This window comes from Campylobacter concisus (assembly GCF_902460845.1).
Taxonomy (GTDB): domain Bacteria; phylum Campylobacterota; class Campylobacteria; order Campylobacterales; family Campylobacteraceae; genus Campylobacter_A; species Campylobacter_A concisus_X.
Map to the genome: position 1 here is coordinate 1 of NZ_CABPVS010000004.1, position 57,017 is coordinate 57,017.

59 protein-coding genes and 1 tRNA gene (1 of these 60 running past the window's edge) are annotated in these 57,017 nt (G+C 38.5%); 27 read left to right on the forward strand and 33 right to left on the reverse strand.

Features of this window, described 5'->3' with window-relative positions; all coding sequences use genetic code 11:
• Positions 1-39: 39 nt before the first annotated feature.
• From F3H00_RS10520 to F3H00_RS05290, 3 genes are read right to left on the reverse strand one after another with little or no spacing between them, the layout of a single operon-like run.
• Entirely contained in the window at positions 40-258 is a 219-nt protein-coding gene (locus tag F3H00_RS10520; RefSeq protein ID WP_222862601.1) for an Rrf2 family transcriptional regulator, read from the reverse strand.
• Between the two features lie 45 nt (positions 259-303).
• A complete protein-coding gene (locus F3H00_RS05285; RefSeq protein ID WP_148798960.1) occupies positions 304-648 on the reverse strand; it encodes a hypothetical protein in 345 nt (114 codons plus the stop codon).
• 2 nt (positions 649-650) lie between these two features.
• Positions 651-1,973 (reverse strand): NFACT RNA binding domain-containing protein, encoded by a 1,323-nt coding sequence (locus tag F3H00_RS05290; RefSeq protein WP_148798962.1) that lies wholly within the window; start codon positions 1,971-1,973, stop codon positions 651-653.
• A 232-nt stretch (positions 1,974-2,205) separates the two neighbouring features.
• Here F3H00_RS05290 and F3H00_RS05295 point away from each other — a divergent pair, with 232 nt between their 5' ends.
• Both F3H00_RS05295 and leuC read left to right on the forward strand, forming a co-directional pair.
• Positions 2,206-4,323: a TonB-dependent siderophore receptor gene (locus tag F3H00_RS05295; protein WP_148798964.1), complete on the forward strand. Its 2,118-nt coding sequence runs from the start codon at positions 2,206-2,208 to the stop codon at positions 4,321-4,323.
• Positions 4,324-4,405: 82 nt separating this feature from the next.
• Complete coding sequence (leuC, locus tag F3H00_RS05300) at positions 4,406-5,671, forward strand: 3-isopropylmalate dehydratase large subunit (protein WP_087581407.1); 1,266 nt, start codon at positions 4,406-4,408, stop codon at positions 5,669-5,671.
• A 466-nt stretch (positions 5,672-6,137) separates the two neighbouring features.
• Here leuC and F3H00_RS05305 read toward each other — a convergent pair whose 3' ends face one another.
• Positions 6,138-6,395 (reverse strand): SemiSWEET family transporter, encoded by a 258-nt coding sequence (locus F3H00_RS05305; protein ID WP_021091682.1) that lies wholly within the window; start codon positions 6,393-6,395, stop codon positions 6,138-6,140.
• A 126-nt stretch (positions 6,396-6,521) separates the two neighbouring features.
• Between F3H00_RS05305 and F3H00_RS05310 the strand changes: the two genes are divergently transcribed.
• The 5 genes from F3H00_RS05310 (at position 6,522) to F3H00_RS05330 (ending at position 11,340) form a co-directional block, all read left to right on the forward strand.
• Entirely contained in the window at positions 6,522-7,010 is a 489-nt protein-coding gene (locus F3H00_RS05310; protein ID WP_148798966.1) for a DUF7832 domain-containing protein, read from the forward strand.
• A gap of 105 nt (positions 7,011-7,115) precedes the next feature.
• Positions 7,116-7,691: a molybdenum cofactor guanylyltransferase gene (locus F3H00_RS05315; protein WP_148798968.1), complete on the forward strand. Its 576-nt coding sequence runs from the start codon at positions 7,116-7,118 to the stop codon at positions 7,689-7,691.
• On the forward strand, positions 7,681-8,649 hold the full coding sequence (locus F3H00_RS05320) for a phospholipase A (protein ID WP_223155241.1): 969 nt from the start codon (positions 7,681-7,683) through the stop codon (positions 8,647-8,649). The genes F3H00_RS05315 and F3H00_RS05320 overlap by 11 nt, the downstream gene beginning before the upstream one ends.
• A gap of 166 nt (positions 8,650-8,815) precedes the next feature.
• Entirely contained in the window at positions 8,816-10,210 is a 1,395-nt protein-coding gene (locus F3H00_RS05325; RefSeq protein ID WP_107770559.1) for a GntP family permease, read from the forward strand.
• Positions 10,207-11,340: a glycerate kinase gene (locus F3H00_RS05330; RefSeq protein ID WP_148798969.1), complete on the forward strand. Its 1,134-nt coding sequence runs from the start codon at positions 10,207-10,209 to the stop codon at positions 11,338-11,340. Before F3H00_RS05325 ends, F3H00_RS05330 begins: the two co-directional genes overlap by 4 nt.
• A gap of 316 nt (positions 11,341-11,656) precedes the next feature.
• Here the strand turns inward: F3H00_RS05330 and F3H00_RS05335 are convergent, their stop codons facing one another.
• From F3H00_RS05335 to F3H00_RS05385, 11 genes are all read right to left on the reverse strand, one after another.
• Positions 11,657-12,721, reverse strand: coding sequence for a tyrosine-type recombinase/integrase (locus F3H00_RS05335; protein ID WP_148798971.1), 1,065 nt, complete (start codon positions 12,719-12,721; stop codon positions 11,657-11,659).
• A gap of 76 nt (positions 12,722-12,797) precedes the next feature.
• Positions 12,798-13,658, reverse strand: coding sequence for an AMIN domain-containing protein (locus F3H00_RS05340; protein ID WP_148798973.1), 861 nt, complete (start codon positions 13,656-13,658; stop codon positions 12,798-12,800).
• A gap of 5 nt (positions 13,659-13,663) precedes the next feature.
• Complete coding sequence (locus F3H00_RS10715; protein WP_180378667.1) at positions 13,664-13,846, reverse strand: hypothetical protein; 183 nt, start codon at positions 13,844-13,846, stop codon at positions 13,664-13,666.
• A gap of 104 nt (positions 13,847-13,950) precedes the next feature.
• Positions 13,951-15,201, reverse strand: coding sequence for a phosphopyruvate hydratase (gene eno, locus F3H00_RS05350; protein WP_148798975.1), 1,251 nt, complete (start codon positions 15,199-15,201; stop codon positions 13,951-13,953).
• Positions 15,201-16,298, reverse strand: a complete 1,098-nt coding sequence (recA, locus tag F3H00_RS05355; protein ID WP_021085361.1) for a recombinase RecA — start codon at positions 16,296-16,298, stop codon at positions 15,201-15,203. Before recA ends, eno begins: the two co-directional genes overlap by 1 nt.
• Before the next feature lie 62 nt (positions 16,299-16,360).
• On the reverse strand, positions 16,361-16,849 hold the full coding sequence (locus tag F3H00_RS05360; RefSeq protein WP_148798977.1) for an addiction module antitoxin: 489 nt from the start codon (positions 16,847-16,849) through the stop codon (positions 16,361-16,363).
• Between the two features lie 8 nt (positions 16,850-16,857).
• Positions 16,858-17,655: a UDP-N-acetylmuramate dehydrogenase gene (locus F3H00_RS05365; protein ID WP_148798979.1), complete on the reverse strand. Its 798-nt coding sequence runs from the start codon at positions 17,653-17,655 to the stop codon at positions 16,858-16,860.
• Positions 17,652-17,921, reverse strand: a complete 270-nt coding sequence (gene fliQ, locus F3H00_RS05370) for a flagellar biosynthesis protein FliQ (RefSeq protein ID WP_223154231.1) — start codon at positions 17,919-17,921, stop codon at positions 17,652-17,654. The genes F3H00_RS05365 and fliQ overlap by 4 nt, the downstream gene beginning before the upstream one ends.
• Entirely contained in the window at positions 17,918-18,733 is an 816-nt protein-coding gene (locus F3H00_RS05375; protein WP_410369057.1) for a menaquinone biosynthesis family protein, read from the reverse strand. Before F3H00_RS05375 ends, fliQ begins: the two co-directional genes overlap by 4 nt.
• Positions 18,734-18,845: 112 nt before the next feature.
• Positions 18,846-19,343, reverse strand: a complete 498-nt coding sequence (locus F3H00_RS05380) for a chemotaxis protein (protein ID WP_148798983.1) — start codon at positions 19,341-19,343, stop codon at positions 18,846-18,848.
• 8 nt (positions 19,344-19,351) lie between these two features.
• Entirely contained in the window at positions 19,352-20,440 is a 1,089-nt protein-coding gene (locus tag F3H00_RS05385) for a nicotinate phosphoribosyltransferase (protein ID WP_148798984.1), read from the reverse strand.
• A gap of 125 nt (positions 20,441-20,565) precedes the next feature.
• Between F3H00_RS05385 and modA (F3H00_RS05390) the strand changes: the two genes are divergently transcribed.
• Positions 20,566-21,264 (forward strand): molybdate ABC transporter substrate-binding protein, encoded by a 699-nt coding sequence (gene modA, locus F3H00_RS05390; protein ID WP_148798986.1) that lies wholly within the window; start codon positions 20,566-20,568, stop codon positions 21,262-21,264.
• 8 nt (positions 21,265-21,272) lie between these two features.
• Positions 21,273-21,932 carry a molybdate ABC transporter permease subunit gene (locus F3H00_RS05395; protein ID WP_148798987.1) on the forward strand — a complete coding sequence of 220 codons (660 nt, stop codon included), beginning with the start codon at positions 21,273-21,275 and terminating at the stop codon, positions 21,930-21,932.
• Positions 21,933-21,941: 9 nt separating this feature from the next.
• On the opposite strand, the gene F3H00_RS05400 is transcribed toward F3H00_RS05395, so the two are convergent.
• Positions 21,942-22,039 (reverse strand) — tRNA-Sec (locus tag F3H00_RS05400).
• A gap of 105 nt (positions 22,040-22,144) precedes the next feature.
• Here F3H00_RS05400 and F3H00_RS05405 point away from each other — a divergent pair.
• Positions 22,145-22,690: a BON domain-containing protein gene (locus F3H00_RS05405; RefSeq protein ID WP_410369056.1), complete on the forward strand. Its 546-nt coding sequence runs from the start codon at positions 22,145-22,147 to the stop codon at positions 22,688-22,690.
• Positions 22,691-22,697: 7 nt separating this feature from the next.
• On the opposite strand, the gene F3H00_RS05410 is transcribed toward F3H00_RS05405, so the two are convergent.
• Genes F3H00_RS05410 through F3H00_RS05420 form a run of 3 tightly spaced genes read right to left on the reverse strand, consistent with a single transcriptional unit; the run spans position 22,698 to position 26,457 of the window.
• The gene (locus F3H00_RS05410; RefSeq protein ID WP_148798989.1) at positions 22,698-25,142 is read right to left on the reverse strand and encodes an efflux RND transporter permease subunit; all 2,445 of its coding nucleotides are present in this window, start codon (positions 25,140-25,142) and stop codon (positions 22,698-22,700) included.
• Positions 25,142-25,744 carry a Tgt2/MlaC family protein gene (locus F3H00_RS05415; protein WP_103651245.1) on the reverse strand — a complete coding sequence of 201 codons (603 nt, stop codon included), beginning with the start codon at positions 25,742-25,744 and terminating at the stop codon, positions 25,142-25,144. Before F3H00_RS05415 ends, F3H00_RS05410 begins: the two co-directional genes overlap by 1 nt.
• A gap of 2 nt (positions 25,745-25,746) precedes the next feature.
• Positions 25,747-26,457, reverse strand: coding sequence for an MlaA family lipoprotein (locus F3H00_RS05420; protein ID WP_148798991.1), 711 nt, complete (start codon positions 26,455-26,457; stop codon positions 25,747-25,749).
• Between the two features lie 165 nt (positions 26,458-26,622).
• Here F3H00_RS05420 and F3H00_RS05425 point away from each other — a divergent pair, with 165 nt between their 5' ends.
• Genes F3H00_RS05425 through F3H00_RS05455 form a run of 7 tightly spaced genes read left to right on the forward strand, consistent with a single transcriptional unit; the run spans position 26,623 to position 32,191 of the window.
• Complete coding sequence (locus F3H00_RS05425; protein WP_072595374.1) at positions 26,623-27,405, forward strand: TOBE domain-containing protein; 783 nt, start codon at positions 26,623-26,625, stop codon at positions 27,403-27,405.
• On the forward strand, positions 27,406-28,161 hold the full coding sequence (gene modA / locus F3H00_RS05430) for a molybdate ABC transporter substrate-binding protein (RefSeq protein ID WP_148798994.1): 756 nt from the start codon (positions 27,406-27,408) through the stop codon (positions 28,159-28,161).
• Complete coding sequence (locus F3H00_RS05435; RefSeq protein ID WP_148798997.1) at positions 28,158-28,553, forward strand: TOBE domain-containing protein; 396 nt, start codon at positions 28,158-28,160, stop codon at positions 28,551-28,553. Before modA (F3H00_RS05430) ends, F3H00_RS05435 begins: the two co-directional genes overlap by 4 nt.
• Positions 28,550-29,407, forward strand: coding sequence for a sulfate/molybdate ABC transporter ATP-binding protein (locus tag F3H00_RS05440; protein WP_149703763.1), 858 nt, complete (start codon positions 28,550-28,552; stop codon positions 29,405-29,407). Before F3H00_RS05435 ends, F3H00_RS05440 begins: the two co-directional genes overlap by 4 nt.
• Positions 29,404-30,081 (forward strand): molybdate ABC transporter permease subunit, encoded by a 678-nt coding sequence (gene modB, locus F3H00_RS05445; RefSeq protein WP_084109623.1) that lies wholly within the window; start codon positions 29,404-29,406, stop codon positions 30,079-30,081. The genes F3H00_RS05440 and modB overlap by 4 nt, the downstream gene beginning before the upstream one ends.
• A 47-nt stretch (positions 30,082-30,128) precedes the next feature.
• Positions 30,129-30,626: a redoxin family protein gene (locus F3H00_RS05450; protein WP_148799000.1), complete on the forward strand. Its 498-nt coding sequence runs from the start codon at positions 30,129-30,131 to the stop codon at positions 30,624-30,626.
• A gap of 8 nt (positions 30,627-30,634) precedes the next feature.
• On the forward strand, positions 30,635-32,191 hold the full coding sequence (locus F3H00_RS05455) for a class I SAM-dependent methyltransferase (protein ID WP_148799002.1): 1,557 nt from the start codon (positions 30,635-30,637) through the stop codon (positions 32,189-32,191).
• 3 nt (positions 32,192-32,194) lie between these two features.
• On the opposite strand, the gene F3H00_RS05460 is transcribed toward F3H00_RS05455, so the two are convergent.
• The 3 genes from F3H00_RS05460 to F3H00_RS05470 are packed head-to-tail and all read right to left on the reverse strand — an operon-like array spanning position 32,195 to position 35,441.
• Entirely contained in the window at positions 32,195-33,001 is an 807-nt protein-coding gene (locus F3H00_RS05460) for a 3'(2'),5'-bisphosphate nucleotidase CysQ family protein (RefSeq protein WP_087579250.1), read from the reverse strand.
• Positions 32,998-34,275 (reverse strand): citrate synthase, encoded by a 1,278-nt coding sequence (locus F3H00_RS05465; RefSeq protein ID WP_084109619.1) that lies wholly within the window; start codon positions 34,273-34,275, stop codon positions 32,998-33,000. The genes F3H00_RS05460 and F3H00_RS05465 overlap by 4 nt, the downstream gene beginning before the upstream one ends.
• Positions 34,276-34,277: 2 nt before the next feature.
• Positions 34,278-35,441 (reverse strand): cation:proton antiporter, encoded by a 1,164-nt coding sequence (locus tag F3H00_RS05470; RefSeq protein ID WP_148799004.1) that lies wholly within the window; start codon positions 35,439-35,441, stop codon positions 34,278-34,280.
• A 117-nt stretch (positions 35,442-35,558) separates the two neighbouring features.
• Between F3H00_RS05470 and F3H00_RS05475 the strand changes: the two genes are divergently transcribed.
• Entirely contained in the window at positions 35,559-36,041 is a 483-nt protein-coding gene (locus tag F3H00_RS05475; protein ID WP_148799006.1) for a hypothetical protein, read from the forward strand.
• Positions 36,042-36,711: 670 nt separating this feature from the next.
• On the opposite strand, the gene crcB is transcribed toward F3H00_RS05475, so the two are convergent.
• The 3 genes from crcB to topA all read right to left on the reverse strand — a co-directional run bounded on the left by crcB (position 36,712) and on the right by topA (position 40,929).
• Entirely contained in the window at positions 36,712-37,065 is a 354-nt protein-coding gene (crcB, locus tag F3H00_RS05480) for a fluoride efflux transporter CrcB (protein ID WP_148799008.1), read from the reverse strand.
• The gene (locus F3H00_RS05485) at positions 37,065-37,904 is read right to left on the reverse strand and encodes a biotin synthase (protein ID WP_148799010.1); all 840 of its coding nucleotides are present in this window, start codon (positions 37,902-37,904) and stop codon (positions 37,065-37,067) included. The genes crcB and F3H00_RS05485 overlap by 1 nt, the downstream gene beginning before the upstream one ends.
• Before the next feature lie 907 nt (positions 37,905-38,811).
• Positions 38,812-40,929, reverse strand: coding sequence for a type I DNA topoisomerase (gene topA / locus F3H00_RS05495; protein WP_187424098.1), 2,118 nt, complete (start codon positions 40,927-40,929; stop codon positions 38,812-38,814).
• Positions 40,930-41,117: 188 nt separating this feature from the next.
• On the opposite strand from topA, the gene F3H00_RS05500 reads away from it, so the two are divergent.
• The gene (locus tag F3H00_RS05500) at positions 41,118-42,623 is read left to right on the forward strand and encodes a flagellin B (RefSeq protein ID WP_103604124.1); all 1,506 of its coding nucleotides are present in this window, start codon (positions 41,118-41,120) and stop codon (positions 42,621-42,623) included.
• 315 nt (positions 42,624-42,938) lie between these two features.
• Here F3H00_RS05500 and F3H00_RS05505 read toward each other — a convergent pair whose 3' ends face one another.
• The 8 genes from F3H00_RS05505 to dcd all read right to left on the reverse strand — a co-directional run bounded on the left by F3H00_RS05505 (position 42,939) and on the right by dcd (position 50,872).
• Positions 42,939-44,960 (reverse strand): motility associated factor glycosyltransferase family protein, encoded by a 2,022-nt coding sequence (locus tag F3H00_RS05505; RefSeq protein WP_148799014.1) that lies wholly within the window; start codon positions 44,958-44,960, stop codon positions 42,939-42,941.
• Positions 44,957-45,988: a pseudaminic acid synthase gene (gene pseI / locus F3H00_RS05510; protein WP_148799016.1), complete on the reverse strand. Its 1,032-nt coding sequence runs from the start codon at positions 45,986-45,988 to the stop codon at positions 44,957-44,959. The genes F3H00_RS05505 and pseI overlap by 4 nt, the downstream gene beginning before the upstream one ends.
• A 3-nt stretch (positions 45,989-45,991) precedes the next feature.
• Positions 45,992-46,450 carry a UDP-4-amino-4,6-dideoxy-N-acetyl-beta-L-altrosamine N-acetyltransferase gene (pseH, locus tag F3H00_RS05515; RefSeq protein ID WP_148799018.1) on the reverse strand — a complete coding sequence of 153 codons (459 nt, stop codon included), beginning with the start codon at positions 46,448-46,450 and terminating at the stop codon, positions 45,992-45,994.
• The gene (gene pseG / locus F3H00_RS05520; protein WP_148799020.1) at positions 46,435-47,307 is read right to left on the reverse strand and encodes a UDP-2,4-diacetamido-2,4,6-trideoxy-beta-L-altropyranose hydrolase; all 873 of its coding nucleotides are present in this window, start codon (positions 47,305-47,307) and stop codon (positions 46,435-46,437) included. Before pseG ends, pseH begins: the two co-directional genes overlap by 16 nt.
• Positions 47,308-47,988 (reverse strand): pseudaminic acid cytidylyltransferase, encoded by a 681-nt coding sequence (pseF, locus tag F3H00_RS05525; protein ID WP_148799023.1) that lies wholly within the window; start codon positions 47,986-47,988, stop codon positions 47,308-47,310. It lies immediately after the preceding gene.
• A 2-nt stretch (positions 47,989-47,990) separates the two neighbouring features.
• Positions 47,991-49,103, reverse strand: a complete 1,113-nt coding sequence (pseC, locus tag F3H00_RS05530; RefSeq protein ID WP_148799025.1) for a UDP-4-amino-4,6-dideoxy-N-acetyl-beta-L-altrosamine transaminase — start codon at positions 49,101-49,103, stop codon at positions 47,991-47,993.
• Positions 49,100-50,095, reverse strand: a complete 996-nt coding sequence (gene pseB, locus F3H00_RS05535; protein ID WP_148799027.1) for a UDP-N-acetylglucosamine 4,6-dehydratase (inverting) — start codon at positions 50,093-50,095, stop codon at positions 49,100-49,102. Before pseB ends, pseC begins: the two co-directional genes overlap by 4 nt.
• Before the next feature lie 216 nt (positions 50,096-50,311).
• Positions 50,312-50,872, reverse strand: a complete 561-nt coding sequence (dcd, locus tag F3H00_RS05540) for a dCTP deaminase (protein ID WP_021091674.1) — start codon at positions 50,870-50,872, stop codon at positions 50,312-50,314.
• Positions 50,873-50,991: 119 nt separating this feature from the next.
• On the opposite strand from dcd, the gene F3H00_RS05545 reads away from it, so the two are divergent.
• From F3H00_RS05545 to F3H00_RS05580, 8 genes are all read left to right on the forward strand, one after another.
• Entirely contained in the window at positions 50,992-51,834 is an 843-nt protein-coding gene (locus tag F3H00_RS05545) for a DUF3737 family protein (RefSeq protein WP_107775495.1), read from the forward strand.
• 109 nt (positions 51,835-51,943) lie between these two features.
• Complete coding sequence (gene accB / locus F3H00_RS05550) at positions 51,944-52,390, forward strand: acetyl-CoA carboxylase biotin carboxyl carrier protein (RefSeq protein ID WP_021091650.1); 447 nt, start codon at positions 51,944-51,946, stop codon at positions 52,388-52,390.
• Positions 52,390-53,721, forward strand: coding sequence for an acetyl-CoA carboxylase biotin carboxylase subunit (locus F3H00_RS05555; RefSeq protein WP_149703764.1), 1,332 nt, complete (start codon positions 52,390-52,392; stop codon positions 53,719-53,721). Before accB ends, F3H00_RS05555 begins: the two co-directional genes overlap by 1 nt.
• A 77-nt stretch (positions 53,722-53,798) precedes the next feature.
• On the forward strand, positions 53,799-55,157 hold the full coding sequence (locus F3H00_RS05560) for an MATE family efflux transporter (RefSeq protein WP_148799031.1): 1,359 nt from the start codon (positions 53,799-53,801) through the stop codon (positions 55,155-55,157).
• A 47-nt stretch (positions 55,158-55,204) separates the two neighbouring features.
• Positions 55,205-55,873 carry a CsgG/HfaB family protein gene (locus F3H00_RS05565; RefSeq protein ID WP_148799033.1) on the forward strand — a complete coding sequence of 223 codons (669 nt, stop codon included), beginning with the start codon at positions 55,205-55,207 and terminating at the stop codon, positions 55,871-55,873.
• A complete protein-coding gene (locus F3H00_RS05570) occupies positions 55,858-56,262 on the forward strand; it encodes a DUF4810 domain-containing protein (RefSeq protein WP_148799035.1) in 405 nt (134 codons plus the stop codon). The genes F3H00_RS05565 and F3H00_RS05570 overlap by 16 nt, the downstream gene beginning before the upstream one ends.
• Entirely contained in the window at positions 56,252-56,929 is a 678-nt protein-coding gene (locus F3H00_RS05575; protein WP_107785399.1) for a DUF799 domain-containing protein, read from the forward strand. Before F3H00_RS05570 ends, F3H00_RS05575 begins: the two co-directional genes overlap by 11 nt.
• Before the next feature lie 5 nt (positions 56,930-56,934).
• Positions 56,935-57,017: the 5' end (the start) of a DMT family transporter gene (locus tag F3H00_RS05580; RefSeq protein ID WP_148799038.1), read on the forward strand. It continues 805 nt past the right edge of the window; the window shows 83 of its 888 coding nt (coding positions 1-83); it begins with the start codon at positions 56,935-56,937; its stop codon lies beyond the right edge, outside the window.

The following is a 57,017-nucleotide window of genomic DNA, read 5'->3' on the forward strand; positions in this document are numbered from 1 at the left end:
TTTTAAATTCTATAACCTAGTTTGTCTACTTTTTAAATTTTATAAATTAATAAGCTCATCTAATAGATCTTGTAAAGTAATACTTCTTAAACTATTCTCTAAAGCTTCTTGTGCTTTTAGGAAGTGGTTGGTTAAGAGTCCTTCGATCTTGCTACCGAGCGGGCAGGCTTTAGGTGAGTCAGAGTGGATCTTAAAAAGTTTTTCTTTATTATTTACTGCGTTAAAAATTTGAAGGAGGGTTAGGTGTTGGGGGAGTATTGCTGGCTTGAGATGTAGTGTTTGTGGGGCTGGGGTGTTTAGGCATCAAATAGTTATGTCAAGCATATGATGTTCACTAGGCACTATTTCCTCACTATCTGCTATATCGTCCAAATTTTCCTCGTCACTATCTCTTGAATTTTGTTTTTCACTCTCAAACTCACTTGCCTCTTCTTCATTTTTTTGGCGTTCATGTTCCTTTTCAGGGTCTATTTTATAAGACTCCTCCATCGGACGCACCTCTTTGATCTCTTCACTTTGTTGCGAGGCAAGCTCAGCTGCCATTAAAGACTGCATATCAAATCTAGCTTGTTGATTTGCATGCACTTGCGATACTACTGGGGCATTTTGATTTATAAAGTTACTATTTCCTAAAGGTGTTACTGCCATTTTTAGCCTTTATTTATGATGATCGTTTTGTAGTTTGTGTAAGTGACATTTGCGCCGTTTTCACGTTTTAAATTTTCACGCTTAGTATAGTCTACCTCGTATCTGCCAGCTCCCTTTACACTAAATTCCACGCAGAATTTAGCTGCCATTTTTAGCACATCTTCGGGTACCTTGCTCTTATTTGTTTTGATGATAACGTGAGCGCTTGGGGCGTCTTTTAGATGAAGCCAGATGTCATCTTTTTTAGCAAGATCAAGTAAATTTATATTGCCTTTTTCATTTCTACCAACTAAAATTTTAAATTCTCTAACGTAAAAAATTTCAGCATTTTCACTCACATCTTTTACGTGGCGTTCTCTTTGTTTTGCCTTGTTTTTTGGGCTTAAAATTTCAAGCTCATAAAGACTATTCGCTTCTTTTAAGAGGGATTTTAATCCTTCAAAAAACTCAATCTTTTCGCTTAAATTTCTCTTTTCTATCTCCACGCCAAGGGCTTTTGCTCGAAACTTTTTTGATCTTGTGTAAAATTCATTTGCACTATTTTTTGGTGTATCGCTAAGGGTTAATTTTATCTCGTTGCCATCAAAATCTTTCAGGTAAATTTCTCTCTCATAGCCCTTAAAATTTCCCAAATTTGCAAGCAAAAGCGATCCTAAATTCGCAGATTCCTCACTCTTTCTCATTAGCTCATCTTTGTCTTCAAGTGAGTTTAAAATTTCGCTCATATTATCTATCTTTTTTTGTACGCTTGCAAGCTTCGCCTCTTTTAAACTAGCTATCCTTGATTCATTTACTCTAGTCGCTTCGCTCTTAAAAAACACCTCAAAGTCAGTTATGGGCTCGCACGGTTTTTCCTTGATAGTGATAGCTGGAAGCTCTCTTAAAACTTCGCCAGTTTCTATCTTTCGGTAGCTATTATCAATATGTCTTAACGCTTCGATTATTACGTTGTTTTCATCAGTTATCACGGCGTTTGTAAAGCGGCCAGTAAATTCAAAATAGAGGATGAAATTTTCGCTTTTATATGAGCCACTTTGCGTGCAGGTAAATTTTAAAATTCTATTGTCTTTTAGGCACTCGACGCTTTTTATATGTGAGGCGTTAAAGCGCTTTTTTAGCACATTATCAAAAGGCGCTTGATAAATTTTTGCTTCTTTTTGCTCATCGTCTTTATAAATCGCAGAGCTTGATTTATTTAGATCAAAGATGATCTTCTCGCCATTAAATTCGATTAAAATAGCCATATCATTAATGCGTTTTGCTTGGTTTATCTTTGTAAAATTTGATAAATAATTTGCTATTTGAACTAAATGTGCGTACTTCATGTAGGGATTATATCAGAAATGTTGCAAAAATGTTTTAACAAAAGCTTCATCGCTTTTTGTGACAGAATAGTAAAAATCTGTTTTTATGGTCTTGTTTTTAATTTTGAAAATGCTTCATTTGTAATGTTATTGAAATATAAATTTTTCGTAAATTTTTTCATAAAAATTTAAAATATATTTTTATATAATGATAACTATTTTTATAATATTAAATTTTTTTAAGGGATGATAAATGAATAAATTTCGCATTAGTGCGGTGCTTTGTTTTGCTATTTCTGCTTTAAATGCTGCTGATGTAAGCTTAGATGGCATCAGCATTGAAGATAGCGCAGACGATGGCTACAGAGCCACAACGAGTGAGGTGGGTAAGACAAATACGCCAATTCTTGAGATCCCGCAGACGGTAAACGTCGTAACCCAGCAGCAGCTAAAGGATAAAAAGCCGGAGACTCTAGCCGAGAGCCTTCAAAATGTGAGCGGCGTTAGCTACGGAAACACCACGGGTGGCATCTTTGACTCGATCATAAAGAGAGGCTTTGGCGGCGGACGCGACGGCTCGATCATGCGAAATGGCGTACCCACTAGCGTCATGCATAGCTTTAACAAAACCGTAGAAAGCGTCGAAGTGCTAAAAGGCCCGGCTAGTTTGCTCTACGGCGCGCAAGAACCTGGCGGCATCATAAATATGGTCACCAAAAAGCCAAAATACGACTTCTCAAACGAAATTTGGGCGGGTATCGGCAACCGCAACTACTGGAATACAGGCTTTGATACCACAGGACCTATTGCAGAGAGCGGATTTGCGTATAGATTTATATTTGATACGATGCAAAAGGACTACTGGAGAGAGTTTGGCGAATATAAAAATGTTCTCTTTGCACCCTCACTTTCGTATAAAGGCGATGATTACCGCATAAATTTGGCTTATGCGCACACACGCTCGACCGATCCGATCGACCGAGGCATGTATCTCATTCCAAGCACTGGCAAGCTACTGCCGATAGATAAGAAAAGACGCCTTGACGAGCCATTTAATAAACTAAAAACAAAGCTTGACACGCTAGATGTAAATTTTGAGAAAAATCTCGGCGAAAACTGGCTGTTAAAGGGCGCTTATGCATTTTCTCGTTCAAAGCACGAGTACGGACACATCAGGCTAATGAACGTAAATCTAAATAATGGCACGGCAACTAGGCGAAACGAATACTACGACGGATTTATTCACCGCACACATGCTGGATCACTAAATTTAAACGGCTACGTTAAAACTGGCGAGATAGAGCATAACTTGCTATTTGGTATCGACGCAAAGGAGTACTACCGCTATAGACCAGGTGGCCTAAGAGATACGGGCAATCGCCTAAGCATCAACATATATAATCCTATCTATGGAAGAGTAGGGCTACCAACTGCCAGGGAGTCAAGCATCCAGTATCAAAAGCTAAAAACTATCGGATTTTACGCACAAGATAGCATAAATTTAACTGAAAACTTAATCTACTCTTTAGGAACTAGGTATGAATACTACGACCAAGTAGCTCGTGGCACAACTAGTGGACCAAATAGCACAGATCAGCAAGATGGCAAATTTACGTGGCAAACTGGACTTTTATATCTACTAACGCCTCAGTGGTCGGTCTATACCAACTACGCACAAAGTTTCAACCCGCAAATGGCGATCAGCGGCGACGATATTGGCGACATAAAGCCTGAAGAGGGCAAAAGCGTAGAGCTTGGAACTAAATTTCAAAACGATAGTATAACGGCAAGTGCAGCGGTCTTTAACATCAATAAGAAAAACATCATGCGTACCGTAAATAGCGTAAGTACGCCCGTGGGCGAGGCACGCTCTAGAGGATTTGAGTTTGACTTTAACGGCCGCGTGACGCAAGGGCTAAGCGTGGGCGCTAGCTACGCATATACTAAAACCGAGGTGCGCAAGGATAGCGGCGCGTTTGCCGTGCTAGTGGGCAAACCGCTAGAAGCCACGCCGAAACACCAAGCCAGCCTCTTTGCCAACTACGACTTTAGCCACCTAGGCGCAAAAGGCCTAAGGATCGGCGGCGGAGCGAGGTATTTTGGCTCGTGGTACACCTATTACATGAAGACAGATTTATCTGCAGTACCAGCGGGAACGGCATTCAAGATGGATAGTGCAGTTGTTTATGATGCTTTCATCAGCTACGATACCAAGATCGCGGGCTACGAGACGAATTTCTCGTTTAACGTCAAAAACTTGACCGACAAGCTCTACTATACGTCCTCATCGACCGGCACGCAGGCTAATATCATACCGATACAGCCGGGGTATGCGAGGCAGTTTATGCTAACAGCTAGCGTTAAATTCTAAATTTACTAGGCCTTTTGGCTTAGTAAATTTTCTTTAAATTTAGCAATTTTCGTTAAAATCGCCTAAAATTTAAAGGAAATTTATGAAACAAACCATCACAGAAAAAATATTTTCAGATCACGTTGGCAAAGAGGTAAGCGCAGGAGAGATCATCGAGAGCAAGATCGATATGATCATAGGTAACGACATCACGACGCCTATCTCGATCAAGCAGTTTGAGCGAAGTGGCGCTAAAAAGCTAGCTAACCCAGACGGCTTTGCCATCGTGATGGACCACTACATCCCGACAAAGGACATCCTAAGCGCAAATCAAGCCAAAATTTCACGCGAATTTGCCTACAAACACGACCTTAAAAACTACTTCGACGAAAAAGATATGGGCATCGAGCACGCGATTTTGCCTGAAAAAGGGCTAGTCATCCCAGGCGACGTCATCATCGGCGCAGACAGCCACACCTGTACGCACGGCGCTCTTGGAGCGTTTAGCACTGGCATGGGCAGCACCGACCTAGCTTATGCGATGATCACTGGTAAAAACTGGTTTAAAGTGCCTGAGAGCATCAAAGTAGTCTTTAAAGGCAAGCTTGATAAGCACGTCTATGGCAAGGACCTCATCCTTGAGATCATCCGTCAAATAGGCGTTGATGGTGCACTTTACAAGGCACTTGAGTTTAGTGGCGAGGTGATAGAGGGCCTTAGCATGGATGATAGATTTTCAATGTGCAACATGGCGATCGAGGCTGGCGCAAAGAGTGGTATCATCGCGGTTGATGAGATCACAAAAGAGTTTTTAAAAGATAAAAATTTACGTGATAAACCAAAATTTTTCTACTCAGACGAGGGTGCAAAATACGACAAAATTTTAGAGATAGATGTGACTAATCTTGATCCAGTTATCGCATATCCATTTTTGCCAAGCAACGGCAAGAGCGTAAGACAAGCGGTTCGTGACGATTTAGCCATTGATCAAGCATTTATCGGTTCATGCACAAATGGCCGTCTAAGCGACCTACGTATCGCAGCACAAATTTTAAAAGGCAAAAAAGTAGCTCGCAAGACAAGGCTCATAATCACCCCAGCGACGCAAAAGATCGCAAGAGCTGCCGAGAAAGAGGGCTTAATCGACATTTTCATCGAAGCAGGAGCAGTTGTGAGTAACCCAACATGTGGCGCTTGTCTTGGCGGATATATGGGAATTTTAGGTGCAAATGAGCGCTGTATCTCAACAACAAATAGAAATTTCGTAGGCCGTATGGGCGATAGAACGAGTGAAATTTATCTAGCCAACTCAGCAGTTGTAGCAGCCTCAGCCATAGCAGGTAAAATCGCCGATCCAAGGGACTTATAGGCGTTAGCTTTTAAGTATCTTTGAATGAGTTAGAAATTTTCACACTTCGATAAACTAGATGTTTTATCCTGTGTGAAAAGTTTCGTCACAACATCCAAATCTATCTTGGAATCTTGCCACCCGATTTGTTTATATAATTAAATAAATTTTGAAAGCGCCTCGTATCGCGAGTGTTTTTAACGGAGCTAATAAAAATTTAGCTCAATAGACTAAATTGTCTTATCTTTGCTAAATTTTTACGTAGCTTCTGCTTGTAGTTGCGACCGCAAGGGGCACAAAGTCCTTAACCCATCTCACGATACTTTGCCTTACGTTTTTGACAAGATTTGACAAATTTTTATGAAATTTTTATTTCAATATCTAGTTTTATTTGTGAAATATTAAAGAAATTTGAAAGTATTTGTATGGATTAATTTAACCGGTAAATCCCGCTATTTTTTGCAAATTTACCGGCTTTATTAGCGTATTAAAACGCTGTTATAGTTGCCAAAAGACCAAAGATTATGCCTGGAAAGTTTGCGGCAGAAAGTGGATAGTCTTTTTTAGCTTTTAATAGGCCGTAACTTGTCCAGATTGTGCAGTTTAGCGCAGCCGCTAGTGGCTGTATAAAAGGCGTCTTGTTACCGTCAAGGTTACCCATTATTTGTGGGATGTATGAAAAGTACATAACAACTGATAGGCATGTGCCAATCCAGCCTAAAATTTGTAGATTTTTTTCGCTCATTGCTTCTCCTTAAAATAAAAGCGACATTATATCTTTTTAATCGTAGCAAGCAAATGGAAAAATAGCCATGATTTTTACTGCGATTAAGATGGTTTTAGTAAAATTGAGCATTTTAAAAGGATAAAAATGCCAGATATAGTATATGACAAAGCAAAATGGCACTGGGGTGCGAAAGATGCGCCGACTGATATACCGCATGAAAATGGTGCGACACACATTGCATTTTTCTTTCGCTGGTGCATGGAACACAAATTTTATTCAAAGGAATTTGCGGCAGATTTTGCGGACGATATAGCACAGATGGACGAAAATTTTAACTATCGTCAGTATCTTTTTGACGCTATGGACGGCGTACTTGGAAGCGCGGAGCTAAATACTGCTGGTAAAGCCTTTGCAAAAGCTTACTATACTACTGATCGGACAAAATTTGCCAAAATATATGGTTGGTATTTGCAGGATTATACGGATTTTGTTTCGAAAAAATTTGGTGAAAAATACTTTGATAACGCCTATTTTTATATAGAAAACTCACAAGAAAACTATGCCTTGATCAAAGCTATCATTGATCGTCGCTATGAGGAATTTTTAACAATGAAAAGGGCAAAGCAGGCTTAAAATTTTAAAAGTAGCATAAACAAAAATAAGTTTTTATCGCATATTTTTGGTAGATCAAAGCCGCTTTTAGCTAAATTTAGCCTCATAACTTTCTTAAGGGAAAAGATGCAAACTTGCGTGATTTTAGCAGGTGGCAAAAGCTCGCGTATGGGGCAAGATAAGACACTTTTGCCATTTGGTGGTTTTAAGACGCTTACTCATTATGAGGTTGCGAAATTTAGCAAAGCTTTTGACGAAGTTTATGTAAGCTCAAAATTTGAGAAATTTAGCCCGCCACTAAAGCTTATAAAAGATGAAAATAGCAATAACTATTCGCCAATGCTCGCACTTTACTCCATTCTTAAAAATTTTGATCATAGCATTTTTGTGATACCAGCTGATATGCCATTTTTTGATCTTTCTAGCCTTAAAGAGCTTGTTAAATTTAAAGATGAATTTGATATGGTTGTGGCTAGTGATAATGAGCACATTCACTCGCTTTGTGGTTTTTTTAGCCCAGGGCTTGCCACTTTGGCTCATGAGTTTTATTTAAAAAATGAGCATAAAATCGGACTTTTGAGAAAAAGCTGTAAATGCAAAGTCGTAAATTTTAAAGATAGTGAGCAGTTTTTTAATGTAAATTTCCCTGACGAATACGAAATGGCAAAGAAAATCCAAGAAAAGAAGATAGATGATGAGTAAAATTTTATTGTTTTTAAGCCTTAGTCTTAGTTTTTTGATGGCAAGTGGGCTAGATGATTTTAAAAGAGCACAAGAGCTGGAGCAAAGTGGCGACATAAAGGCTGCGATGCAAATTTATAAAGAGCTAGCCAAAAGCTCTTTAAACGAGCAAAGCGTGATACAAAATGTGCAAGAGAGTGAGCCAGCGCCAAGAGAGGCGAAGCTAAAGCAAGCCGATCTTTTAAGAGAAGATAAAAGTGGTAAAAATTTACAAAATGCACTTGGTATCGAGCTTTATAAATTTAACTACCTTTTGCCAGTAACTTATGCTAAAAATGTGCCAGATGATGAGCGAAAAAGCGTTGAAACTAAGTTTCAAATAAGCCTTGCAAAGCCGTTGTTTTATGACCTATTTGGGCTTAGAGAGAGCCTTGTAGCAGCCTACACGCAGACATCTTGGTGGCAGATAACAAGAACTTCAGCGCCATTTCGTGAAACGAACTATCAGCCAGAAATTTTTCTAAATTTTGCTTTGCCAAAATATTTGGATCAAATAGGTGTTAAAAACCTAAAATTTGGACTTTTGCATGAGTCAAATGGACGAGATGGTAGCAATTCAAGAAGCTGGAATAGAGCTTATGTGCAAAGTGATTTTGTTTTTGGCAAGCTTAGCATTTCGCCAAGAGCTTGGATGGTAGTGGGCAATAAGGGCGATAATAAAGATATATTAAAATACATAGGACACGGCGATGTAAGGCTTAGCTACAACCTTAATGATCACATTTTTAGCCTAATGCTAAGAAATAACTTACATTTTGATAAAACAAATAAAGGTGCTGCTGAAATTTCATATATGTTTCCTATCTTCTCAACAGGAGTTTATGGCTATTTGCAGTATTTTACGGGATATGGCGAGAGTTTGATTGATTATAATAGGCATACCGATAAATTTGGTCTTGGTTTTGTTATTTTAAAATAAGCTAAGAATTTTAAGCTTATAAAATGGCTAAATTTAGGCAAATAATTATAAATTTATTCAAATATGTCAAAAAAATTTAATTAATCAAAAAACTTAAAAATATTAGAAAAAATACAAGCAAATTTTGCTAAAATCTTAAGCAAAATCTCAGAGCAAAGGAGTTTTTATGAGCGGAATCTCACTAATTGTCTGTTTTGTTGTAGCCATCATACTTATGATCGTTATGATCTCTAAGCTAAAAGTGCATCCATTTTTGGCACTTATGAGCATTTCTTTGGTTCTTGCGATCGTCGCAGGCATCGATCTGTCCAAGATCCCAGCTATGATAGGTGTCGGCTTTAGTGGCACATTTAAGAGTATCGGTATCGTTATTATCTTTGGAACGATCATCGGTACCGTACTTGAAAAAACGGGAGCTGCTTTAAAGCTAGCTGATATGGTTGTTAAGCTAGTCGGACAAAAGCGTCCAGAGCTTGCTATGCTCATCATGGGCTGGGTTGTTGGCATTCCGGTATTTTGTGATAGCGGATTTGTCGTTTTAAACTCTATTCGCGAGGCACTTTATAAGAAAATTTCAGCAAGCCCAGTCGCTATGTCAGTCGCTCTAAGTGGCGGCCTATACGCATCTCACGTCTTCATCCCGCCAACTCCTGGCCCAATAGCAGCTGCAGGAACACTTGGTCTTGGTGGAAATTTACTCCTTGTTATCATTATGGGAACAGTCGTTTCAGTGCCTGTTTTGATAGCTGTTTATTTCTTTTCAAAGAGTGTTGGCAAAAGCGTGACTATCAGCGACAAAGATGCTGACGCTACTATCACAGCTAGTTACGAAGAGCTTTTAAAGAAATTTGGCACGCTACCTAGCGGATTTTTGAGCCTTGCTCCTATCATCATGCCTATCATTTTTATGGCGATTGGCTCTATTGTCGATGTTTTAGCAAAACAAGGCATGTTTGATAAAACGGCTCTCTTGCCAAAGATACTTTTATTTTTAGGAAACCCTATCATTGCTCTTGCAATCGGCGTGATCTTTTGCGTATTTTTATTAGTAGAAGCCAGAAAGATAAGAGAATTTGACCACATCACGAACGAATCTTTAAAGATCGCTGGACCGATACTCTTTATCACTGCAGCTGGCGGTGTTTTGGGTAATGTCATCACTGAGGCTGGCTTTGTAAATTTCATAAAAGAAAACGCAACCGCCATAAAAGCGATAGGAATTTTCTTCCCATTCATCATCTCGGCCGTACTAAAAACCGCTCAAGGAAGCTCGACCGTGGCTATCATCACGACAGCGTCTATCATGGGTGCGTTTAGTGCCGACAACTCACTCATGCAAACACTTGGCTTTACGAGTGAAATTTCAGCTGCACTTTGTGTCATGGCGATAGCATCTGGTGCGATGTGCGTATCTCACGCAAATGACAGCTACTTCTGGGTTGTGACAAATTTTAGCAAGATGAGCGCAGAACAAGGATATCGCACACAAACAGCTATGACGTTTATAATGGGCATCGTTGGTATAATTAGCGTTTATATCTTATCTTTGGTGCTTTTATGAGAATTTTAGTTGCGATTGATTCATTAAAAGGCTCGCTTAGCTCTCTTGAAGCGGGCCTTGCTGTAAAAGAAGGACTAGAAGAGATTGGCTGCGAGGTCGTTGTCAAGCCTATCGCAGATGGTGGCGAGGGTAGTGTAGAGGCGATGGCTGATGCACTTGGTGCAAAATTTATAGATACGATAGTTAAAAATCCACTTGGAATTGAAATTTTAGCTAGATATGCACTAAAAGATGACCTTGCCATACTTGAGATGTCAAGCGCTTCTGGCCTTACGCTCATAAACCCAGACGAGAGAAATCCACTAAAGACTAGCACATTTGGTTTTGGTCAGATGATAAAAGATGCCATTGCTAAAGGCGCTAGAAAATTTATCATTGGCATCGGCGGAAGTGCGACAAATGACGCTGGTACAGGCATGCTTAGCGCACTTGGCTTTAAATTTTATGATAAAGATGGTGCTTTACTTGAAGGAAAAGGTGAGAATTTAGCCAAAATTTATGAGTTTACAGATGAAGAGGCACTAAAAGAGCTAAAGGAGTGCGAGTTTTTAATCGCCTGCGATGTAGATAATCCTCTTTATGGTATGAATGGAGCTGCTCACGTTTATGCCCCTCAAAAGGGTGCAAATGGCCGTATGGTAAAAGAGCTTGATGATGGGCTAAAACACTTTGCAACTCTTGTAAAGGAAAAGACTAATAGCAAATTTCACACACAAAAAGGCACTGGTGCCGCTGGCGGGCTTGGCTTTGCATTCGTGGCATTTCTAGGAGCGAAACTTCGCCCAGGCATCGAGATCATTACGCAGACTATTGCACTTGAAGATGAGATCAAAAAGGCTGATCTAGTCATCACTGGTGAAGGCCGTATGGACTTTCAAAGCTCAATGGGCAAGACACCAACTGGGGTTGCAAAACTAGCAAAAAAGTATCATAAGCCAGTGATCGCATTTGCTGGAAGCGTGCAAAAATGTGCCAAAGATTGCCACAAAAATGGGATTGATGCCTATTTTTGTATATTAAATGAGCCAGTGAGTCTTGAAGAAGCGATGAGAAAAGATGTCGCGATTAGAAATTTAAAGATGACAGCGGAGCAAGCCGTAAGACTCTTTAAAATAGCAAATAAACTTTGATGTTTAGCAGGTTGGTAAAATTTTACTAGCCCTTAAATTTGATGATTGATTTATAAAAATGGCTATTGTTGGTTTAAGATATAAATTTAAAGGGTTTTATTAATCTCAAATATCAACTAGAGCTTTAAATTTTTATTCCTCAGCCCATATTTATTCTTAAAATTTGCCATCATTTTTTCATTGTATTTACATGAAAGACGTTTTTAAATCCCAACAAATCTCACTACTAGGTGGACTTATCTAAATTTATAAATCATGTATAAGTTTTCTCATAAAGCTTTTTGTTTATTGTGGCTTTTTACACAAGAAGCAAGATCTACTCTCCTGCTAAATCCTCAGCTACCTTTGCGGCAAGCTTTAATTTGTCACTATCAAAGTGAGTATAAATTCTTGAGGTATTTAAGCTTGCATGCCCTAGAGCTTCTTGCACCAAAACAAGGTCTTTTTGCTTTTTGTAAAGCATCGTTGCAAAGGTGTGGCGCAGCATGTGAGCACCATTTTTCTCTTTTCTAATACCAGCTTTAAATAAAATTTGCTCAACTATGCGGCTAACATAAGCCTGCGTAAGTCTCGTGCCTTTTTTATTTATAAAAAGATAGCCTTCTTTGTTTATGTAGTTTATCGCGATTGCGTTTAGATGAGCTTCGATTAGGTGGCGTTTTATCATTACTATGCGGTATTTGTTGCCTTTGCCACGGATCCTGATGATAAAAAGATCGCCATCTTCGGTGATGTCTTTTCGTTTTAAGTTTAGAGCCTCGCTCACACGAATGCCAGTAAAAATTATCGTTTTTATTATGAGCTTATTGCGATTCGAGTTTTGCTTAAAATCGCTCTCCTCGATCGCATCAAGAAATTTTTTGACCTCATCTTCGCCCATAAACTCAGGCAACTTTTGCCCTTTGTTACCACTCACTCCACCCCAGTTTTTTAAATTTATATCAAAAACATGAGCCTTGCCATCCTCTTCGTTTTGTTTGTCTAAAAATGCAAAGAAATTTATCACTGAGATGCGGTAATTTTTCTTACTAGCATCACTTAGTCCGCCGGTTATGCTAGCTAATATTTCACTTAGCAGCTCTTCGTCGATCTGTTTTAGGCTGCTAAGCTCGTAAAATTTCATCGTTTCATATATTTTTTTAAGTGGATTAAAGTAGGTATTTATGCCGGTAAGCCCTGCGTTTCTCGCGCTTTTTACCAAGCCATCAAGCTGGTCTATGTTTTTTATCTCGCGGCTTAGAGCGAAATTTACACTTGCAAGTGCTTTTGGATCCCTAAGCTCTTTATTCGAAAGTGAGCTTAGCTTAAATTTGACATAGCGAGTGAGCCAAAATATAAATGAGTTTTCAAAACTATCTTTACAATCAAGTGGATATTTCAAACCAATAGCCTTAAATTTTTATTTTGAAAAGTATTATATTTGAAATTTTATGAAATCTACTCTTTTTAAAATTCAACTATAAAAGCTTAAGCAAATATCCATTTTCAACGGCTTCAAGCTTATATTTATGCATCTTATCAAGCTCTAAAACCACTCTGAAATATCTATCATGCCAGCCTATGATCACATTTTTAAAATATTCATTTTCAAGTTTTAAGCTCTTAGTTTTAAAGCTTCTTGGCGGCCTTGCAAAGTCAAGCACGATCTTATTTTTCTCATAAGCAAAATGCTTTAAATTTTTAGCTTTTGTAGCGATTTTTAGCTCTTTGCTGTTGGCTAGAAAGCTTATAAAACCTAGAAATTTAACATCTTTTCCATTTTTTACATTATCAACTGGTTTTGTACTAGGCTCAATCTTTATCTCGACTACCTTTTGTTCAGGCTTTATGTTAGTTTCTTTTGCTTTATCTGTGCTAAGATCGATCACTACAACATTTGGAGTTGGCATATCTGAAGTTTTATTTCTATCTTTGTTTGAAATTTTAGTTTCATTTTTTTCTATTATTACAGGAGTGCTTACTTTTTGGCTAGGCATATTTGCCATTGTGACCGAAACATCTAGCTTTTTTGCCACGATTGGTTCTGGATTTTTTACCTTATTTAAAGCAAATTCATCGCTGTAATCGATAGTTTTATTTATATCAGCTAGTCTTTTTTCCTTTATAGTGCCGTCATTTGCTCTATATCTTATGGTGACATCTAGTAAAAGTGCCGCATCGCTTGGAAATTTAAACGAAAGAGAATCAAATCTATCAAATTTTTCTATGATATTTGTTGTCATAACGCTTGTATTTAGCTCGCTAATAGGCATAAATGGGTTCTCTCTAGCAAAGACGCTTATTGCAAATATAGATAAAACTAACCAAAATTTTTTCATCATTCCTACTTTTTATTAAAGTCTGGCTCAAGGCCTTGTAATTCAAAATAATCTTTTTGCAGACGCGCGTTCATTTTTTTTAAAATTTCCACGTCTTCGCTAAGCCTCTCTTTTTTACTTTGAAGGCTTAGCATAACATCAAGCGAGCGTTTGCCAAACATCATATTGCCTACATAAAAAGCAAACATAGCCACACAAATGGTGGCTATGACGTAGCGTAATGTCGGTCTAATGTATTTTAAAATTTTATGAAATATGCCATCAGTGTTGCCATATTCGTCTAAAATTTCGCTCAAATATTATCCCCCAAAAACTCTCCAGCCTCAAGTTCGATCTCGAGCAAACGGTTGTATTTTGCGTTGCGCTCGCTTCTTGAAGTAGCACCTGTCTTTATCTCGCCAGTATTTAGTGCGACTGCAAAGTCAGCGATGAACGCATCTTCGCTCTCGCCGCTTCTGTGACTCATTATGCAGCGATAGCCGTTTCTTTGAGCAAGGCGGACGGTTTGCATAGTTTGAGTGACTGAGCCTATTTGATTTGGCTTAATTAATATTGCATTTGCGATGTTTTTCTCGATGCCCTCGCGTAAAATTTTCTCATTTGTAACGAAAAGATCGTCACCAACTAGCTGCACCTTGCTGCCAAGCCTTTTTGTAAGCTCAGCCCAGCCGCTCCAGTCGTCCTCGCTAAGGCCATCTTCGATAGAGAATATCGGATATTTTTCACAAAGTTTTTCGTAGTAGCTAATGAGTTCATCGCTGCTAAATTTCTTGCCCTCAAGCTCGTATTTGCCATCTTTATAAAGCTCACTTGAAGCTACATCAAGCGCTAGTTTTATCTGGCTGCCTAGCTCATATCCGGCCTCTTTTACAGCTTGTGAGATAAGCTTTAGTGGCTCTTCGTTGTCTTTTAAATTTGGAGCAAAACCACCCTCATCGCCGACAGCGGTGCTGTGGCCAGCTGCGTTTAGGATAGATTTTAGCTTGTGATAAATTTCAGTTGCAGCTCTTAGTGCCTCACTAAATGTGCTAAAGCCAAATGGCATGATCATAAATTCTTGGAAATCAACGCTATTATTTGCGTGTGCACCGCCATTTATGATGTTAAACATCGGCACTGGCAAGATACTAGCGTTTGCACCGCCAAGATAGCGGTAGAGTGGGATATTTAGGCTCTTTGCAGCTGCGCGAGCTACCGCCATAGATACGCCAAGGACTGCGTTTGCGCCTAAATTTGAGTAGTTGTGCGTGCCATCAAGCTCAAGCATCTCTTCATCGACTGCCTTTTGATTGTAAGCATCAAGACCGATTATCGCCTCGGCTATCTTTTCATTTACGTTTGAAACAGCCTTTAAAACGCCCTTGCCAGCATATCTCTCGTCTTTGTCGCGAAGCTCAAGCGCCTCACGCTTGCCGGTGCTTGCGCCGCTTGGTACGATCGCGCTTGCCTCGGTTCCGTCACTTAGTCTAACTGTCGCACGAACTGTTGGGTTGCCTCTGCTGTCTAAAACCTCGTGAGCTTCTACATCTTCAATAAATACCATTATTCATCTCCTGCTTCGTTTGTGTCGTCGTCTTCGTCTTTTGCGCCGCTGCTTATTAGGTGATCGATCCCCATTGAGCCTTTTATCGCCGCTACTATTTCATCAGAAATTTCTGGATGCTCTTTTAGGTAGGCTTTGGCGTTTTCTCTGCCTTGACCTAGTTTTTCGGCCTTGTAGCTAAACCACGCACCTGATTTGTCAATGATGTCGAGTTTTACGCCATAGTCGATGATCTCGCCCTCTTTGCTCACACCCTCGCCAAACATAATGTCAAATTCAGCCACTTTAAATGGAGGCGCGACCTTGTTTTTAACCACTTTTGCTTTTGTCCGGTTGCCGATAGGCTCGTCGTTTTGTTTAAGTGTAGCTATCTTTCTTACGTCTATTCTTACAGATGAGTAAAATTTAAGTGCATTACCGCCAGTTGTAGTCTCTGGCGTGCCATATCCCATCATACCGATCTTCATACGAATTTGGTTGATGAAGATAACAGTTGTTTTCATCTTGCTTAAAATTCCAGTTAGCTTTCTAAGCGCCTGGCTCATAAGTCTAGCTTGCAGACCAACGTGCTGATCGCCCATATCGCCGTCTATCTCGCTCTTTGGAGTAAGTGCGGCGACGCTATCAACTACGATAAGATCGACTGCACCGCTTCTTGCAAGCGTCTCAACGATCTCAAGTGCCTGCTCGCCAAAATCTGGCTGAGAGACGTAAAGGTTGTCGGTATTGACGCCTAAATTTGAAGCGTATTTTACGTCTAGTGCGTGCTCTGCATCGACAAATGCACAAATTCCGCCAGCTTTTTGCGCTTCAGCGATGATGTGAAGCGTGAGCGTTGTCTTACCAGAGCTTTCTGGTCCATAGATCTCTATGATCCTGCCTTTTGGGACACCGCCTATGCCAAGAGCTAGATCAAGCCCTAGCGAGCCAGTCGGTATCGACTCGATCGCCTCAACTTCTTTGTCGCCAAGTCTTAAAAGCGTGCCTTTGCCAAAAGCTTTATCGATCTGCTTTAGTGCAAGCTCGAGCGCCTTTTTCTTGTCCGCTTCGCTCTCCGGGATAGCTATCTTTTTATCACTATCTTTTTCTTTTGCCATTTTTTACCTTATAGTTGAAATTTGGCTTGATTTTATCTAAAAAGAGATGAATTTTACTTGATTTACTCGCAAATTATAATATTTTCGCCAAGCAGTGCAGCGCTATCAATAAGAGCAAAAAGCTGCTCTTTTTCAAACAAAAATCCATAAATTTGATCTTCATTTTTTAGTATCGCAAGCTTAAGCGGCTTTGCAAGTGAGCTTGCGCAAAGCGTGAGAAAGACTTCATCGATATGATTTTGTGAAATTTGGGGTTTGGTTTTGAAATTTCCATCTTTTATAAAAGAGAGAAATTCCTCTTGTGAGGTGGATTTATTAAATTTAAAAATTAGTTTTTCTTTTAAGGCTTCAGCCAAAATTTCATCAAATTTAACTAGGTCGATATGATCTTTTACGCCTAAAATTTTGGCAAAATTTAGCAGATTTTTATCATAACTAGTCACGTTTTTCTCATGCTCGCTTTGCGCCTTTTTAGCCCTATAAATGGCGTAAAACCCAATAGCTATAAATAAAAATGAAAGGGTAAAAACTTCGCTCAAAAACTCACTCATCATTGTCCTTATAAAATGCAAACTTCAGTCTTAAGCTCTACGCCAAATTTCTCTAAAACTCTAGTCTTTGCCAAATTTATAAGGCTAGTGGCGTCCTCAAAGCTTGCGTGGTTAAAATTTATCAAAAAATTTGCGTGCTCTTCGCTAAATTTCGCTCCGCCGATCGCGTATCCCTTTAGTCCAACCGCCTCAAGCAGCGCCCCTGCAAAGTGCCCTTCAGGATTTACAAAGCAGCTGCCAAAGCTAGCTCCTTTTGGTTGATTTGCCCTTTTTGCACTTATAGCTTCAGATATGCCCGCGTCAAAGCCGCTAGAAAGCTTAAATTTAGCTCCCAAAATGGCCTCATCTATGCCGCTATGTCGGTAGCTAAATTTTATCTCATCTTTGCTCACCCAGCCACGAGCCAGACGCACATGTGTGAGGTTATTGCTTATGCTAAATTTAAGCAGTCCAGCGTTCATTTTTATAAGTCCGCCAAGTGTACCAGGGATATTTTTTAAAAACTCTAGGTGAGCTATGTTGTTTTGTTTACAGAAGTTATAAATTTTGGCTGATTTTGTCGCAGCACCTATCTCAAGGTAAATTTTATCGCCTAAGCGTTCTAAATTTATATAGTCAAAACTCTTGCCGAGCATCGCCATTTTGGGAGGATTTGGCGAGATAAGAAGGTTGTTACCTCCGCCTATCATCACAGCGCCTAAAAAGTGAGGCGAGCTTAGATCTTCAAGGCTATTTATCTCGAAAATTTCATGCACACCGCCTATCCTAACTGAGGTAAATTTAGAAAAGTCAACAAGCCTCGTCACTGGATAAATTCCGGTATAAAATCAAGCATGCGAGTGGTAAATTCAACCATCATCGAGATCATCCAAGGCATCAAAAATATGATGACAACGACGACTAACAAGATTTTTGGCACGAAGCTTAGCGTGGTTTCGTTTATCTGCGTGGTCGCTTGAAAAATGGAGATGATAAGACCTGCGATTAGGCCACTTAGCAGCATCGGAAGGCTGATATAAAGGGCGATCTTAAAGGTTTCAACTCCAAGCGAGACAAGCGTACTTTGCATCAGCTAAACCTTACTTCGTTGTATTCAGTTGGAATTAGGTAGTCGTTTACGTCGATTGGCTTTTCAAAAAAGCCTTTATCGTAGCCTATTTGATAGAGCTTATTTAGCGCTTTTAGCTGCGTTTCGTTCATGCTTATTGACTCGTCATTTGCGTATAAATTTAGATACGTTTTAAGCTCATCTTTGCCAACTCTGATGAGGTTTCGCTCCATTAGCATGTGAGATAAAAATGGCTTGTGCGAAGTGGCGATCCTAACGGCCTCGCTAAGCACTCTCTCGCACTCGATCGCGTCGGTTATGGGCAAACTTCGTCTAAGCGCCATGCCACCAAGTGGAAGCGGTAAATTTTCGCCGTTTAGCTCGCTCCAGATGTCCCAGATCTCACGCTCTACGCAGAGCTGATCTGAGAAATTTAAGATACTTTCATGTATGAGCACGCCAGCATCGACCTCGCCGCTAAGCACGGCATTTTCGATCTCTAAGAAGTTTTTGTAAACGATCCTCGCCTCTGGGTAGGCTATGCGAAAGAGTAGGGCATTTGTCGTGTTTTTGCCAGAGAGCGCGACCTTAAAATTTCGCTTTAGTTGCTTGCCTTTTAGCTTGATAAGCTTTGGGCCATAGCCTTTGCCAAAGCTCACTGCGCAGCGTAAAAGCGCATACTCGTCGCAAATTTTTGGATAGAGTGCAAAGCTGATCGCTGTTGCCTCGTAAGTACTTTTTAGCGCTTCCTCGTTTAGCGTTTCTATATCAAGCGCCTTTGATGTGAAGGCTAAATTTTTACTGCTAACCCAGCCAAATTTGACCGCGGCATACATGAAAATATCGTCAGCATCAGGCGAGTGAGCGACGTTTATGTTCTTGAAATTTTGCAAAGACGATCCTTTTTTTGATTACGCCATTTTAATGAAATTTATTTAAAATAAAGTTTTAAGGGCGGTTTTTAAACGATTTTACCAGCTTTGCCTCTTTGAAATTTAGCACGTATTTCACGTCTATAGCGTCTTTAGCACCCTTTCTTCGTGCTAGGATCGTCGAGTAAAACGGATGCTTAAGTTCAAGCATCTTAAGCAGTTTTTTATCGCTATCTTCTTTTTTTATATTTTCAACGATTATTGTCGTTAAAAATTTGCCCTCAATCTCGTAAAATGGCCAGACTATCACGCCAGTATCGTTTGTTTTAAAGTCATTTATTTTAGACTTTTTTGGGATATTTAGCATGGAGATGATCTTTTTATAAGGAATTTTTGTGTTTTGCACCGAGATCACCTTTACAAGCAGGTCCTTTTTGACGCCGAGGCCATTTTGGCTAAAGCGGTAAACTCCGTCTTCAAGGATACCAGCCTTTTCAAAGGCATTAGCGTAGTTTGCGGCGGTGCAAACGGTTAGAAAAAGCGCTAGAAACGTTAAAATTTTTATAAATTTCATCTTTTCTCTTAAAATTTCACTCTCTTTAGCCTATCTGAAGCGAAATTTTTCCTACCAAATTTTGCCTCATCTTTGCCGTTTAGCTCGACTAGATCGCCTGTAAAGCCACAAATGTCATTTTTAACAAGATAACTTCCCACGCCATAAGTATCAACCGGCGTGTTATGAGCTTCAAAATCTTCCATAATCTTAGGACTAAAACCTGAGCTAACAACGATTTTGACGTATTTAAAACCAGCTTTATCAAGCGCCTCTCTTAGGGCAAATATAAGCTCCTTGCAAACGCCATGTGGGTCAAATTTACTCGTATCTTTGCCTTCAAAATACTTATCTATCAAATTTTTACTAGTATCGACTCTAACCGCGCCAAGCCTCTCTTTTAAGGCATTTGCAGCCTTTAATGCGTCTGTAATCACGTCGTTGTTATAATCAACCAATGCCGTGATCTGCTCGTTTTCAAAGGTTTTAGCGTAAATTTGGCAAGCCTTCACCACATCTCCGCCACACATTTGAATGAGTGCGTGAGGCATGGTGCCACCACCTTTTAGCCCTGTAAGCTCGCCCTGAGCATCTGTGGCGACCTTTTTGATGCCGCCGATAAATGAAGCATATCCGTCGCCTGGCTGCGTGCAGATGTCATCTTGCCTGTCTGCCATGCTAAAGACGTCCTTACCATTTGCCGCTTTTATCACGTCTCTAGAGTTTGTCGCCACGCAGCTTCTTCTAGTAAGTGTCGCGTCGATCACGTTTTCTAAAAAGCCAAAATTTTCATACTTGCCGCTTATCTTTAAAACTGGCTCGTTTGCATTTATGATATCGCCATCATCAAGTGCGTAAATTTCAAGCTCGCTTGGGTTTTTGGCAAATTTATTGACTATCGCTAAAACCTCGTCGATACCGCAAAGCACGATATCATCACGCCTTTGGAAAAACTGCATCGTCACGTGCTGATCTGGCAGGTTTTGCTTAATTATCTCATTTACTTTTAGAAAGTATTTCGCCGTGAAATAGCCCTCGCCGATCCTTTGATCTAGCCTAAAAGTCTTATCTGTTAGCCTTTTTATTTTGCCTTGCATCTTTAGCTCAAGTTCGTTCATATTTGTCCTTTTTTTATCGTGATTATAGCATTTTGGTAGAAAAGTAAAAATTATAAAAATATATTTTAAGAATGTATAAGAGTATATTTTATAAAATCTTGAAATTTTACTTTTAAAGGAAAAATATGAAAAAGTTCTTACTTTTAATGGTCGCAATTTTTGCATTTGGCAATGAAAATTTGCTAGTAAGTGCTGGTGGCGGATATAAAAAGATAGTCGAAGCAGTCGCGCAAAATCTCAAAAAAGATGGCGTAAATATCGACACTTCTTTTGCGAACATCACAGCTATCATGGCTCAGGCAAAAGAGGGAAAAACTGACGTGATAGTAGGCGATGAGGACTTTTTAAAAAAATCTGATCTAAAGATCGCTGAGTATGTAAATTTAGGCTCAGGCGCTTTGGTGCTAGCTACCAAAAAAGGTGTAAAAATTGAAAAAGCTGAAGAGCTAAAAGCTCTTTCTAAGATCGCTATGCCAGATGCTGTAAAGACGGTTTATGGCAAAAGGGCGAATGAATTTATGCAAAAAGCGAATTTAAGCAGCGAGCTAAAGGATAAAATTTTAGCAGTTGCTGGTGTGCCACAGGTCGTTACATATATATTAAACGGCGAAGTTGATGCTGGATTCATCAACCAAACTGAACTAAATGCACACAAAGATGAATTTGGTAGTTTTGTCTTGATAGACAAATCGCTTTACGCTCCAGCAAACATCGTGGCTGCGAAGCTTGAAGGATGCGATAAAAAGGCTGATTGTGAGAAATTTTTAACTGAGCTAAAAAGCGAGAGATCAAAAGAAATTTACACTAAATTTGGCATAAGATAAGGCTAAATTTGCAAGAGCTCTCTTGGCTATTTGATCCACTATTTTTAAGTGTAAAGGTCGTTTTGTGCCAAGGGGCTTTGCTTATCGTTTTTGGGCTGGCTTTAGCTTATCTTTTGGCCTTTTATAAAGGTAAACTTAGAGCCATTTTAGAGATGATCGTAACTTTTCCACTCATCTTTCCGCCCATTGCTACTGGATTTTTACTGCTTTGTCTGCTTGGCAAAAATGGCATCGTCGGCAAGGCTTTAAATTTAGAAATTATTTTTAGTTTTAAGGCTCTTGTGTTAGCTGCTTTTATAGCTTCGCTACCACTTTTTGTAAAGCCTGTCGCATCTGCTCTTGGCTCACTTTCAAAAAGCCTAAGTGAAGCAGCATATAGCCTTGGAAAAGATAAATTTCAAACAGCTATTTTCGTGCTCTTCCCATGTGTTGCAAAAAGCGTAGCAGCGGCTTTTATCTTAGCGATTTCGCGTGGGCTTGGCGAGGTTGGCATAACACTTATACTTGGCGGAAATATAATAGGAAAAACCGACACTATCTCGCTTGCCATTTATAATGCCGTATATGATGGTAAAAGCGATGAGGCTCTAGTTTTAAGCCTTGTTTTGGTTGTATTAAGCTTTATTTTGTTTGGGATTATAAATTTGCTTGATAAAAGTAAAATTTAATACAAAAAATGGCGAGAGGATGAGAGAATCGAACTCCCCACCAGACGGTCAACCGCCCAGTCATCGGGTTTGAAGCCCGTGAGCATCACCAGATTACTTTATCCTCCGTGCGCGTTATTCTAGCAGATTTAGATAAATTTTAGCCCATTTTCTATAAACTTTTTGAAATTACAAAAGGATTTCTAATTTTAAAATTTAGCATTTTTGCATTTTTGGCTCTATTTTTTTGCTCTTGTTCTTCGGTTCTTTCTCCAGCAACTGCACCGCTAAATGTATATGATGCGTACTCTATTTCACGCGATAAACGTGGTATTTACTCGATCACAAGAGATAAATTTATACAAAGCAAATTGCAAAGCAAAATTTTATTTTCAAAAGGGCTTAGCAATATTGATATCGAGATTGAGGTCTTTTACGGAGATGCCTATCTGATAGGACTTGTTGATAGTAAAGAGCTTGAAGATAAGCTAGTAGAACTAGCCAAAAGTACAGATGGTGTGCGAAAAATTTATACCTATCTTCGTATCAAGAAGCCAGAATATCCATGCGATAGTCTAAAAATTCTTGCAAACTTAAAACAAAATCTTTTTAAAGATAGTATAGTTGAGGGCACAAATGTGCGTGTTAGCATAGTTGGCTGCGATGTCGTATTTAGTGGCGTAGTTGATAGCATTGAGCAAGAAAAACATGCTATTTGGTATGCTAAACATATTGACGGCGTGGCCGATGTCTACTCGTTCATCAAAGTTATCAAATAAATTTAGCTTAAATATCGCTCTTTTTTACAAAGCTTGCTATTAGACTTGGTAAGATGATTAGCGCGCCAAGAAGCATAAAAACCATAACAAGATCGGTTAGTAAGCCAAAATATATGGTTGGAATAAAATTGCTAGTTATCATCACACTAAAGCCAAGAAAAATGGTGAAGGATGTGTAATACATCGCATATCCGATGCTTGCGTGCGCGACTTTAATGCTCTCAAAAACGCTTTTTGTAAGCATTTCTTCTTTAAAGCGGTGGATGTAATGGATAATATCATCAACGCCGATACCTATACTAATGGCTGCGATCGTGATACTCATCACATCAAGCGGAATGCCAAAAAACCCCATCACACCAAAGAGTGTGCAAAGCGGGATTAAATTTGAAACTATTGCAATGGTTGCTAGCTTTATACTCCTAAAGATAAAGCAAAATATGACAAAAAGTATAGCGACAGTTAGCCCAAAAGTATCAACTTGCGAGCTAAGTAAATTTTGAAGCATATTATTATAAAGCACCATCATGCCGGCAACTTCTATGCTTACATTGTCATTTTTAGTAAGCTGTGCTAGCCCTTCTCTAAGCTCCTTTAGAAATAAATTTCGTCTAAGCTCAGAGTCACTATCGACGATCCTCATACTAAATCTAAGCTCATCATTTTCAACGCTTACATAAGGACTTAATAAGATATTTTTATAATTTTGTGGCAATTTCTCATACATCGCAGCTAATAAAAAATCATCACTCGTGCCGTTATTTAGCTCTTTTATGGCTTTTATAAGGGTTGCTAGCGAGCTTACATGTCCGACAAATTTTTGCTCTTTTAAATAGTCGTGAATTTTCTCAGCAACCCTTGTATGATAGCTATTAAACCAGTATTTTGCATCCTTGGCATTGCTTTCAAACTCATTTTCAAACTCATCTTGCTCGGTATTTTTATCTTGTTTTTGTTCTTTAAATTTCACTATCACATCAACTGGTATCGTGCCGCCAAGTTTGGTATCAATGACTTGCATTCCTTGGCGAATTTCTGTGCTTTCTTTAAAGTAGCCAATGAAGCTATTTTCAACCTTTATCTTGCTGATACCATAAATGCCAAAACAGACAACTAGAGCGCAAACTACGTAGATAATCTTTCTTGAGTTTAGAGCTAAATTCGCGCAGTATTTTGCAAATTTAAAGCTATTTTCAAAGGTTCTAATAGGAGCTAATTTTTCTAAATTTACATTTATTGCACCAAATAGCAAAAACGCAAGCACAAGCGAAACGCTAATGCCAGTACTCATCATAATGCCAAGCATGATAACTGGCTTTATGTCAGCACTCATAAGCGAGCTAAAGCCAATAACCGTGGTAAATATCGCCCAAAAAGATGGAGAGAATTTATCACGAAGCGTTAGATAAATTAGCTGATTTTGGCTATATTTTGGATGCTTTGCGTAAAATTCTCTATAACTAACGACAAGATGAATCACAGTTGAAATGGTAATGATGAGCTGAAGTGCGATGTAGTTTGAGCTAATGACCGTCACTTCCCAGTCAAATATACCAAAAATTCCGGTCGTAAAAATGGCACTTATGGCACATATAAACATCGGCAAAACTATCCATCTAACCTGCCTGAAAAATAGCCATAAACTAAAGCTAAGAAGAGCAAGTACGCTTAAGCCATAGACCAAAAGATCGCTCTTTATAAAGCCTATCATATCATCAGCGATCATATTTGCACCGCCTAAGAATAGCTCGTCATTTGCGTTAAATTTAGCTATGGTTGCTTTTATAGCCTCAAGGTTTTCGTGATCACTTTTTCTAAGCTCATCTCGGTAGGCTTTAAACTCATAGGCAAGAGCCTCTAGCTTAAGTCGCTCAGCTTGTGTGATCGTACCGTTTGACTCTTTTTGGCTAAGTAAATTTCTTTCATTTACAAGCTCATTAAATTTCTCATCTTGTTTTAAATTTAGAGCAATCGCTGTTGTTTTTAGATCTTTGCTTATCAAATTTCCGCTGTAAATCGGACTTTTGGCAAACTCAAACTTTGCTTTTGAAATATTTATATCTTTATCTTGCAGCGTTGGGGTATGATCTAAGATACCAGTAATCCCGCCTTTTACACTATTTAAAAGCGGAATATTTATTATAGAGATGACGCTATTTACCATATCATTTTTAGCTAGTTCATTGCCTAAATTTTTGGTAAGTTCTAAATTTTTAGGTGAAAAAAGATCATCTTTTGGAGTAAAAGCGACCACTAAAAATCCGGGTGAGTCGTAGCGTTTGGCTATCTCTCTATAAGCTTTTAAGTCAGGATCATGCTCAAGCAGTAGCGTTTCAGCTGACGCATCAACGCTAAGCTTGGTGCTAAGATAGCCAAAAACTACGCTTAAAGCTAAAATTAGAGCAATAATAAGCTTGTTTTTGGCAATGATAAATTTAAAAATTTGTCGCATTAAGGGTTGGTTTTATTTTGATCAGGCAAAACAGCTTCATTTAGCTTTTGTAAAAGAGTATTGAAATCAGCGTTATTTAGCACATCTCCAAACTGACTTCTATAAGTTTGAATGATGCTTACACCAACGATATCAAGATCATAAATGAGCCAACCACGCTCTTTAGCGTCATAAAATTTATAGACAAATTCGTAGCTCTTGCCATCATTTACAAGCTCAGATGTTAGCCAGTATCTATTTTTTTGAGGTTCGCTCTCGCCAGTTATATGTATCTCTTGATCTTTGTACCCTAAAAGTTTATCTATGTATGAGCTTTTTAATTTTTGCTCAAATGCTGCGTCAAATTTAGCCTGCTCATCGCTACTTAGGCTATTGTAACGTTTGCCAAGGCTTATCTTTGCCATTTGCTTATAGTCAAAAAATGGATCAAGAAGAGCAAAAATTTCTTTTGTCTTTGCATTATTGTCTAAATTTGTATCTTTTAAAATTTCAATAACCTTTGTTGTTTTCATCTCTACTTCAGGCTTGATCTGCTCTTTTGAAATAGCAAAAAGGCTAGTTGTAAAAAGTAAAATCATAGTTAGAATTTTTAAAATTTTCATATTTACTCCTTGATAAGCTTATCGCGTCTTTGCTCGTAAGCATCGCGTAAAAATGGATAAAGATCAATAGCATCTTTTCTTAGTTTTTCATAAGCAATTGGATCTTGTGAAAAGCTATTAAACGCTCTATATGACTTTATGCCAGTTGATAAAAGTATAGGGTCAACGTAGCTAATAGGATCAGCAAAATAATCTCCGACCATACCACCAGTATCTCTTAAATTTGATGGTCCAATAAGTGGCCAAACGATATGAAAACCGCTGCCAAGCCCCCAATATCCAAGCGTTTGTCCAAAATCTTCATCGTGAGCTTTGAGATTGTAGTATTTTGCTCCGTCTGTTAGTCCGCCAAAGCCAATTATCGTATTTGCTAAAAATCTTAATGTCTCTTCGCCAGCGTTTTGAAATTTAAACTGAAGTAAGTTATTTACAAAGCGAACTGGAAAAAGCAGGTTATCAAAGAAATTTGAAACCATTGTTCTAGCTGTTTTTGGCACAACATAGGCATAGCCTTTTGCCACCGGAGTTAGCATATTTACATAGATAAAGTCATTTGCATGTGTCATCATTCTATTGTAGCCACTAAGCGGGTCAAAAACATCTTTTCTTGCTTCAAATTCAACATCAAATTCGTCGCTTTCGCTATTTGTATTTATGTCCGTATTAGCACAGGCTAAAAGCAAACTAAAAAAGATAGAAAGCAAAAATTTCATACTAAGCCTTATTTTTATTTATAAAATGTAGCTCGATTTTATCTTTTAAAAACTTTACAAGAAATTAAGAGAAATTTATAAATTGGCTTAAATCTTTAAGCTTAAGGATTAATATAATTAGATATACTTCACAAATTATTCTCTAATATAGTAAAGGTAAAAATTTTGAAAGCAGATATAAATTTAGAACTATTTTTAGGCGAAGATACACAGGTTTTAGCTAAGCATATTACATTATTAAAGGCCATAAAAGAGACAAAAAGCATCACAAAAGCAGCAGAACTGGTTGGTATATCATACAAAAATGCTTGGGACTGCCTTGATACGATAAATAACAAAAGTAGCAAGCCACTTATTATTAGGGCTGATGGAAATAAAAAAAATAGTGGCTCTGAGCTAAGCGAGTATGCCAATAAACTGATAAAAATTTATGATGCCATTCTTGAGACTCAAAAGGATTTTTTGCAAAAAATTTGTCAAAAAGTAGATTTTGAGGATGTAGATATTATAAATCTTCAAAGAATGAATATGAACTTAAGTGCTAGAAATCAGCTCTCATGCGAGATTATTGGCATAAACCGCGGTGCGGTAAATTCTCAAATAGTTGCAAAACTAAGTAATGGCTGTACGCTTGAGTCAAACATTACAGTCGAGAGTGAGAAAAATTTAGGACTAAAAGTTGGACAAAAAGTTATTTATATTTTTAAAGCTCCAGCTGTTATTTTGGCTAAGGATCTAGATATAAAAATAAGCACAAAAAATCAACTAAAAGGCGAAGTGATCGAAGCAAAGATAGGTGCTGTAAATGCTGAAATCACTTTAAAGCTAAGCGATGAGCAGACTTTAACTGCCATCATCACAAAAGATAGTGCTATCCAGATGAAGATAGGTGTTGGCGATACACTTTTAGCAATAGTAAAATCATCACAAATCATCATAGGAGTTTAAATGAGAAAAGTTTTTAAATTTTTATGTGTGGCAGCTTTGCTTGCCATAAACGCACTTGGTGCTGAAGTAAATGTATATGCTGCAGCAAATACGACATATGCATTTCCAGAGCTTATAAAAGAGTTTAATAAGCTTCATCCAGATGCTAAAATCAACCTAACTCTTGGCGCAAGTGGCGGTCTTGTTACACAGATACAAAACTCAGCTCCAGCTGATATATTCATGGCTGCTGATATGGGCTTTGCTCAAAAAGCTTATGACACAGGATTTGCAGTAGCTGCTCCAAAAGTTTATGCACAAGGCGCTGTTGCTATTTTTTCTATTAGAAATGTTGATTTCAAAAAAGGTATCGAAGTTGTTCGTGGCTTAAAAGCGATCTCTATCGCAAATCCACAAACAGCACCGTACGGTAAGGCCAGCATAGAAGCACTTAAAAATGCAAAGCTTTATGACGAAGTAGAAAAAAATATCGTCTATGCTCAAAAAATTTCTGAAACTCTATCTCAAGCATTAAGTGCTTCTGATGTAGGTTTTATCGCTGCTAGTGCACTTTTTGATGAGAAAATGTCAAAATACAAAGAGGGCGTTAATTACATATTTGTTCCGCAAGAGCTATACACTCCGATCGATCAAGGCATAGTTCTTCTAAAACATGCTGATAAAAATGATGACGCAAAAGCATTTTACGAGTTTATCTTGGGTGATAAATCAAGAGAAATTTTTAAGAAATTTGGCTATAACGTCCCAGCTAAATGATAAAAGCAAAGATCGTTGGAATTTTAACCAAAGATGATGTCAGCTTATTTGAGCTAAAGGGTCTAAATTTAGAGGCGAATTTATTTATGCTAGTCTTAAATGAGGCTAGCAAATTTGCCTTAAATGACGAGATCGGTTTAGGTTTTAAAAGCTCAGATGTCGTCTTGGCAAAAAATAAACTTGACACTAGCTCGCTTGAAAATGAATTAAAATGCATGGTAGAGGCTATAAATTTTGGTGAAGTTTTAAGCGTTGTTAGCCTAAAGTGCGATCAAATCCACTTCGAAGCCATCATTTCAAATCACGCTTTAAAAGCATTAAATTTGAGCAAAAATGATAGTGTTTTTGCCTATATAAAATCTACTAGCATTCATATAAGTACTCAAAAATGATAGAAATTTCTTGTAAAAAAGAGCTAAATGGCGGCGATGGCAAATTTATGCTTGAGGCAGATCTTAGCTTTGAAAATGGCGATTTTGTCGCACTTTACGGAGCAAGTGGTGGCGGAAAGACCACTATTTTAAGGTTGATTGCCGGTTTTGAAACACCACAAAGCGGATTTATAAAGGTTGGTGATAAAATTTTCTTTGACGATAAGATAAATTTAGCTCCACAAGAACGAAATATCGGCTTTTTATTTCAAGACTACGCACTTTTTGAAAATATGAATGTCTTTAAAAATTTACTCTTTGCAAAAAATGATCTAGCTCTAGCGAACAAGCTTCTTGATATTTGCGGCCTAACAAGTCTAAAAAATGCAAAAATTAGCACTCTTTCTGGCGGTCAAAAGCAACGCGTTGCTTTGGCTCGTGCGGTTATGAGAAAGCCTGAAATTTTACTACTTGATGAGCCGTTAAGTGCGCTTGATAATGCTATGCGTGAGAAACTTCAAGACTATTTACTAGCACTTCATGATGAGTTTAAGATGAGCATCATTTTAGTAAGCCATGATATCGCTGAAATTTATAAGCTTTGCAATAAAGTCTTTGTCCTTGAAAATGGAAAAATTTCAAGATCAGGTAGCGCAAGTGAGATATTTTTAAAGAGTGCAGGATCGCAGAAATTTGCCTTTAATGCTAAAATTTTAGAGATAAAAAAACGTGATGCTATTTACGTGGCAAATGTATTAATAAACCGCCAAATTTGTGAAGTGGTGCTAAGTAGCAGCGAAGCAATGAATCTAAAATCAGGCGATATGGTAGTAGTTAGCACAAAAGCATTTAGTGTAAATTTGGAAAAAGCATGATAGACGAGTTAAAAAGTATCGATTACGAGCCATTTTGGCTATCACTAAAATTATCTTTTATAACAACTTTTATTTTATTTTTTGTCTGCATCGCACTTGCCTATTTTATGTCTCAAAAGAAATTTTTTGGCAAGTCGTTTTTAGAGTCGGTTATCTCACTACCCTTGGTCTTACCACCAAGTGTTCTTGGCTTTTATCTACTCATTTTTCTTTCGCCTTATTCGGCCTTTGGTAAATTTATTGAAGAAATTTTTGGAGTTAGGCTTGTTTTTAACTTCACAGGTCTTGTTGTGGCAAGTTGTATCTATTCATTGCCATTTATGTTTGGGCCGATTTATGCTGGGCTAAATAGCCTAAAAAAGAGCCTTTTTGAAGCAAGTTATAGCCTTGGTAAAAATAAGCTCACGACTATTTTTAGGGTGATTTTGCCAAGCATCAGATCAAATTTATTAACAGCTACTGTCGTTAGTTTTGCGCACACCATGGGCGAGTTTGGTGTTGTTTTAATGATAGGCGGTAGCGTAGCTGGAGAGAGCAAGGTCGCTAGCATCGCGATATTTGAAGCGGTTGAAATGCTTGATTACACCAAGGCTCATATCTATGCACTTTTGATGCTAATAATTAGCTTTTTTGTCCTTTTCGTAGTTTATCTTTTAAATTCTAAAAAAGCTTAAGACAAAGCTTATAAAGATATAATAGTAAAAATTTTAAAGGATGAAGTATGATAAAAGTGCCTACAAGTATATATTTAAATACCTTAGATGGTAAGGAATTTGATTTTTCCGCCTTTGCAAGGACGCACGACTGCGTTATTTTCATCTATCCAAAGATAGGCGAGGACTTTAGTCTTTTAAGCGAGCAACTACAAAATACACCTGGCATGAAGGGCTGCACCAAACAAGCTATAAACTATAAGAAATTTTTAAAAGATTTTAACGATCTTGGTTTTATGGTGGTAGCCATTAGCTCACAAGATATCGCAGCTCAAAAGAAATTTCAAGAAGAGACTTCAACTGGTGTTATGTTTTTAAACGATAGTGAGTTTATGCTTGAGAGGGCGCTTGAGCTTCCAGTTTTTTCTGCATCAAATGGACATAAATTTTACTTTAGGCAAACGCTCATCATAAAAGATGGCAAGATAAGGCGCGCATATATAGTGGATGATCCCGAGAATGATGCTAAAAATATGCTAGAAAAACTCAAAGAAAAAGACTACTAGGAGCTAAAATGAGCCAAAATAGCAAAATCGAAAAGTCTTATGATGAGCTAACTTATAAATCAATAGCTTTTGCCCAATCATCGCCATATAGGCTTGAAGCTTGTGCTACACTTCTTGGCATAACTCCACCGCCATGCGAAAATGCAAGAGTTTTAGAGATAGGATGTAGCTTTGGCGGAAATTTGATCCCATTTGCAGTAAATAACAAAAACGCAAAAGTAGTTGGCATAGACCTCAGTGGAGAGCAGATAAGGCGTGGACAAGAGATCGTTAAAGAGATGGGGCTTACAAATTTAGAGCTTATACATGGCGATATTTGCGAATTTAACAGTGATGAAAAATTTGACTATATCATTGCTCATGGCGTTTTTAGCTGGGTACCTGACTTTGTCAAAGAAGCTATATTAAAAGTCGTAAGAGAGAATTTAAGTACAAATGGCGTGGCATTTATCTCTTATAATGTTTATCCTGGTTGGAAAGTAAAAGATATCGTAAGGGATATAATGCTACTTGCCGCAAAAGATAAAGAGAGCATGCAAGAGAGGCTAAAAGCAGCCAAAGAAGCACTTTTAGTCTATAAAGAATATTTGCTAACAAGAAATGAAGAAATTTATGAGGGGAAAATACCCCTTAAGATGCTTCTTTTTATAACAGAACATGTGCTCTCAAAAGATGACTTTTACATAGCTCATGAGTTTTTAGAATACACAAATGATCCATTTTATTTTAAAGATTTTAATGCCATGCTCGCTAAAAATGATCTTACTTATCTTTGTGAATATACGCTTGATGATATTTTTACCCCAGATGTTGGCACAGCCGTAGTAGATGAATACAAAAATAACAAGTTTAAGGACAGAATCGATCTAGAGCAATTCATGGATATGATTAGCAACAAAGTATTTAGACAAAGCCTAATAGTCCATAGCAAAACTTATGAGAGCATAGCCAATAAACAAATAGGCCCAAGCGATATCAATAAAATTCACGTTGTGGCAGATTTTATAAAGAAAGATAACCAGTGGCAAGATAGTTATGGTGCTATGCCACAAGATATATCATGGCTTTGCGAGGTCTTTTATAAGATGTATCCAGCTAGTATAAACCTTTCTCAGATTTTAGAAATTTTGCCAGAAGATAAGCTCATGGTTTATAGCGCCTTTGTAAGAATTTTAACAAACTCGTCTGATGCAATGATCTTAAAAGATGAGCAAAAAAATATCGAGTATAGGCCCGGCTATTCAAGGCTTAGTCAAAATTTAATAAATTATGTAAGATATTTCTTAAATCATAAAAATAATGCCGATGTTGTTTTTGCTAATAAATTTAGCATTTCAAGAAAGCTTAACAATATCGATTATTACATACTTTTATTGCTTGATGGTAAAAATAGCTTAGAAGATGTCGCAGCAAAAGCTTTGAAATTTATCAAAGAGAATAACGAAGATATATTTGACATAAATGGCAAAGTGCTTAAAAAAGATAAAGTCGCAGCAAACATAATGAGCTACGTGCTAGGCACAGCAAAAATAGCTAGCATGCTTTATCTACTAGAAGAAATTTAAGGTTTAAATTTTACTTTGCTTATATAGCTGTGTGATTTTATCTTTTAGATTTAGTGTGTTTTTTGAGAGAGCTATGAAAAATGGACTTTTTAAATTAGTAAGCTCGTAGCTCATCTCTTTGCTGCTATTAGCGTCAAATACTTTTCCGCCACAAAAATTTACGAGCGCTTCTCCTGCAGCATTGTCCCAAAGGTAGCTTGGGGCAAATCTCAAATAAGCTCCGCCAAATTCAACCAAACGGCAAAATTTTATGGCTGAGCCGATGCACCTTTGCTCAAAATTTAAGCTCTGCCCTATAAATTCTATCTCTTTGGCATCGCCTCTTCTACTTGAAAAGATTAGATTGTCTAAATTTTTATCTTTTTTATTTAAATCAACTCTCTTTATGTTTTCATCATTATCATCTAAAATTTCTTTAAAAGTGCCATTTTCATCAGCATAAAAAAGCTCTTTACTAACTGGGATAAATATCACACCAAGCACCGGTCTAGCTTTTTTTATAAGCGCTATGCAAACGCAAAATTCACCGTTTCTAGCTAGAAATTCTTTCGTGCCATCAAGAGGATCTACGAGCCAAAACTCGTCTTTATCGCTTTCTTGCAAGATACTCTCTTCAGAGCAAATTTTTATCCCGCTTTCACTTAGAACTTTTAGTATTGTTTCATTTGCGGCTAGATCAGCGCTAGTTAGTGGCGAGCTGTCATCTTTTAGGCAGACTTTAAGAGCCGTATTATCTGCAGAGTAAAATTTCATTATTTGCGCTCCAGCATTAACGGCTGCTTTTTTAGCTAAATTTAGAAGCTCGCTCATTTTGGTGTTCTGTTTGTCTCTCCAACATAAAGCTGTCTTGGGCGGACGATCTTTATCGTATCTTGCTCTTTTAGCTCGATCCACTGGCTGATCCAGCCTGGAGTCCTGCCGATGACGAAGATGACGGCAAACATATTATTTGGTATGCCAAGCGCCTTTAGGATGAGCCCTGAGTGAAAATCAACGTTTGGGTATAAATTTCTACTCACAAAGTAGTCATCATTTAGCGCGATCTCCTCAATGCGGTTTGCGATTTTAATAAGCTCTGAGTTAATGCCTATCTCGTCCATAAGCTGATCTCTCATCTTCTTAAGCACTTTTGCACGAGGGTCAAAATTTTTATAGACCCTGTGACCAAAGCCCATTAGCCTAAATGGATCGTTTTTATCCTTTGCTCTAGCGATGTATCTATCGACATTTGCTACAGAGCCTATCTCTTCAAGCTGGCGGATAACGCCCTCGTTTGCGCCGCCATGAGCCCAGCCCCAAAGTGCGCCGATGCCTGCGCTTATACATGCGTATGGGTGTGCGTGCGTTGAGCCAACGGTTCTAACAGTCGTTGTTGAAGCGTTTTGCTCGTGATCTGCGTGCAGCATAAAGACCGTATCAAGTGCTTTTATCTCGATTGGCTTAAGATCGACGTGCTCGTACGGATAGCCTCTCATCATGTAGAGGAAATTTTCAGTAAAGCCACGATCTAAATTTGGATATATGATAGGAAGACCGCGTGAGTAGCGGTAGCTAAATGCCGCAATCGTTGGAATTTTAGCGATTATACGCATAGCCATCTCGTGATACTCTTCAGGTTTATCCATATTTAGGTGATCTGAGTAAAAGGCACTTAGCGCTGATACCGCTGCTTGCAAAATCGCCATAGGGTGCGCTTTATCTGGAAATGCGTCAAATAGCTTCATCATGCCTTCATGTATAAAGCTTCTTTTTTTAAGCTCGGTTTTAAAATTTATATACTGATCATTTGTTGGAAGCTCTTTGTTTAAGAGTAAGTATGCCACGTCTAAAAATGTCTTATTTTCAGCCAAATACGCGATATCGTAACCTCTATACATTAGCTCGCCTTTTAAGCCGTCTATATAAGTTATCGCTGAGCGACACATCGCAGTTGAAGTATAACCTCTGTCAAAAGTAAACATTCCAGTATCACTAAAAAATGTCGAGATGTCTATCACGTCAGGTCCCATAGTGCCTTTTAGTATAGGAAACTCGTAACTCTTGCCGGTTCTGTTATCAGTTAGCGTAGCTGTATTTGATGACATTTTTACTCCTTACTTATTGATTGCATTAGAAATTTTATAATTATTGTCCCTATTATAGCTTGAGCTAGGCTTGCTAGGATAAAAGATGAGTAAGAATAATCACTTATCTCACCTGATCTGTGTGCGATAGTAGCAACTGCTACTAGAAGCGTTAGTGGCATGGATTGTGAGAGGGAAAACAAAAATATCCCCTTAAATCCTAATTTTCCTACAAATAACACACTTGAAAAAAGCCTTGTGGCAAGCATCGCACAAAATATAAAAATAGCATCTTTTATCACTTCATTTGAGCTTAGGCTTGAGAGCTTGAAAGTTGAGCCTATGTGTATAAAAAATATCGGTACCAAAAATCCAAATCCAAAGCTTGAAAGCTTGTGCGGTAAGTCTTTTTTATGATCAAAAAACGTAGCTATAAACATACCTGCGATAAACGCACCAAAGGCAACTTCTAAATTTAAATAAAGCATAAGTGCAATCATCGAAAAAAATACCGCAATGCTTAGTCTAATGTCTTTTTCGTCCTTGTCGTAGTGTGGCATAAGGATCACTTTAAGCCCCGGATACCACCAAAAAAGCACATCTAAAATTTTAAAGCTAAGTACGCTGATGGCTAAAAATAAGATCAAATAGCCAATCGTTAGCCATAAATTTATACTAGCTCCAAACTGCAAATAGGCTGCTATAAATGTCAAAAGCGTAATGCTTATAAGCTCGCCAATAGTTGCAATAAGCATGCTTAAATTTAGCCATTTTACATCCCTGCCATACTCTTTAAACAGCGTAAATATCATGCCAACGGCCATTATCGGGATAATGATGATATAGAGCAAACTAAGATTAAAACTAAATGTAAGTGCAGTTGCTAGCGAGTAGATGAGCGCAAGATAGATAAGCCCCAGGCGTAAAATTTTACGGTCAATGTTTATAAGCATTCTAAGATCGATCTCCATGCCAGCTAGAAACATCAAAAAGAAAAAACCAACTTCGCTAATTAGCTTAAACATCTCATTTTCGCCGACAAGCCCGATGTAGCTAGCTAGTGCTCCAAGTATTATCTCAGCAGGAGCGACAGGAATGCGTAAAATTTTAGAAATATAAGGCGAAGCAAAGACGATAAATGCCAAAACGACAAGAATACTAAGCTCGCTAGCTTGATGTAACTGCAAAAAGATCCTTAAATTAAAAATGTTTGATTGTATAAAAAGCTTTGTTATTTTTTGATTAAGCTAAGCGATTTTTGGGCAAAATGGCGACAAATTTTTAAAAATTTGGAGTGCAAATTTATGCGTAAATTTCTATTTTTTGTCTTGATGTTTTTTGGAATTTTTGGCTTTGCAGATGAGCTAAGTTTGGTTCAAAGTTTTAAATTTGATGGAAGTATTTTTTATAAGAAAAATATAGCCAAAGATGAGAGCTTTTACTTTTTAAAAAATGAAAATTTTGATGAGCATTTTGTAGGCTTTAGAGTGAAATTTGACAAAAATATAAAAAGTGAAAGTATGCTTGTTGAGCTAAAAAGAAAGATAAAAGAGGCTAAAGAGGTGCTTTATAGCGAAGAAAATGATCAAATTTTAGCTCTCATAAAAGATGAAACTAGCAGTAAAAATATAGAAATAATCCACTTTTTACTTAAAAAAGATGGAGTCTTAATACTTTCATATGAGAGAATTTATGATCCAAAAACTCTGGTAGATGGGCTTAAGCCTGTACTTTTAAGTGAAGCTAGAAATTTTATGCTTCAGATGCCAAAGGTAGAAGCTAGGTAGAAAGGTGGATGTGGTGGTATTTTGCACTGCATGTGGTTTTGTTAAATTTCATCAAATTTTAGTAGCCAATTCTTGTGAGTGAATGAAATTTAAAATTTGCACATAGATTGATGAAATTTTTACTTAAAGGGGGACAAAGGGGCTTGAATTTTGCTTCGCAAGCTCGCAACTGCATGGCAGACACGAAGTCGCCTCCTTTATCCCACTTTATATCCCCCCAATCCCTTAACACGCTCAAAGTGCACGCAATAGTGCTGGCGCACTGAATGCGGTTAAAACTCTATCAAATTTTAAAATTTTATAAGCAAGTAATTTCGGCTCTAGTGGCAAGCTTTGTAAGACCCAAAATCAGTAGTCAATTCTTGCGAGTGAATGGAATTTTAAAATTTATAAATTAAGGTTTTTAGAAATTTAAAGTTTTGTTTCTTTGTTAAGGGGGAAGAGGCTTGAATTACGAAGTCGCTCCCTTCCCCCTTAACGATCCCCTAACCCCGACAACGTTAGAGGTGACATGCTCCAGTGCTAACACACTGCATGCGATTTGTTATCAGATAAATTTGAGTAAATTAAAGCGAGCATATCGCGGCTTTAAATTTAGTGGCGAGTGAGTGAAGCTTTAAAATTTAAAAATGGTATAGATAAAGTTATTTTGTTGCGTACCTTAAAAACCTCACAAATTCTTACCAAGTAAAATGCCAAGATAGCTTGCAAGTAGGCAAAAAACAAGGTTTAAAAAGATATTTAAAAAGCCTTTTATCAGCTCGCCTTCTATTAAAAATTTCACGCTATCAAGGCTAAAGCTTGAAAATGTTGTAAATCCGCCAAGTATGCCAACGACCAAAAATACTCTCACGCTTTGGCTTAAATTTAGACAAAACAAAACGCCGATAATAAAGCTGCCAAGCACATTTACGCCAAGTGTGGCTAGCGGAAAGTGACTAAATTTTAGCAGCTCACCGGCTAAAAACCTGCACCCAGCTCCGATAAAGCCTCCAAACCCTGCAAAAAGTAAATTTGCAAGCATTAGTGACAGATACTTGCGAAGCTAAAACCACGCTTAGTAAGCTCCTCGATATCCTTGCTAGCTTTCTCACCTTTTGCAGTGAGATAGTCGCCTATCACGATCGCATCGGCGCCATTTTCAAAGATCTCGTACTGTCTATCGCCTAAAATTTTCTCCCTGCCACCAGCTATCATGACTCTAGTTTCTGGAAGAGCGCTTTTGGTATCACGTACGATCTTTAGGGCTTCATTCACACTAAGAGGGGGCAGATCAAGAGTTAGAGATTCATTTTTTATGAAAAAATTTATCGGCGATGAAAATGGCTCAAGCTCTTTTAGGCTAGCTAAAAAGCTTACTCTATCGGCCTCACTCTCGCCAACGCCGTAAATTCCACCAGTGCAAAGCATAAGCCCAGCTCTTTTTGCATCTAAATTTGTCTGATATCTCTCGTCCCAAGTGTGTGTTTTACAAATTTTTGGGAAAAATTCTCGGCTTGTTTCAAGGTTATGGTTGTAGCTAAAAATGCCAGCTTTTTTGAGCTCGCAAAGTTGCTCATAAGTCGCCATGCCGTTACATGCGATGAGCATCAAATTTGGCACTTCTTTGCTCACTGCTCTTGCTAAAGATGCGATATAGTCGGTCTTTTTGTCATTTAGCCTAGCACCACTTGTAACTAAACAAAAGCCAAGAGCGTGGTTTTTATAAGCCATTTTGGCCTCGTCCACCACCTGCTGCACGCTTTTTTCTTTAAATTTTGAGATATCCGCACCGGCTTTGGCACTTTGCGTGCAGTAAGCGCAGTCCTCGGCGCAGTTTCCTTGAGTGACTGAGCATATCGCACAGAGCATAATTGTTTTCATTTTTCATCCTTTTTGGGGCGTATTATAGCTTTGGTAGGTTTAAAATTTAAGTAGGGTGATTTATGAATTTGCAAAAATAGTTTGATGAAATGTATAAAATTATTTTTATTCAAAGGGAGATAAATGGGCTTGAGTTACGATCTGTTTGCAGCTGCGAGCTAGCGAAGCCAAGAGCCGTCCCCTTATCCCCTTTAATCATCTAAGCTCTTTGCACGTTAGAAGTGCATGCTGTGTCGGCAAGCTAAGGATTTTAGAGATAAAATAGGCGAGTAGTTCTTGCTTTTTATCCTAGTTGTTAATATCACAAGGCTGGTTGGCCTAGGCATCTGGCGTAAAAACTATAGACTTTCGATGTGAATAAATCTAGGCGAAAGTCCGTTTTTGCTGATCTCAAGACTTTTTAAATTTTATAAATTTAAAAACGCAGAGTAGTAATTTATCTTTTAAAAAATTTCCACGGCAAGGCTTTTGAGTCCAGAAAGTTTTGCGATTAGCGCTATGTTTTTTACGCTAGCTCCAGAGCCTACAAAAAGGCTCTTTAGACTAGAAAGGCTTGCTGGCGCGTCAAGGTTCTCATGCGAGTCTCATTTGATATGAAGGCTTTTTAAAATTCTTTGGCATCACACCGTATCAAAGAGCCTTTAAGGTATTTTCGTGCAAAAGCTAAGCTCTTCAAAAACGTTTTGTTCGCTTCTTAAAAAAATTCACACCACTCATCAAGTACGGCTCTTTTTTTATTTGAAGGTTTTGTACTACTGTGTGAAGCTACCATCTAACTGAGTGCAGTTTATGACGAGGCTCTTTTACCCTTTGTACTGGCTAACTTCTACAATGGTTCCAGGCATTTAAAGTCCAAATTTATAAAAGCCAAATTTAGGCTCAAGGGCTCAAATTTGGCTAGAAATTTTTAGTTTTCAGAGATAAGGGTCTTTTTCTTACACTTTGTGCACTCCACAAAAGTACCTTTTTTAAGCTCTTTTTTGATCATATCGCCGCCACATTCGTCGCATTTTTGCTCAACTGGCTCGTAGTTTGAGATGAAGTCACATTTTGGATAGTTGGCACATCCATAAAATTTACCGCGCCTGCTAAATCTCTCGACGATCTCGCCACCGCATTTTGGACATGGCACATCAAGCTTTTTAAGCTCACGTTTTGGCTTAGCAGCCGTTGCAGTGTCAGTTTCTGCGCTCTTTTCATTATCTTTTGCGACGTTTCTTGAGTATTTGCATTTTGGGAAATTTGAGCAAGCTATAAATTCGCCGTATCTGCCCTTTCTAAGTACTAGCTCGCTTCCGCACTCTGGGCACTTCTCGCCGATCGGAGTGGCTGTTTTTAGGCTTTTTATGCCAGTTTTGCCAGCGCTAATTTTTTCCATAAATGGATAGTAAAAGTCGCTTAACACCTTTTGCCAGTTGGCCTTGTCAAGTGCGATTTCATCGAGCTTCTCTTCAAGATGTGAAGTAAATTCGCTATCAACGATATTGCTAAAGTGCTCCTCCAAAACGCCTATCATGCTAAATGCGATCTCGTTTGGTATGAGCTGCTTTTTCTCGACTCTCACGTAGTCTCTTGAGGTTAGCAGCGTGATAGTTGGTGCATAGGTACTTGGGCGACCGATACCTAGGCTCTCTAACTTCTTAACAAGGCCAGCTTCTGAGTACCTAGCTGGTGGCTCGGTGAAATTTTGCGTGCTTTTTATGCTTTGCAAGCTCATCTCGTCGCCCTTTTTTAAATTTGGCAAAATTTTATCCTTATCAAGCTCGCCATAAACTTTGTAAAAGCCGTCAAATAGTACCTTTCTGCCGCTTATCTTAAACTCGCCTTTTTCGCTTGCGACATAGACATTTTGCGTTTGGCTCACACATGCGCTCATTTGGCAGGCTAAAAATCTATTGTAGATGAGTGTGTAGAGTTTTAGCGCATCCTTTTCTAGAAATTTAGCAGCAATTTGCGGTGTGAAGTTTAAATTTGTAGGGCGGATCGCTTCGTGGGCTTCTTGCGCGCCTTTTGAGCTTGTCGTGTAGCTTATCGCTTTGGCTGGCAGATACTCTTTGCCGTAGTTTTGCAATATATGCTCTCTAGCGGCTGCAACGGCCTCTTTGGCTAAATTTAAGCTGTCCGTTCTCATATAAGTGATCGCACCCATGAAGCCTTCGTTTGTTTGCACGCCCTCATAGAGGCTTTGTGCGATCATCATCGTCTTTTTAGGGCTAAAGCCAAGGCGGTTGCTCGCACTTTGCTGAAGCGTTGAGGTCATAAATGGCGGGCTTGGCTGGGTCTTTCTATCCTTGCTCTCGATCTCTCGGACGCTAAATTTCTCATTTTGTAAATTTTCAATGATGTATTTTGCACGGTCTGGGTTTTGGATAGTGAGCTTTTCTATCTTTTGATTTTCAAATTTAACTAGCTCGGCGTCTAGGTCTTTTTTAAAAACGGTGTCTATAGTGTAGTATTCAACTGGCTTAAATGCCTGGATTTCACGCTCACGGTCAACTATTATCTTTAGGGCCGCACTTTGCACACGGCCAGCGCTTAAGCCTTTTTGTATCTTTAAATTTAAAAGCGGACTTAACTTGTAGCCAACGATGCGGTCTAGCAAGCGCCTTGTTTGCTGGGCATTGACGCTGTTCATATCGACGTGTCTTGGGCTTTTTAGAGCGTTTTGTATGGCGCTTTTGGTGATCTCGTGAAAGACGATGCGAGGCAGACTGGTTGGCTCTTTGCCGATGGCGTTTGCGATGTGAAACGCGATCGCCTCACCCTCTCTATCCTCATCGGTCGCGAGATAAATTTCATCAGCACCCTTAGCAAGCTCTTTTATCTCTTTTACGATGGCTGAGTGATCACTGCTGATACGATACTCTGGGGTAAATTTATCATCTTCTATCTTAATGCCAAAGCTAGTTTTTGGCAGGTCTCTGATGTGGCCTTTTGAGGCGATGACGTTGTAGCTTTTGTCTAGAAAATTTTTGATAGTCTTTGCTTTTGCGGGGGATTCCACGATGATTAAGCTTTTCATTATATATAGCCTTTGTATTTTTTGGCGTAATTGTAGCAAAAATAATTTTTAAAGTATCAAGGCATAAAAAATCAAGCCCAAGGTCTATCTTTTGAAAATTTTTCATTCATACCTATAAAGTTTTTAGAAAATTTCACGATATAGTTTTTGTGCGACAAGAAGTCGTAACTAAAAAATTAAAAGGATTTACAATGAGTTTTCGTATTAACACAAACGTAAACGCACTTAACACGCACGCTAACGCAGTTAGCAACAACACTGACCTATCTAAGTCACTTAACAAACTTAGCTCAGGTCTTAGGATTCAAACAGCTGCAGACGATGCTTCAGGTCTATCTATCGCAGATAGCTTAAGAAGTCAAGCTTCAGCTTTAGGTCAAGCTATTGCAAACGGTAATGATGCTATTGGTATCATTCAAGTTGCCGATAAAGCTATGGACGAGCAGCTAAAAATTCTTGATACTATCAAGACAAAAGCTACTCAATCAGCTCAAGACGGCCAAACAACTCAATCACGCCAAGCATTGCAAGCTGATATCGTTCGTCTAATGGAAGAGCTTGACAATATCGGTAACACTACTTCATTTAACGGTCAGCAACTACTAAACGGAACATTCTCTAATAAAGAATTCCAAATAGGTGCTTACTCAAACCAAACTGTTAAAGCAAGTATTGGTGCGACTACGTCTGATAAGATCGGTCTTACACGTTTTGAGAGTTCAAGACTACTTACAGCTATGGGTGAAGTAAACCTTAAATTCTTAAACGTTGATGGTGTAAACGATGTAGGTGTTACAGGCGCTACTATCTCAACAGGTATCGGTAAAGGCCTTGGCGCTCTAGCCGAGAACATCAACAAAGTTGCTGATAGAACTGGTGTTAGAGCTACAGCTGATGTTACTTGGAAAGCAAGTGCTGCTATTGGTGGCGGCTTAATTCAGTCTTTAACAATCAATGGCGTTAAAATAGGCGACCTAGAAGTTAAAGCAAATGATGCAAACGGTGCACTTGTAAATGCTATCAACTCTGTAAAAGATCAAACTGGTGTTGAAGCTTCTGTTGATGCTGAAACAGGCAAAATGGTATTAACAAGCCGTGATGGCCGTGCTATCGTAGCTTCTGGTAAAGACATCTCAAAGGGTCTTGGCGGTAAAGGTGCAGCTGCTAAAGGTACATCTTTAACTGGATTCGTAGGTAGACTAAACCTAGTTCGTCTTGACGGTAGAGATATTAAGCTAAATGCTGGTGGCGTTGCTAAACTATCATTGGCATTCTCTGCTAATGGTGGTGCTCAACAATCAGTATCACTAAGAGATATAAGAGGCCAAATAGATAAAAACCTAGCAACTGCTATGGGCTTCCAAAGAATGAGTGGAGCTTTATCAGTAGCTCAATCTGCTGGTGTTATGACACTTCGTGGTGCGATGGCTGTTATGAGTATCGCTGAGTCAGCTCAAAAAACACTTGATCAAGTTCGTTCAGACCTTGGTTCAGTTCAAAACCAACTTCAAGCTACAGTTAATAACATAACTGTAACTCAAGTTAACGTAAAATCAGCAGAATCTCAAATTAGAGATGTTGATTTTGCTAGTGAGTCTGCTAACTTCTCAAAACATAACATCCTAGCTCAATCAGGTGCTTATGCTATGAGTCAAGCAAACAGCGTACAACAAAACGTAATGAAGCTTCTACAATAGTAGGAGCTGAGTGAAATTTCCTCGAAAACGTAATGAAGCTACCACAATAGTTTTATTAAGGTTTTAGATAGAGGCTTTGTCGTAGTAACAAAGCCTTAAGAGTGTTAATGCTTTTACAATACGCAAACCCACGCCCCAAAGTCTAACTTTGGGGCTTTATCTACTAAAAATAAATAGTAATGTATCTATTTTGTCTTTGCTCTAATGGTTTAATAATGGGTTGTGTTATAAATTTATAATCGTGACAGAGGCTTACTAAAACTAGTAAGCCAAATAAAAAGACTGTAAGTAAAATAATTCTACTTACAAATTAGTTTATATACTCAGTATAAAATTTTCTTTTGCTTTTCCTATCTCATTTTTAGTTATTAGTTTTCTTTTTTTAAGCTCAGCAACAAGAGTTTTTGAAGCTTTTTTAGTAACTTCAATATCAGCATTTAGGCCGCCAGCTGCGGAGAACATCCAGTACTTGTGCATATTTACCCACATAAGAAGTTTGTTGGTTTTTTGGATGGTCGTGTCACTTGGCGCTACAGAAATTTTTGCAAGCTCAAGTTCTTGATAATAAACTGAAATTTGCAATATATTATCTACATATTTTTGATAATTACGTTTTGCGATTACATCTTTTAGCTTATCTATCTTTTTTGTTATTTTAAGAAGCTCATCAAAGTGCTTTTTTTCTGTTTTATTTTCTTTATTGAGCTCAAGCAATTTATCTATGCTAGGCACCACCTCCAAAAAGACTTTTTCTATTTGTTGTTTGACTTCACTTTGAGCTTTTATTTTTGCAAGTATGACTTTATAGGCTTTTAAAAGGTTTTTATTTACCGTCGTTTCACTATCTTTTTTTATATTAGGCAGTTTTTTAATCTCTTTGTCTTTGCAAAGCTCATGCATTACTTCTAAAAACGGCCTTTCTATAGTTCCTTCTATTCTAGCACCACCTTCGGTACAGTTATATGATTTTATATTCTCTAAGCTTGATTGGGCGATGTCATTTTCAAACTGGTTTTTAAATAGAGTCCAAACATATGTTGTTTTAACCTCTCCCTCTCCACCATAAGCTTTAACAAATATATTTTCATCCGCTTGTGCAAAAGCGTGACCTTTTGCATGGCTCGCTCCATCTTTACCAAAAGCTAGATCCTGTCCTATGAAAACGATATTTTTATGTCCTAAGACATAGGCTAGCTGGTAGGCCATGTTTGCGCAACTATGTCCCACGCCCAAATATCCATATCTTTTTAGACCAAACATATACTCCTCTTGTTGAGGTCTCATGGTTAGTACTAGTTTTCTTGGCAAGATATTTTTAATAGTTTGCTTGTGTGTAACTGAGGCAACAATAAAGTGTATATTGTCATCAATATTTGGATACTTTTTTTCAAAAAAACTAGAAGTTGGCTCTATTCTTTCAATCGACATTACATAATCAGGCTTGATATCATGTCTTGCAAGGATTGGATAAGAAGCATCAACGCTTATAATGGTAACATATGGAGCAAATTTTTTAAGTGTATTAAGCTGTTTATCTAGGCTTGGGCCAGTTGATACAATTATAGCTGTATCCATAAGACCATATCTTTTTTTAACAAGACTTGTGTAGCAATAATTGCTAATCATGGGCACTAAATTTTCACAATTTTGTCTTGTGCCTAATAAAAGATCGTCTATGCTATTGCCGTGAGCAACTACTATTTGAGAAAATGCTCTTGTAATCTCTTTGTTTATTCTTATGTAGTCCTCTTCAAATTGATCATAAAAAGGCATATGAATCATAAGATTATCATAGGTTTTTGCATATGAGTTTAGTTTTGCTTCTGTAACCAGATAATAAAAATGTGTATAGGTTGCAAATTTTGAATAAAAAAGTATTATCCGCCCACTTTCTAGTTCGCTTGATAGATCAATAACATTTAAAACAAGATATATGATCTCGATCTCTGGCTCTATGACTACTATTTTTTGGTGCGTTTCATTTTTTGCTAGTGCTTTATAGAGCACACCATTGCCTAGTCCATAAAAAAATAGTATCGGATAACGTTTATAGTCACTTTCTATATCTTCAAGTAGCTTTAAAATGTCTGCTCCAGGATTTTCATAGATATATTTAAAAGTATGCTTGTTTATTAAATTTATATCAATGGGATCTTTTCCTATAAAAATTTCATAGTCTTCATTACCCGCAATAGACCAAAGTCTAGCTGCTAGAATTTCATCTTGCTGAAATAGTGCTTGAAGATTTTTTTGAAAGATAGGATTTTGAGTATTCGCTCCGTTATCTTTAGGCAGGTTAGTCTTTTTACTAGGTAATTTATTGTTTTTACTATTCATATTAAATCCTCTTTTGTTACTCTTTCGCTAAATTTTATATCTCTTTTTGCTGACCTTCCGATCAGTTCTTTTAAAAATTTAGGATGCAGACCATATCCTGGGCGCACGCTCCTTACATTTTGCTCACTAAAAATTTCACCTTTTTTTATATCTTTGCTTGCATAAAGTGAGCGTGAAAATCTCCTGTTTAAAACCGCTTTTTCGTCTAGCTCGTAGGTTGCTTTGCCTAAAAGCTCCTCAGCCTCTCTAACGCATTTTGTCATAAGGGCAAATTCGCTCTCATCAAGGCTAAATGCGCTATCAACGCTTTTTACGCTTTTATCAAGTATAAAGTGTTTTTCAATTATCCTAGCACCCAGGCTAACCGCCACTACCGGGGCTGTCACACCTAAAGTGTGATCTGAAAAGCCGACCTCTACGCCAAATTTCTCTCTCATATCAGCTATCGTTTGTAAATTCATGCCATTTAGCGGTGCTGGGTAGCTTGAAGTACACTTTAAAAGAGCAATATCGCTATTGCCTGCATTTTTACAAATTTGCACCACATCTCTTATCTCTTCTTCATAGGCTATGCCAGTTGAGATGATAATGGGCTTGCCTTTTTTAGCTATAAACTCTACAAAATCATAGTCCGTTACCTCAAAACTTGCGATCTTGTAAGCTGGCGGGTTAAACTGCTCTAAGAAGTTGGCGTCGTCCTTGCAAAATGGACTTGAAAAGCAGACAAGTCCTTCTTCTTCTGCTACTTTAAAAAGTTCGGCGTGCCACTCTTTTGGCGTTAGCGCCTCTTGGTAAAGCTCGTAAAAATTTCTCCCATCCCAAAGTCCGCCCTTTATGACAAAGTCGTCTAGGTGCGAATTTAGAGTCAAACTATCAGGCGTATATGTCTGAAGCTTTATCGCGTCAGCTCCAGCGCGCTTGGCTGCCTTTATCGTATCTACTGCCGTTTTTATGCTGCCGCTGTGATTAGCGGAGAGCTCTGCTATTATAAAGACCTTTTTGTCTGTATCAAAATTTCCTATTTTCATCCGTTAGTCCGTTTTATTTTTAAGCTCAAGATAGCTAAATTCACCATCTTTTGCATAGATCCTAAAGCCAAAATTTTTATAAAGTGCGAGCGCTTTTTCGTTGTTATTATAAGCTTTTGCCTTTAGCGAGCCAACCTTTAGCGTAAAAAATGCGTAGTTTTTTATAAGATCAAGCAACTTTTTGCCCACACCTTTTAATTCTGGATTTTTATAAACACCAAATTCACAACTTTCTTTCGTGATATCAACAAAGCTTATCACTCCGATAAATTCGTTTTCGTCCTTTACTAGAAAATAGATCTTATCTTGAATGCTCTTTAATCTCTCTAAAAAAGCAAAATGCTCCTCTTTGTCAACACTTTTGTTTTTCATAAATTTGGCTATACACTCGTCGTTTCGCCACTTTAAGATCATCAGCTTTTGCTCGTCACTAAGCGAGGTAAAATTTATAAGCTCAAGCAAATTTCATCTCCCCAGTAAGCTTCATACCCATTTTCTTTTAGCCAAGCAAAGATCTCTTTTTGATTATCCGCTACGCAAATGGCTTTAAATTTAGCCCCTAAAACATAAGCTTCATTTACAAGTGAGCTTGCTGTTATGATGAGCATTTTAGCTTCGTTCATCAGCCTTGCTACATTTTTACTATCTACAAAAAGACTAAAATTTTCGCTCTTGCTTGATAGCTCTTTTAGTGCGCTTAAGTTTTTATTTCCGCTAGTTGTTATGACGGCTGTTTTTAGCTTTTTAAGAAGCAATTTTTCTGAAATTTTAGCACTTAGCCCTGAGATATCAGTGCCTCCAAGAATGATAGCATAGTCGTAAATTTTCTCCCTTTTTACCTGCGCTTCTTCATAAAACTCATCTCTAACTAGCAAAAACTCGCTTCCGCAAAATACCTCACAGCTTTTTTCTACCAGCCCCTCATATCTTGCCTTTTGCGCATACAAATTTACATTTAATATGTAGTCTGCAAAATGTTTTTCGTAAGTGTCGTCAAATGATAAAATTTTAATGCCAGTTTTTTCTTTTATAGCTCTTTCGTCTTCAAAGCTAAAGCCGTAGTGATCGATGATGAGAAGTTCAAATTTATTATCTTTTATAAGCTCGCAAAGCTCATCTATCTCGCCACTTGTTAAGCTAAATTTAGAGTAGTTTATCTCATCAAAAATGTCACCATCTAGCCTCAAAGATGCAAATGAGATGTCGTTAAATTTTTTAGCAAGCAAAAGGTCTCGCCTAATGTGCCCATGCCCTATCTTGCTGCTACTATCAGCACGCACGAGCGTTTTTAGCAGGGGGAGTCCTTTAAATTCTTTCAATCAAATCTTTCCATTATTTATCAAATAAAGCTTCTTAGCAAACTCAAAATCCTCTAGTGTATCAATATCGCAGACTAAATTTCTTGGCAATAAATATGCCTTTGAGTGTGGCGCAAACAAGGCACTACACTCCAGCCAAGCCTCTTTTTTACCAAAATAAAATGCCCCAGCGTCATGAAACGCAGGCTCAAGATCTTGTGAGCGTGTCTTTTCAAACTGCGGATAAAACATGCTAACTCTAGCGTTTTCGTCAAGCTTTATCGCCCTTTGTATAGGGAAATCAAACGCAGTCGCTGAAAATAAAAATTTACACTCCTGCTTTTTAAACTCTCCTGCGGCCTCTTTTAAAATTTCAGCCGTTATAAGCGGTGCTGTAGCATAAAGGCAGCAGACGTCACTAAAGCTAGAATTTATGCGCCTTATAGCGTCTTTTATCACGTCAGTGCTTGTCGCGTAGTCATCGCTTAGGCTCGCATCTCTAAAAAATGGCACGATAGCTCCAAATTCTCTAGCCACATTTGCGATCATTTCGTCATCGGTGCTTACGATCACTTCGCTAAAAACTTTAGAATTTAGCGCAGCCTCGATGCTATATGCGATTAAGGGCTTGCCTAAAAAGTCTTTGATGTTTTTGCCAGGTATTCTCTTGCTGCCACCTCTTGCTGGGATGATACAGATCATTTTTACTCGCTAAAGCTTTTTAGCACATCAAGAAGCGTGCTTGCAACAAATTTAGCATCATCCACGCTCATGCCGTGATGGCAAGGGATGCTAAGCTCGGCGCTATAAAATTTCTCCGCATTTGGTAGTGAAATTTCGCCAAGAAGCGCTTTGTAAAAACTAAATTTATATGTTGGCTTGTAATGCACCTGCACACCAACGCCTTTTTGCAAAAGTGCTTCAAAAATTTGTTCTTTTTTATCCCAAAATTTCTCATCCAAAAGCACCGGATATAGGTGCCTTGAGCTAGTTGTATTTGCTGGGATCTTTATAGTTTTAAAATATTCACATTCGCTAAATTTCTCATCATAAAATTTAGCTATCTCATTTCTTTTAGCGATAAAGTCGTCCAGTCTTTTTAGCTGGCTAAGTCCCAAAGCGCAGGCCACGTCTGTGATCCTGTAGTTGTATCCAAGCAAGCTCATGTCGCTATCCCAAAGCTTTGTTTTAGCGATGCCGTGGCTTCTATATAGCCTTGCTAGCCTTGCTAGCTCATCGTCGTTTGTAGCAATCGCGCCGCCTTCAAGCGTGGTGATAGGCTTTACAGGGTGAAAGCTAAATATGCTAATATCAGCCTTAACGCCCACTTTTACGCCATTTTGCACGCTACCAAGGGCGTGAGAGGCGTCGTCTATCACTTTTATGCCGTGTTTTTTAGCTAAATTTATGATCTTATCTAGTTCCACTGGGTTGCCACCGTAATCAACCGCAGTTATAACCTTTGTCTTTGGCGTGATAAGAGCTGGAATTTTCTCTTCATCGATATTGCCATCCATCTTAACATCGCAAAATTTAACCTGCACTCCTGCCATCAAAGCCGCATTTGCAGTGGCTGCAAAGGTGATGGGCGTCGTGATCACTTCATCGCCATCCTTTACGCCTAGGCTTAGATAGGCTACGTGCAGAGCCGAAGTGGCTGAGTTCATGACGACAACATGCTTTACGCCAACATAGCTTGCTAGCTCCTCTTCAAATTTACCGACCTTTTGGCCACCTGTTAAGATGTCGTCTCTTAGCGCATCTGCTACTACCTTGATATCCTCTTCTGTGATCTGCTGACGGCTGTAAGGTATCATTTAGCATCTCCTATCATCTCAAGAAGGCCTGCTCTATCGAGCCAAATTTTATTTGTATTTGAGCTATATTCAAAGTCCTCGCTCACTGGTTTGCCCTTTTGATGGAGAGCATTTGTCGAGAAGTCTTGCGCTGTTAAAAACTGGATAGACGGACTAATAACATAGTAATCATCAAATTCGTATGTAAGATGCGCGTCATCTCTTGAGATCATCATCTCGTGCATCTTTTCTCCTGGGCGAATGCCTATGATCTTGACGCCAAGATCTGGTGCAAGGGCTTTTGCGAGATCGACCATCGTCATTGACGGGATCTTTGGTATGAAAATTTCGCCGCCTTTCATCCTCTCAAAGTTTTTAAGGACGAAATTTACACCTTGCTCAAGCGTGATCCAAAATCTTGTCATCTTCTCATGTGTAATAGGAAGCTCTTTTTCGCCTTGCGCGATCAGTTTTTTAAAGAGTGGTACGACTGAGCCACGAGAGCCAACGACGTTTCCATATCTTACGACGCTAAATCTTGTCTTTTTATCCCCAACAATATTATTTGCAGCAACAAAGAGCTTATCGCTTGCTAGCTTTGTGGCTCCATACAAATTTACAGGATTGCAAGCTTTATCGGTTGAGAGAGCGATGACCTTACTAACGCCACACTCCAAAGAGGCGTCGATGACGTTTTGAGCGCCATCTATGTTTGTTTTTATGCACTCCATTGGGTTATATTCTGCGATTGGTACGTGTTTCATCGCAGCTGCGTGAATGACGTAGTCTATACCACTCATCGCGGTTCTTAAGCGCTTATAGTCCCTCACATCGCCGATGAAAAAACGCATCGCTTTATCTTTAAAGACTTGAGCCATTTCGTATTGCTTTAGCTCGTCGCGTGAGTAGATAACTAGCCTTCTTGGATTGTATTTTTTTAACAAAATTTCGGTGTATTTTTTACCAAAACTTCCTGTTCCGCCGGTGATTAGTATTGATTTATCATTAAACATTATTGCGCCCTTTACTAACTATTTTTGGGGTATAAATAGCTAAATCTAAATTGTATTTTATAAAAATTTAAGCAAAAGCTATGCCAAATTTTTAAAATTTATTAAAAAATTTTTTATCTTTCTAGATTCTATTTCGTCAAATTTTAATTAATGTTTAGAGAAAATTATAAAAGCAGCGTTTAAATTTTACCTTTGCAAGGTCGCAAAGGCTAAAAACTACTTCAAAATCCTAGGCAAAGTGATGCCCTCTTGCGCTTGGTATTTGCCATTTTTATCAGCATAAGTCACCTCGCAAGGCTCATCACCCTCGATAAATAACACCTGCGCGATGCCCTCATTTGCGTAGATCTTCGCAGGAAGTGGCGTCGTGTTTGAGATCTCTATCGTGATATGCCCCTTAAATCCGGGCTCAAAAGGTGTGACGTTTACGATGATACCGCACCTTGCATATGTGCTTTTGCCAAGGCAGATCGCTAGCACATTATCAGGCATGTTAAAGTACTCGATCGTGCGCGCTAGAGCAAAAGAATTTGGTGGCACGATGCAGACGTCGCCCTTAAAATCCACCACGTTTTTTTCGTCGAAATTTTTTGGATCGACCACGGTACCGCCGATATTCGTAAAGATTTTAAACTCGTCGCCCACGCGGATGTCGTAGCCGTAGCTAGACACTCCGTAGCTAACCACGCCGCGTCCGACTTGCTCCTCGGCAAACGGCACTATCATATTTTTCTCAACCGACATTTTTCTTATCCAAGAGTCTGACTTTAAACCCATTTTTTGCTCCTTTTTTGGGCGATTATAACGCTTTGCGTCTTTAAAGTAAATTTAATAAAGCGAATAAATTAGATGAAAATTAGTATAATTTTAACAGCAAAAATTAATAAAGGACAAAAATGCAAGAGAAAAATGCAGAAATTTTTACTGGCGAGCGTGCGATGTTTGGGGCAAAAAGTGTAAATTTTACAAACTGTATCTTTGAAGATGGCGAGTCGCCGCTAAAACACAGCTCAAATTTAAAGCTAAATGAGTGCGTTTTTGCCTACAAATATCCACTTTGGTACGCAAATGATATCACGCTAAATGGCGGATACTTGGAGCCTCTAGCAAGAGCTGGCATGTGGTACAGTGCAAATTTAAGCTTCAAAGGCGCGCTCATCAACGCTCCAAAAAGCTTTAGAAAAAGCTCGCAAATTTCGCTAGAAAATATAAATTTTTCAGATGCTAGTGAAACACTTTGGGGATGCACGGATGTGAAGATAAAAAATGTTTTTGCAAAAGGCGATTACTTCGGGGCAAATAGCGAAAATTTGGAGATAGAAGGGCTAAATCTTGATGGCAACTACTGCTTTGATAGTTGTAAAAATGTCCATATCACAAACTCAAAACTTATCTCAAAAGATGCTTTTTGGAACTGCGAAAACGTGACCGCGCAAAACTGCCTAATCTCAGGTGAATATCTGGCTTGGAACTCAAAAAATGTGACGCTCATAAACTGCACGATAAAGAGCTTGCAAGCACTTTGTTACGTGGAAAATTTGGTCGTAAAAGATTGCATTTTTATGGATACGAGTCTTGCGTTTGAATATTCAAGTGTCGATGTAAGCACAAGCGGAGCGATAAAAAGCATAAAAAATCCAAAAAGTGGCGCAATAAGGGCAGCAAAGATAGATGAGATCATCATCGATGAAAATTTAGTTGATACTAAAGGAATTAAAATAATTATTACTGAAAAATAACTTAGCAAAAAAGAGTAACTTTGAGTTCTCGTTTTTGCTTCATAAAAAAATTTTTTATCTAATTTTCGCTACAATTAGACGCTTATATAAAAATTTAGGAGAAATTTCTATGAAAAAAGAAGATATAAAAGAGCTTATCGAATTTTTTAATGATATGGAGATGAATCATATCAAAATAAAAAGTGGTGATTTTGAGGTAGAGCTTGAAAAATTTTCAGATTATTGCGCGCCTGCTAAACCAGCAGCACAAGCACCAGCTCCAGCACCTGTAAATGTAGTCGTTAATTCAGAGGTAAAACCAGCCACAAACTCGCCAAAAGATAGCATAAAATCTCCTATGGTAGGTACTTTCTATGCTGCTCCAAGCCCAGGTGCCGCTCCATTTGTAAAAGTAGGTCAAAGAGTAAGAAAAGGCGATGTAGTAGGTATCATCGAGGCTATGAAGATAATGAACGAGATCGAGGCTGAGTTTGACTGCCAGATCACTGAGATGCTAGTCTCTGACGGACAGCCAGTTGAGTTTGGATTGCCGTTATTTGGCGTGGAGAAAAATTAATGGAATTAAAAAGAATTTTAATCGCAAACCGAGGCGAGATCGCTCTTCGTGCTTTGCGAACGATAAAGGAGATGGGTAAAGAAGCCGTTGTAGTCTATTCAACCGCTGATAAAGACGCACTTTACGTAAAATATGCCGACGTAGCTATTTGCATCGGTAAAGAGCGCTCAAGTGACAGCTATCTAAATATCCCAGCTATCATAAGTACAGCTGAGATCAGCGAAGCAGACGCTATTTTTCCTGGTTATGGCTTTTTAAGTGAAAATCAAAATTTTGTTGAAATTTGCTCACATCACAAGATCAAATTTATAGGACCAAGTGTCGCTGCAATGGCTTTGATGAGTGATAAAAGTAAGGCAAAACAAGTCATGCAAAGAGCTGGCGTACCAGTCATACCTGGCTCAGACGGCGCTGTGGCTGATACAAAAGCAGCAAAAGAGCTAGCTAAAAAGATAGGCTATCCAGTCATCTTAAAGGCTGCTGCAGGTGGTGGCGGACGTGGTATGCGCGTGGTTGAAAAAGAGGCTGATTTAGAAAAAGCATTTTGGTCTGCTGAGAGCGAGGCGATGAGTGCATTTGGCGATGGCACAATGTATATGGAAAAATATATCCTAAACCCACGCCACATCGAAGTTCAAGTAATTGGCGATAGCCATGGCAATGTACTTCACATCGGCGAGCGTGACTGCTCGATGCAGCGTCGCCACCAAAAGCTGATTGAAGAAAGCCCAGCTATTTTGCTTGATGAAAAGACAAGAGAGAGACTTCACGAAACAGCCATAAAAGCGGCAAAAGCGATTGGTTACGAGGGAGCTGGTACGTTTGAGTTTTTGGTTGATAAAAATTTGGACTTTTACTTCATCGAGATGAATACAAGACTTCAAGTTGAGCACACAGTGAGTGAGATGGTAAGCGGACTTGATATCATCGAGCTTATGATAAAAGTGGCTGAAGGCGAGGCACTACCATCACAAGAGAGCATCGAGCTAAAAGGTCATGCGATCGAGTGTAGGATAACAGCTGAAGATCCAAATACATTTACGCCGTGTCCTGGCAAGATCACAAAATATGTCTGCCCAGGTGGCCGCAATGTAAGAATGGATAGCCATATCTATCAAGATTATTCTATACCGCCGTATTACGATAGCATGATCGGCAAACTCGTAGTTTGGGACACCGACAGAAATAGGGCGATCCATAAGATGAAAGTAGCTCTTGATCAGCTCATAATAAATGGCATAAAAACAACAAAAGATTTTCACATCGCCATGATGGAAAATAAAGACTTTTTAAGCAATAACTACGATACAAATTATCTTTCAAGACACTAAAATTTTTAAGTCAGGATTTGCAAAAAGCAGATCTTGGCTTAAATATTAAAATTTTTTAAGTTTATCTTAGGGGAAGCATGGTAAACAAAATCAAAGATCAAAATACAAAATTTTTCTCAAATGCCGACCTTGCAAAGCTATTTTTCCCTATTGCGGTTGAGCAGTTTTTAGAGTATAGCCTAGGGCTTGCAAACTCGCTAATGGCAGCAAGTGTTAGTGAAAGCGCTGTAAGTGCGATTAGTCTTGTGGAATTTGTCATGGCGCTATTTATTAGCATTTTTACAGCTATCGCTACTGGCGGCTCAGTGGTTGCTAGCCAGTATCTAGGCAATAAACAAAGTGGCAACGCCAAAATCACAGCAAATCAGCTCGTATGGTTTAGTTTTATCTTTGCCCTTTTTATCGCAGCGGTCATCATAGTTTTAAAAGATATTATCCTAGATTATGTCTTTGGCGATATTGGTGAGCAAGTAAGGCATGATGCTAGTCACTATCTTGTTTTCTCAGCTATTTCTGCGCCATTTTTGGCTGTCTATGCAGCAGCTGCGGCGATCTTTCGCACAATGTCAAATGCCAAGCTTCCTATGTATATTATGGCGGCTGCAAATTTATTAAACGTACTTCTAACTGCCATTAATATTTATACATTTCATACTGGTATTTTAGGTATTGCCATCAGTACGCTTATAGCCAAGATGCTTGCTTGCTTTGTTATAGTCTATTTGCTTCTTGATATAAGGCTAAAACTTCACATAAGAAAGAGCTTTATCTATAAATTTGACTACGAGATCATCAAGAAAATTTTAAATATCGGTGTACCTTATGGCTTTGAAAATTCGATGTTTTATGTGGGTCGCATCATCGTTTTGAGCCTTGTTTCACTTTTTGGCACGGCAAGTATCGCTGCAAATGCCGTGGGAGGGACGATCGTGATGTTTCAAGTGCTCCCTGGCATGGCGATAGGCACAGGACTTAGTGTAGTTATCTCAAGGTGCGTTGGCGCAAACGACTTTGCTCAGGCTAAATTTTACGTAAAAAAATCGATGATAAGCATCTATATCGTGCAGCTTTTTAGCACGGCAGTAATTTTGCTTTTACTTGAGCCATTGCTTCTTGTTTATAATCTCTCGGAAGAAGCTATAAATTTAACAAGACAGATCGTCTGGTATCACGGTATAGCTATGTGTCTTATTTGGCCACTTGCCTACACATATCCGACCGTTTTTCGTGCTGCAGGGGATGCTAAATATCCGATGATTGTAAATTTAGTTTGTATGTTTGCTTGTAGAGTCATCTTGGCCTATATCTTTGCACTCACATTTGATCTTGGCATGATAGGTACTTGGTTTGCAATGTTTGCTGACTGGGCTGTAAAGGCGGTGCTTTTTACTATTAGATACTTAAAAGGCACATGGATGAAATTTAAAGCTATTTAAAAAGAAATTTAGTAATATACAAGCGATTTTGTCGCAAAGGATAAAAAATGAAAAATATATTTAAATTTGGTGCGGTTTTGCTTACGGCAACTCTTTTTGCTGGATGCGCGAGTGAGAGCTCAAGGGTTGTCGAGACTCCAAAAGTGGCAAGCTACGGCACAGTTTACAATGGTCAAAAAATTTCGGTTTCGATAGGTCGATTTAATAATCAATCAGCTTACCAAAATGGTGTATTTGCTGATGGTGAAGATAGGCTTGGTAACCAAGCTCAAAGCATTTTAATCACAAATTTACAGCAAAGTGGCAGGTTTTTAGTGCTTGATAGATCAAATATGAAGGTGATCAAACAAGAGAGTGAGCTAAGTAAAACTGCTCAAAATCTAAAAGGTGCAAGATACGTGATAACTGGTGATGTGACCGAGTTTGGACGAAAAACTACTGGTGATCATCAGCTATTTGGCATACTTGGCAAAGGTAAGCAACAAACCGCCTATTCAAAGGTAAATTTAAATATCGTTGATACCAAAACGGCTGAGGTTGTCTATTCAGTTAGCGGCGCTGGCGAATACACCCTTTCAAACAGAGAGATCATAGGCTTTGGTGGCACAGCAGGATACGACTCTACGCTAAATGGCAAGGTTTTAAGCCTAGCTATTATTGAAGCGGTAAATAATCTCGTAAATGGCATAGAAAGTGGAGCATGGCAAGTAAAATAAGGCTTGCCGGCCTCGCGCTTTTTGCGCTATTTTTAGCGGGTTGCAGCCACTCAAGTGCTCCAAAGTCGCTTTATTATTGGGATGGATCATATAGTAGCTCGCTATATAGTTATCTAAATGAAGAGGGCGATACAAACGAGCAAATTTCACGCTTAGAAAATTTGGCGCAGATATCAATACAAAAGGGCTATAAGATCGCTCCTGGCGTATACGCACACCTTGGACTTTTATACTTAAATAACGGAAATTTAGGCGCTGCAAATGCAAATTTTGACAAAGAAGTAGAGAATTTCCCAGAGTCAAGGGAGTATATAAATTTCATCAAAGGCTCTAAAAATTTGACTCCAAAAAAAGTAGAGCAAAAAGAGGGAGCAAATAATGAAAAATAGCCTGAAATTTATAGCCTTTGCATTTTTAGCAGTATTTTTTACGGGCTGCTCTATAAAAGAGCCTGAGCCATACGACTACTCAGAATTTTTACAAAAAAGACCTCACTCTATCTTGGTACTTATGCCAACAAACGATAGCACAGAAATTTCAGGTCCAGCTGCTGTTTTAGCAAATGCAGTCGCACCATTAAGTGAGGCGGGATACTACGTATTTCCAGTAGCTCTTGTAAATGATACCTTTAAGCTAAATGGCATAACCGAGCCAAGCGAGATCGCAGCCGTGCCACTAAATAAGCTTGATAAAATTTTCCATGCTGATAGTGTGCTTTACATCAATATAAAAGATTATGGTACGAGCTATGCAGTCATCTCAAGCTCAACAAAGGTTGTCCTTGAAGCAAAGCTTATCGATATAAAAAGTGGCGCTACTCTTTGGCAAGGCAGTGCTATGGCAGCAGAAGATAGCAGCAGTGGCCAAAGCAGCCTACTTGGCATGTTAGTCTCAGCCGTCATCTCACAGGTGGCAAATACCATCTCAGATAGATCATACGATCTAGCAGTAATGGCAGATGCTTATTTATTTTCAAGAGATTGCCATAACTGCATACTTTATGGACCATATTCGCCGTATTATGGCAAAGATGCACAGCTTCATAAAGATAGATAAATTTAATGAATACTCATCGTCTTGGGATACTCCTTACTTTAGTTGGCGGTATCCTTTGGGGATTTAGTGGGGTTTGTGGGCAGTATCT

Bases quoted from the DNA above. Each gene is read 5' to 3' on its own strand.
- F3H00_RS05285 (WP_148798960.1), bottom strand. From the start codon at position 648: ATGGCAGTAACACCTTTAGGAAATAGTAACTTTATAAATCAAAATGCC.
- F3H00_RS05290 (WP_148798962.1), bottom strand. From the start codon at position 1,973: ATGAAGTACGCACATTTAGTTCAAATAGCAAATTATTTATCAAATTTT.
- F3H00_RS05295 (WP_148798964.1), top strand. From the start codon at position 2,206: ATGAATAAATTTCGCATTAGTGCGGTGCTTTGTTTTGCTATTTCTGCT.
- leuC (WP_087581407.1), top strand. From the start codon at position 4,406: ATGAAACAAACCATCACAGAAAAAATATTTTCAGATCACGTTGGCAAA.
- F3H00_RS05305 (WP_021091682.1), bottom strand. From the start codon at position 6,395: ATGAGCGAAAAAAATCTACAAATTTTAGGCTGGATTGGCACATGCCTA.
- F3H00_RS05310 (WP_148798966.1), top strand. From the start codon at position 6,522: ATGCCAGATATAGTATATGACAAAGCAAAATGGCACTGGGGTGCGAAA.
- F3H00_RS05315 (WP_148798968.1), top strand. From the start codon at position 7,116: ATGCAAACTTGCGTGATTTTAGCAGGTGGCAAAAGCTCGCGTATGGGG.
- F3H00_RS05320 (WP_223155241.1), top strand. From the start codon at position 7,681: ATGATGAGTAAAATTTTATTGTTTTTAAGCCTTAGTCTTAGTTTTTTG.
- F3H00_RS05325 (WP_107770559.1), top strand. From the start codon at position 8,816: ATGAGCGGAATCTCACTAATTGTCTGTTTTGTTGTAGCCATCATACTT.
- F3H00_RS05330 (WP_148798969.1), top strand. From the start codon at position 10,207: ATGAGAATTTTAGTTGCGATTGATTCATTAAAAGGCTCGCTTAGCTCT.
- F3H00_RS05340 (WP_148798973.1), bottom strand. From the start codon at position 13,658: ATGAAAAAATTTTGGTTAGTTTTATCTATATTTGCAATAAGCGTCTTT.
- F3H00_RS10715 (WP_180378667.1), bottom strand. From the start codon at position 13,846: ATGTTTGCTTTTTATGTAGGCAATATGATGTTTGGCAAACGCTCGCTT.
- eno (WP_148798975.1), bottom strand. From the start codon at position 15,201: ATGGTATTTATTGAAGATGTAGAAGCTCACGAGGTTTTAGACAGCAGA.
- recA (WP_021085361.1), bottom strand. From the start codon at position 16,298: ATGGCAAAAGAAAAAGATAGTGATAAAAAGATAGCTATCCCGGAGAGC.
- F3H00_RS05360 (WP_148798977.1), bottom strand. From the start codon at position 16,849: ATGAGTGAGTTTTTGAGCGAAGTTTTTACCCTTTCATTTTTATTTATA.
- F3H00_RS05375 (WP_410369057.1), bottom strand. From the start codon at position 18,733: ATGTATGCCGCGGTCAAATTTGGCTGGGTTAGCAGTAAAAATTTAGCC.
- F3H00_RS05380 (WP_148798983.1), bottom strand. From the start codon at position 19,343: ATGAAATTTATAAAAATTTTAACGTTTCTAGCGCTTTTTCTAACCGTT.
- F3H00_RS05385 (WP_148798984.1), bottom strand. From the start codon at position 20,440: ATGAACGAACTTGAGCTAAAGATGCAAGGCAAAATAAAAAGGCTAACA.
- modA (WP_148798986.1), top strand. From the start codon at position 20,566: ATGAAAAAGTTCTTACTTTTAATGGTCGCAATTTTTGCATTTGGCAAT.
- F3H00_RS05410 (WP_148798989.1), bottom strand. From the start codon at position 25,142: ATGCGACAAATTTTTAAATTTATCATTGCCAAAAACAAGCTTATTATT.
- F3H00_RS05415 (WP_103651245.1), bottom strand. From the start codon at position 25,744: ATGAAAATTTTAAAAATTCTAACTATGATTTTACTTTTTACAACTAGC.
- F3H00_RS05420 (WP_148798991.1), bottom strand. From the start codon at position 26,457: ATGAAATTTTTGCTTTCTATCTTTTTTAGTTTGCTTTTAGCCTGTGCT.
- modA (WP_148798994.1), top strand. From the start codon at position 27,406: ATGAGAAAAGTTTTTAAATTTTTATGTGTGGCAGCTTTGCTTGCCATA.
- F3H00_RS05435 (WP_148798997.1), top strand. From the start codon at position 28,158: ATGATAAAAGCAAAGATCGTTGGAATTTTAACCAAAGATGATGTCAGC.
- F3H00_RS05440 (WP_149703763.1), top strand. From the start codon at position 28,550: ATGATAGAAATTTCTTGTAAAAAAGAGCTAAATGGCGGCGATGGCAAA.
- modB (WP_084109623.1), top strand. From the start codon at position 29,404: ATGATAGACGAGTTAAAAAGTATCGATTACGAGCCATTTTGGCTATCA.
- F3H00_RS05450 (WP_148799000.1), top strand. From the start codon at position 30,129: ATGATAAAAGTGCCTACAAGTATATATTTAAATACCTTAGATGGTAAG.
- F3H00_RS05455 (WP_148799002.1), top strand. From the start codon at position 30,635: ATGAGCCAAAATAGCAAAATCGAAAAGTCTTATGATGAGCTAACTTAT.
- F3H00_RS05460 (WP_087579250.1), bottom strand. From the start codon at position 33,001: ATGAGCGAGCTTCTAAATTTAGCTAAAAAAGCAGCCGTTAATGCTGGA.
- F3H00_RS05465 (WP_084109619.1), bottom strand. From the start codon at position 34,275: ATGTCATCAAATACAGCTACGCTAACTGATAACAGAACCGGCAAGAGT.
- F3H00_RS05475 (WP_148799006.1), top strand. From the start codon at position 35,559: ATGCGTAAATTTCTATTTTTTGTCTTGATGTTTTTTGGAATTTTTGGC.
- crcB (WP_148799008.1), bottom strand. From the start codon at position 37,065: ATGCTTGCAAATTTACTTTTTGCAGGGTTTGGAGGCTTTATCGGAGCT.
- F3H00_RS05485 (WP_148799010.1), bottom strand. From the start codon at position 37,904: ATGAAAACAATTATGCTCTGTGCGATATGCTCAGTCACTCAAGGAAAC.
- F3H00_RS05500 (WP_103604124.1), top strand. From the start codon at position 41,118: ATGAGTTTTCGTATTAACACAAACGTAAACGCACTTAACACGCACGCT.
- F3H00_RS05505 (WP_148799014.1), bottom strand. From the start codon at position 44,960: ATGAATAGTAAAAACAATAAATTACCTAGTAAAAAGACTAACCTGCCT.
- pseI (WP_148799016.1), bottom strand. From the start codon at position 45,988: ATGAAAATAGGAAATTTTGATACAGACAAAAAGGTCTTTATAATAGCA.
- pseF (WP_148799023.1), bottom strand. From the start codon at position 47,988: ATGATCTGTATCATCCCAGCAAGAGGTGGCAGCAAGAGAATACCTGGC.
- pseC (WP_148799025.1), bottom strand. From the start codon at position 49,103: ATGATACCTTACAGCCGTCAGCAGATCACAGAAGAGGATATCAAGGTA.
- pseB (WP_148799027.1), bottom strand. From the start codon at position 50,095: ATGTTTAATGATAAATCAATACTAATCACCGGCGGAACAGGAAGTTTT.
- dcd (WP_021091674.1), bottom strand. From the start codon at position 50,872: ATGGGTTTAAAGTCAGACTCTTGGATAAGAAAAATGTCGGTTGAGAAA.
- F3H00_RS05545 (WP_107775495.1), top strand. From the start codon at position 50,992: ATGCAAGAGAAAAATGCAGAAATTTTTACTGGCGAGCGTGCGATGTTT.
- accB (WP_021091650.1), top strand. From the start codon at position 51,944: ATGAAAAAAGAAGATATAAAAGAGCTTATCGAATTTTTTAATGATATG.
- F3H00_RS05555 (WP_149703764.1), top strand. From the start codon at position 52,390: ATGGAATTAAAAAGAATTTTAATCGCAAACCGAGGCGAGATCGCTCTT.
- F3H00_RS05560 (WP_148799031.1), top strand. From the start codon at position 53,799: ATGGTAAACAAAATCAAAGATCAAAATACAAAATTTTTCTCAAATGCC.
- F3H00_RS05565 (WP_148799033.1), top strand. From the start codon at position 55,205: ATGAAAAATATATTTAAATTTGGTGCGGTTTTGCTTACGGCAACTCTT.
- F3H00_RS05570 (WP_148799035.1), top strand. From the start codon at position 55,858: ATGGCAAGTAAAATAAGGCTTGCCGGCCTCGCGCTTTTTGCGCTATTT.
- F3H00_RS05575 (WP_107785399.1), top strand. From the start codon at position 56,252: ATGAAAAATAGCCTGAAATTTATAGCCTTTGCATTTTTAGCAGTATTT.